This is a genomic window from Bacteroides sp. AF32-8BH, assembly GCF_003435205.1.
Taxonomy (GTDB): domain Bacteria; phylum Bacteroidota; class Bacteroidia; order Bacteroidales; family Bacteroidaceae; genus Bacteroides; species Bacteroides ovatus.
Genome location: NZ_QVLZ01000005.1, coordinates 1 through 48,421, shown reverse-complemented (window position 1 = coordinate 48,421; position 48,421 = coordinate 1). Strand labels below are relative to the sequence as shown.

Here is a 48,421-nt window from a genome sequence, read left to right as displayed (position 1 = left end):
ATCTTCTGACTGTCCTCTGTGGTGAAATAGTTCATTTACGTACGGGTTTGGCTCATTCTCTGTACGGTTTTGAATAAAATAATGGAGTATTCTGGAAACGTTGTGGTAAATCTGAAAAAGATGATTGAGTTTTTAAGATTCCCCGTTATCTTTTTATTATAAGATATGGGTCCAGGTGAGGGGTGGTGAGGGTAGATTTATAACTTTCGTATTTTTTTTTTAGGATAAAAAAGGAGATAGTATAGAAAATAATAAAATAAAAGGTTATAAATCTACCCTCACCACCCCTCACCCTGGACCCATTCATTAGCGCACCGTTTAACTCGTTTCTATGCACTAATGAGGTAAATACAGTTTTTTGAAACGCTATCCAATAGAATGATTATATTTGCATTTTGATATAAGAAACAAATTACAAACTATTAATCAGTAAACCATGAGATTCAGCAACGTAAGATTATTAGTGAAAGACTTCGCCAAATGCTTCAAGTTCTACACCGAACAACTCGGATTAGAGCCATCCTGGGGAGATGAAAATAGCGGATATGCCAATTTTAAAGTAGCTGACGGGATAGAAGGCTTCACCCTTTTTGTATCCGACTGGATGGCACCTGCGGTAGGCAATGCAGATAAGCAACAGCCCGTTGCGATGCGTGAGAAATTAATGGTTTCATTCAGTGTAGATAACCTCGACGAAACTTTTGCCGATCTAAAAGCAAAAGGCGTGACGTTTATCACCGAACCTGCGGATATGCCCGATTGGGGGATGCGTACCCTATACCTGCGCGATCCCGAAGAAAACCTGATAGAACTCTTTACCCCTCTAGCACCGGAGCAATATAGCCAAGAGCTCCTCGAAGAAGATAAGAAATTTCAATAAGAAAGTTTGTTATAAAGAAATGTGCCCATACGAGTGAGCCGGAAAAATGATAGTTAATGAGCCCTATAGTGACATCGCTATGGGGCTCATACATTAACTTGATATTGCAGATATTCACTTGCCTTTCAACTTTATAGCAAGAAACTCACAAAGTAAAATATGAATCTGATTAATAAGCCCTCAACCCATAATCAAACCTCATCTTCTTGCTATCTTTCACTTCAATTTTCAACAAATTACTTCCTTTTCGCAAGTAACGGCTGTAATCGCTGATATTGTATTGATTATATTGCCTGGTCTGCTTTGCCTCCTGCGCAAAGACTTCTACACCATTCAACCACACTTTTGCTTCTCCGGCAACATTCAGCCATAAAGACAGATGACTGAAATCCTTATCCACCTTAAAAGTAGCTTCTGATACTACCGTAGAACGAGGGGGACAGTCGAAAGGCAAAGAAGTCATTTTCAGCTCCTGACCGTTCAGACTGACAAGGCGGGTATTCTTGCTTCCGTTTTGACTGTCTGCAATCAAAGTAACAGCTTTCGCAGGGGTGATTTCATACAAACGGTTGTGCATCAGGTGCAACAAGCCTTCCGGTATTTTAGTTACTTTCCGGTCGTAAGTAATCAGGCCGTTCACTTCTCCTTCCACATCAGTGGTTTGTGTATAAACAGCCGCACTCAACCCTTGGGCAATCAGCGTTTCCAAATCATATACCAGACGGCCGTAACTATCAATCAGAGCCATTGCTCCGTCTATATTCTTATACCCCCAGTTCCTCATATTCGGATTCCAGATATGTTCCTTGATCGCCCAGCCATAGCCGCCGAATTCTCCCAGTACGGAAATGCGGTTGCCGTTGTTCTCCGGCAGAATCATGGAAGTGACAGGATAATTATGTACGTCGTACATATCGCCTACGCCTCTGTCCGTCCAGCCGGTCACTCCGTTTATCAGGCGTGTATCGTCGTATTTTATCACTTTATTTACGATTTCCACCGTGTTATGCTGTCCCCATCCTTCATTGAAAACCACCCAGGTAGTGATACAGGGATAGAAACGGAGACGGTCGATCATCTCGAACATTTCTTTTTGCCATTGGCGGGTGTGTTCTTCGGGGGCGTTCCAATCAGTAGTAGCCAACGGATTGACGTGCTCCTCCTTCTTCCTTGACGTAGCAAAACCGGAAACCATGTCTTGCCACATCATCAATCCCAGAGAATCAGCGTAATAATAATATTGCTCCGGTTCTACTTTGATATGTTTACGGATCATATTGAATCCCATCTTCTTCAACTGCACCATGTCCCACAACATCGCTTCCTCGGAAGGAGGAGTCAACAATCCGTCGGGCCACCAGCCTTGATCCAGCGGACCGTATTGGAAGATGGGTTGGTTATTCAGGCAAATACGGTTGTATCCACATTCATCTTTACGGGCATCTACTTTTCTCAAGGCAAAGTAACTCTTTACCCGGTCTAAAACACGTCCTCCATTGGATAAGACAATATTCAAATGATACAGTTTCGGAGATTCGGGAGACCATAAGACAGCGTTCGGAACGTCTATCTCCATCGCATTAGTCAACTTCTGTTCCACCGTCTTGATTACTTTGCCATCATCCAACACTTCTATTTTCACTTCTTCATTGCCTTTGGCTCCAATTATATCGAAAGCCAGCTTCACGGATTTTCTCTCAATATCAGTGGAAGGAAGTACCTGACGAATATAGGTTTTATTCACCGCTTCCAGCCACACAGTTTGCCAAATGCCCGATACAGGCGTGTACCAGATACCTTCCTGATTAAGTTGTTGTTTCCCTCGGGAAATAGATTCCGTGTCCGTCGGGTCGGTGACGGCTACTTCAATGCTTTGGGGGCCACTCTTCTTCAAGTATTTAGTAATATCGAACGAGAACGGGTTGTTTCCTCCTTTATGCGTACCGACCAACCGGTTATTCACCCATACTTGACATTCATAATCCACTGCTCCGAAATGCAGGACAGTAGACTTATTCTTCCAGGAAGGATCTAAAGTGAACTCACGTTGATACCATAATTTATCCGTAGGAAGAAATGTTTTCTGCACTCCGGACAGTGACGATTCAATCGCAAACGGGACGAGAATCTCTCCCTCAAAGGAAACATTCTTCCGGGACGTGTTCTGATCCGTTACGGCATACTTCCACAATCCATTCAGATTGATCCATTCGGCCCGTTGCAACTGCGGTCTGGGATAACTTTGCCACACATTTTCCGGCGTCACCTGTTCAGCCCATACTGTTTTGATTTTATCACCTTTAGGCTCCCATGCATGGGCAAACACCTGCGACATGGCTCCTAAAGCCAGAGTAAATAAGATTCTTTTATCCATAAGCATTAGCGGGTTTTATATTCTTTAAAATCTTTCCGTCGATTCTTATTGTAGGTATTCCACATTTTTTGGAAATACAAGACATCGCTCTTGTCTGCCCATTCGAAATAGGCCGTTTCCAGTTCTTTTGCCATTTCAGGATATTTGCCGATCAGGTTGTGCTGCTCGGTACGGTCTTCCCTGATGTTGTACAATTCCCATTCATCTCCCTTAAAATTGGCCGAAACCAGCTTCCAGTCACCTTTACGCACCATGCGGTTGCCTTCATGCTCTGCATAAATATACCTTTCGGGCATCTTCTTCCCTTTCACAATCGGGAGGATGGATTTACCTGCCGTAGGCAGAATCGCTCTTCCCTGATATTCTTTCGGATAAGTGGCTCCTGCCAGTTCCACACAGGTAGACATGATATCGGAGAATTGTGCAGGCTGATGATCCAGTCCGCCTTTGTTCTTCACCTGATTCCCCCAGGAAATGATACATGGGGTTGAGATACCTCCTTCGTGAGCATAATGTTTATACAGCGTGAACGGTGTGCAACAAACATTCGCCCAGCCTGTGCCGTAATGATGATAAGTTCCGGGTAAGCCCATCTGGTCGAGTTCGGCTCCCGTATGCGTATGATATTCGACTCCGGTCTGTTTGTCAAAACCAAATTCGTGCCATTCGGCACAAGCTCCGTTATCGGACATAAACATGATAAATGTATTGTCCAACTCACCGTTCTTTTTCAACTCATCCACTACCCGGCCGATATTCGCGTCCATCACATCCACCATCGCTGCAAAAATGGACATACGACGTGCCAAGTCGGTCTGCTGATCTTTCGTCAATGAGTCCCATGCCGGTAACGGATGCGTTTCATCTTCAAACAGACTTTCGGGAACCACGCCGCGCGGGCTAAGTTCCGGTTTGCCTTGCATCAGTTTCAGGTCAACAATCCGTTTCCAACGTGCGTCACGAATCTTGTCCCATCCCTGCATATAGAGAGACATATATTTATCGGTCACTTCTTTCGGTGCGTGCAAAGGAAAATGGGGAGCATTATAGGCCAGATACAGGAACAGCGGTTTCTTTTCCTGATGTGCCTGGTCGATAAAGTCAATCGCATAATCCGTTATCACATTCGTTGCATAGAAAGTTCCTTCTTCATAGTGTCTGGGGGTACGGTCTTTCGGCAAACGGGTATATACTTCCGGATTCCAGAAAGAATTGAATCCGCCCAATAAACCGTAATACTCTTGAAACCCACGAAGAATAGGATTCGACTTATTCCCCAGATGCCACTTTCCTGACATAGCCGTAAAATATCCGGCATCTTTCAGGACTTCTGCAATCGTGACGTTGTCCGAATTGGAACGGAAACCGGAATATCCTTTCGGCCAGGCAGGATGACTGCCGTCCATGTGTCCCAATCCCGTCTGATGCGGATAAAGTCCCGTCAACAGGTTGGCACGCGACGGACAACTGCGTGCACTGTTATACATCTGCGTCATACGGACGCCATTCTTTGCCAATTTATCCAGTACCGGTGTATGAATCTCACCACCGAAGCAGCCGAGATCGGAGAAGCCCAAATCGTCTGCCAGTATGATAATAATATTCGGTTTGTCCTGCGCATACGTCATCGGAACCAGAGCCAGGCTGCCTGCTATCAATAAAGAAGTTTTCATTTGGTATTATAATTAAAGTTGGGTTTGAATTTACCATTCTCATAGATCATCGGAATTAATCCGGGACGGCACGTCACTTTATACTCCGCCGCCTGTGCCCCACGCGGATTGAAGAACATGGTAGCCCACCAGTTTCCATCCTTATCCTGGAAAAGATTGTTGTGTCCTCCTCCCGTGATGGCATTGTAGCGTTCGCTATAGGGACCATACACATTATCGGCTGTCGAGATGATGCAGTCGTAACTATAACGTGTCTTCGGCGAGGTTACTCCCTTTTTCTCAATATAGGTATCTCCCTCCGACGTACGGTGCGACCATATAGCTTGTACGAGGTGATATTTGTTATCGTATTTGAAGATAAACGCTCCTTCAATATACGGTTCCGGATTATATTTTTCCTCTTTCAATGTTTTCAGTTCCTCGGCAAATCCGCTCATATCCGGTTTCATACGGGCGATATAATGGTTGTGCCCGACAAAGTAGACAGTGCCGTCCGTATCTTCGAACAAACTTCCGTCGATGTTCGGGAAGATGGCTTTGTCTTTATTACCTTCGATATTCTCGTACGGTCCTTCCGGCTTTCCGGTCTTGCTCCGCAAAATGAAAGAACCTCTCCCACCTGCCGACTCATTCATGCAGGCAACGATAAACCAGTTCTTCGCGCTTTTGATATAATGCATTTCCGGAGCCCACACTGCATGAAAGCGGTTGTCCATCGGATCACCGTTGATGGATTTCTTCTGATATTTCTCTCCTGCTTTATATACTTTCGGCTTCTTTTGCCAGGTTCCGTCTTTTTCCATCGACCATATTTGTCCTCTGGCTTCCCAGGACTTCATATCTTTGGAACGCCACAGGTACAAACCGTCGTTCCAGTCCCAGCAATGTCTCTGTCCCGGAAAGTAACGGTCGGGGGTAGAGGTCGTTCCTGTGATATAATAATAACCGTCGGGACCCAGCGTAGCCCAAGTGTCCCTCATCCAATAATCAAATGCCGGCTTTACGAATTTCGGAACACGTAGCTCCGGAGCGTTTGTATTTGCCGTTCCATATAACTGCGCTGATGCTGTACAGATGGAAATAAATCCTGTAAGCAAGATCAATCCTAATCGTCCAATCAATTTCATATATTCCTGTTTTATGTTTACGTATTCTTCCTATTTAAGATAGTTAAATGGATTCTGTTTAAAATGATAGCGTCTTTGCGGAAGAGGTAGTGGGTCCTGCAAACGTAATTCCCATGCCAGCAACCGGGTCAGAAGTTCCGTTTGAATTTCGCTATATTTCTTCTCACCAAACAGATTATGAACTTCCGAAGGGTCTTTCTTCAAGTTATAAAGTTCACCGTTTCCATAATGATTCATTACCAGTTTCCAGTCATCCTTTCTTATCATGCGTGAAGTGCCACTTTGTGTCCAGGTGTTCAGTTCGTCAAAGTGGGCTATTTTGCCGGGAGTCAATGCTCCTTCCTGTTCGAAAGTCAGGGAAGCGTCCAGTCCGACGTCAGCTCCACCGAAGCCTTGTTGAACCACCATGCTGGAGAATTCTTCTTTGGGATAAGCCTTCCCGGTCAACATCGGCCACAAGCTACGTCCCTGAACGCCTGCCGGTATTTCGGCACCGATGGCAGAGCAGAATGTAGGGAAAAGGTCGGCTATCGACACGTGGCCATCCATAGGTGCAGGCTGATTCTTGATCTGATAGCCCGCCCATACCATCGGAATACGTGCCAGGCTTTCGGAAAGTCCGGCTCCTTTACGGATTAATCCGTATTCTCCCCAATAATCACCGTGGTCGGAGAGTACAACAAAGATGGTATTTTCATATTGTCCGCTGGCTTTCAATGATTCGATCAATCTTTTGATCTGATCGTCTATCAACCGGATCATTCCGATATAGTTGGCACGGATTCGGGGCAGGTCCTGTTCCAGGTTGGGGCAGGATGCATCTTCCAGTTCTGCCAGAATACGGTATTTCTCTCCTTTCTTTGCCAAGTCCTTGCGTGATGTCTTCAATACGGGAAGTTTGTCGGGCGAGAACATGGAGTAATAGGGTTCGCATACCTGATAAGGGTTGTGGGGTTCCGGAAAGGATACCCATACGAAGAAAGGATTTTCTTTCTGTTTCTCAATCCATGCCAGTGCTTCGTTCACGATTTTGGTGGGATGCTGCTCTTCCAGGAAGATTGGAGAGGGTTCCAGCCATTGGCCTCTGGCTTGCTGATTCAGGAAACGGGCAGTTTCTTTCTCGGCGGGAGTCGCCTTTTTGTTCTTTCCCCAGTGTCCGTATTCAGACCAAAAGTCCAAGTCGGCAGGTTTCAGGTAAGCATGATTCTTGCCCACCAATGCTGTCTGATATCCGTTTTCTTTCAATACTCCTACCAAATCCTGTTGATAGAAGATGTCGGGAATATTGTGGTTCGTACGTACGTGAGTGGCAGAAGGGAAACGTCCGGTGAACATGGAACAACGAGCCGGAGAACTGGCCGGCATCACAGTATATGCCTTGTTGAACCATACATTCTCCTGTGCCAGTTGGTCTACATAAGGAGTCACTTCCAAAGGAAAACCCTCCCTGCCGCACAAGTCGGCACGTTGCTGGTCGGTCATAATGACCACAATATTCGGTTTGCCGGTTTGTGCCGCGGCTGACATAGCCAACCCCTGTATGGCAAGTCCTGTAATACAAAAGAGTGTATTTTTCATTTTTGCTTCTTTTAATTTCCTATTTATGTAAACCTCATATTCTTTTGTTTAAATCTCTTATATCCGCTTATTGAATCTTATGGTTCTCCTATTTAAAACGGTACACAGTCATAGAAGCGGCCTCCAGTTCGAGCGGTTTGTTCAGGTCCAGTCCGACTTCGGTCTCCACCGGTTCGACTTCATTCGGAGTAGCCGGTGTGTTTTCTTTTCCCGGAACCAGTACCAGGCTTGTCTTATGAGCCTTGACCGGACGTTTGAAACCGGAGACTTCCGGCTGCAAGGTGACTTTCTTATCCTGCAGGTTTATCAGTTTCAGGATATATTGCTTACTGCCCGTATCATATCCCATTGTTACAAAGATATTCTGCATACCTTCCATATCTTTAATCGCTGCATCCAGGCACACATCAAACGTGTGATCCCTGAACATCTTCGCCAGATAGAAGAAAGAAGTCTTTACGCTACTGTCCACTCCGTTAATCAACATCGGCAGGAAAATACGGTGTTCCAGGAAATCCCAATGCCTCATCACCGGACGTTCGGCAAACAGAGGATTCAAATCGCCGTTACGCTCTATTGACATACGGATTGCCCCGGTAGCCAGCAAATTATAAGGATATTTTCCGCTGATTCCCAATTCGCCGATAAATAAATCGGCAACACCCCGTTTGTAATTATCAAAGCGATAATGCTGTTCGCAAGCCCATTCAATCGAGTTATAATAATGTTCATCGAACACTTTGACATTCTTCGGGTTGACAAAATTGGGAATATCTTTCCGTTTGTCGTCATTCTCCCTCCCCACTACCCGGATAACGCTATTAGCGATATAAATCAAATCGGGATATTTAGTGGACAATGCCTGATAGATCTTTTCATAACGTTCCCAATATACAGGTCCGAAATCTTCATTTCCAATCTCGATATATTTTAATGGGAAAGGGGCGGGATGACCGTTCTTTGCACGTTCGGCTCCCCACTTCGTAGTCGTATCGCCAATAGCATACTCTATGGCATCCAACGCATCCTGAATATACGCATCCAAATCGACGTCAATATGCCTGAAGTTCCATTGCGGACTTTGCTTTACCCAACCGCTGCAAATCATGCCCGTAGGCATGACATACATCGCATCAGCCCCCACATATTCGCACAATTCATAAAACTCATGATAACCGATTCCGTCCGTACGGTAATAAGGCGCCCATTTACTCCACTGTCCCGGACGGTTTTCGATCGGTCCGAGCGTCTTCTTCCAGTGGTACATCGTTTCTTCATTGACTCCGTGTACGATGCATCCGCCCGGAAAACGAATGAAACTGGGAGCAAACTCTTTCAGATTTTGAACAATATCTTTACGGAATACGGATTTCCCCTCATTCCAGGTATCAGAGGGAAACAGGGAAACGACATCTATCTGAAATTGTCCTTTCGACATAGGCTGAATAGCAAGCATTCCGCGCTGGACGTTCTTTTCCGGTTTCAGTTCGCCCGTATATTTTGTCCAGTCCCGATTCTCTATATTCACTTCGATCACATTGCTCACCCGCTGTCCCAGTTCGTCAACTAGAAATACACGCAACGGGGCGGAATAATTCCTGCTTTTCAGAAACAAGGAAAGGCGATAAGACGTATCTGTTTTCAGATTCATTCCATAATATCCACGGTTGAGAATCAGAGCATCCGGGTGATTCGCAATATCTTCCGTAACATTCACCAGCATCGAATACTTATTTTCCTTGCTCATCGGATTTTCCTCCGTGCGACTGATAAATACAGGAGTATAAGATAGCGGATAAGTCGCCCATCCAATCAGCGGATCGGCCTGAAATACTTTCTTCTCTTTAACACGGGGAGCCGGAACATTTTCATACAGCCCGTTCTTTACTGATAATCCGGCAGGCGGTGTAGCTTCTTCAAACGAGCGGTTACGGATCAGTTCAGCGTGTAGAGCACCCTCGCCCATCATTCCTATTTCCTCATAATGGAAACCGTACTTTACGGGAGCCACTTTACGGGTTTTCGATTTATTGATATACAATGTTCCATCGGATAAAGACGGAAAAGAACTATTCGCATATACCAGAGGTAATGTGAAAAACAGACCGATACCCAACGTAAGGGATTTTAATGTCGGATGATTCATAGCATTGTGTTTTTAGAGTTTCACATTGCAAATGTGGTCTTTTCTATCCAAGAAAAACAGAAAAATAATGCTTAATACCTGCAATCATGTATAAAAATCAGCTGCCGGACAGCAAACTGAACATGAGTGCTGTCCGTTTGAACAATTCTACGACTGTTCCAAACAAAAAAAGACGTATCTTTGGTCATGAAATTAAATCCGTAAAGCCATGAGAACCACTGCCCTTAAAATCGTCCTCTCCTTTAGTCTCGTGCTCTTAAACGCCAGCCTGTCGACAGGACAGATACAATATAATAATATACGCTTCAAACAACTAAGCATAGCCGAAGGACTCCCGCATAATACTATCAATGCGATTACCCAAGACAATCACGGATTCATCTGGTTCGGCACACGCAACGGCTTGTGCCGCTTCGACGGTTATAATATTAACCTGTTTGCACACAATGAGGCCGACAGCACCTCGCTCTGCCACGACTTTATCACCCGTCTGTATAACGATTCACTCCGCAACGTTCTATGGATCTCCACCGATCAGGGTATCTGCAGCTACGACTACCGGACGGAAGATTTTACCCGTTACCGGATTAAAGGAAATACCAAAGATGATGTTTGTTTCCTGAACACCAGTGACGGGATGCTCTTGGCGGCCTGTAGTAACGGACTCTACCACTACAATGAACAGGACAGCCTGTTCGTTCCTTTCCTTCTCAATGAAGAGAAACCGCATGTGAGATATTTTGCAGAAGACGGAGATAAAACCCTATGGATTGACACCAACAAAGGACTGATGCGATACAGTCTGGAGAAGAAACAGTTCGTTTCGCTCCCTACCCTAATCCAGCCTTTTGCACAGCAATGTAACAATGCCGTGTTGATCTCGTCCAACCAGCTTTTATTCAATACCAATAATGATTTCTTCGTTTACCATATACAAAGCAATACTCTGTGCAATCTCTCCAAAGATCTGGAAGTAAAAGATTTCCGGTGTGCGTCAACCGACCATACCGGGAATATATGGGTAGGAACGGAGTATGGCATCTTCGTGTTCAACAAACTCTACCAACTGATTGCACACTACGAACAATCCGAACGGGATTTAAGTGCCCTGAACGATTCGCCCATTTACAGTCTTTATCAGGATAAGGCCCACAACATGTGGGTGGGAACCTATTTCGGAGGGGTCAACTATTATATATTCGGCTCCGACCAGTTCCGGATATATCCATACGGAGGCAGTTTCAATCATTTGAGCGGAAAAGCAGTCCGCCAGATTATCAATGCGCCGGACAACGGATTGTACATCGCTACGGAGGATGGCGGATTGAATTACCTGAACAGTAAAAAAGAGATTACCCGCGCCGAACGGCTTCACAAACAGATGCAAATCTACGCCAAGAACATACACTCTCTATGGCTCGACAAAGATAACAGCCTATGGCTCGGACTGTTCCTGAAAGGAGCTCTTCACTATATACCGCATCTGAACCGTACGGTGGACTATAATCTATTGTCGGAAGAGGTTTCGTCCGGCTTCTGCATCATCGAAGACAAGAACGACCACGTTTGGTACGGAGGCCCTTCTGGCTTATTCCTGATCGACAAGAAAAAAGCCAATGCCCGTCCGGAAAAGATTTCACCGCTCCGTATTTTCAACCTGGTACAATTCAATGACAGCATACTTTGGGCAGGAACCCGGAAAGGCAGTATGTTCCAGATAAATACCCGTACGCTGAAAGTTACCTCACTCCCTATCTTGCCGCACACCGATCTCTATGTAACCTATATCTACCCTGATTCACACCAACGGATATGGATAGGGACAGACAACAACGGGCTTTATGTATCAGACCGCAACGGAAGCATCATCGCTTCTTACAGCAAAGAGCAGCTGGGCTCGAATGCCATTAAAGGCATCATAGAAGATGAAATGAACAACATCTGGGTAGGAACCGGAAGCGGGCTCTGCTGCATCAATCCACAGACGGAAAATATCGACCGTTATACCACAGCCGACGGACTGCCGATTAACCAGTTCAACTACTCCTCCGCCTGTAAGAAGCCCGACGGAGAGCTGTATTTCGGAACCATCAACGGCATGATTTCTTTTTATCCGGAACAGGTACGCTCCGTCAATCCTCATTTCAACATTGCCCTGACTGCTATATGGAGCAACAGCGAATATATGTCGCCCAACAACGAGAAAGCGTCCATTCCTTCCTCCATCTCCGAACTGACAGAGATTACCCTGACACACGACCAGGCCCAATCCCTGCGTCTCGAATATTCCGGACTGAATTATCAATATACCTACAACACTCAATATGCCATGAAAATGGAAGGTATCGACAAGGACTGGCAGTTTGTGGGCAACCAGCATCAGGTACGCTTTTCAAACCTGCCTTCAGGAAGGTATATTTTAAAGATCAAAGCCAGCAAAGACGGTATTCACTGGGACGAAACGGGACAAAAGGACCTTGCCATCAGAATCCTCCCACCCTGGTGGCTATCACCGGGAGCGTATTTTGTATATGCATTGCTCTCCTTATTAATCATCTACGCCGCCTACCGATATACCAAAACGCGTATTATCCTGCTCATGCGACTGAAAACGGAACATGAACAGCGTGTCAACATGGAGAACATGAATCAACAGAAAATAAATTTCTTCACATACATCTCCCATGATCTGAAAACACCATTAACCCTGATTTTATCACCTCTACAACGATTGATCCAGCAGCCGCAGATTAGTAACAACGACAAGGAGAAACTGGAAGTTATCTACCGCAACGCCAACCGGATGAATTATCTGATTAACGAACTATTGACATTCAGTAAAATCGAAATGAAACAGATGCATATCAGCGTCCGTAAAGGAGATATCATGCACTTTCTGGAGGAACTCTCCCATATCTTCGACATCGTAGCCGGAGAACGGGAAATCGACTTTATCGTCAGTCTGGAAGATACCAAAGAGGAAGTCTGGTTCTCGCCTTCCAAACTGGAACGGATTCTTTATAATTTGCTCTCGAACGCATTTAAATACACACAACCCGGCGGATACGTCAGATTGAGCGCCAAACTGATTAAAGAGGAGAAAGAAACCATGGTTCAAATCTCCGTCAAGGACAGCGGCAGAGGAATTCCCAAAGACGTTCAGGAACAAATATTCGAGAGCTACTACCAGGTCGAAAAACGCGACCACCGCGAGGGATTCGGCTTGGGACTTTCGCTCACCCGTTCGCTCATCCACATGCATAAAGGAGAAATACGGGTAGAGAGCGAGGTCAACAAAGGTTCGGACTTTATCGTCACCCTGAACGTATCGGAGGATGCCTACGCACCCGACGAACGCTCTTCCGAAAACATCACGACAGAAGAAATACAAAAATACAACCAGCGAATCAAAGAGACAATCGAACTCATCCCCGAAAAGCTGACCAACAAAGAGAAAGACTCCGGCAGAGAATCTATCATGATTGTGGAGGATAATAAAGAGATGAATGATTACCTCGCCAGTATATTCGGTGAGAAATATGACATCATACGTGCCTACAACGGAGCGGAAGCCTGCAAGAAGATAGCCAGACAACTGCCGAATCTGATTATATCGGACTTAATGATGCCGGTGATGGACGGACTGGAATTCACGGAACGCGTCAAGCAAGATGTAACGACCAGCCATATCCCCGTTATCCTCCTGACTGCCAAAACAGATGAGAACGACCATACAGAAGGCTATCTGCGGGGAGCGGACGCCTATATCACCAAACCTTTCAACGCCAAGAACCTGGAGTTGCTGGTACAGAATATCCAAAAGAGCCGGAAACAGAATATCGAGCACTTCAAACAGGCGGAAGAACTGAACATCAAGCAAATCACCAACAATCCACGGGATGAGGTATTTATGAAAGAACTGGTAGAACTGATTATGGCGAACCTCACCAAGGAAGATTTTGGAGTAACTGAAATCACAGCCCATCTCCGCATCAGCCGTAGTCTGCTGCACATGAAACTGAAATCACTCACGGGATGCTCCATCACACAGTTTATACGGACCATCAAGATGAAGGAAGCCAAAACCCATTTACTGAATGGCATGAATGTTTCCGAAGCCTCATTCGCTGTCGGTATATCAGACCCGAATTACTTTACAAAATGTTTCAAAAAGGAATTTAATATCACTCCGACAGAGTTTCTCAAGCAATTGAAGTAATTCGCCGGAACTGGCACTTGTAAATCTCCTTATACTCTACAAAGTTTGAAAAAGAATACGTAACTTTGTAGTAATTATGAGTGAAAGTCAGAATATTGAATATAAGGAATCGTGGAGAGACGAATATCTAAAGTGGATTTGTGGTTTTGCAAATGCACAAGGTGGACGTATCTATATCGGTATAGACGATAACCAACAAGTGGTTGGTGTAGCAGACACCAAACGACTGATGGAAGACATTCCTAATAAGATTGTTAACTATCTGGGCATTGTAGCTGATGTAAATCTTTTGCATAAAGAGGATAAAGACTACATCGAGATTGCCGTGCAACCGTGTAATTTGCCTATCGCTTATCACGGTATATATCATTATCGTAGCGGTTCTACCAAACAGGAGTTGAAAGGTGCAGCCTTGCAACAGTTTTTGCTTCGCAAAATGGGGCATTCGTGGGATGATATTGAAAACGAAAGAGCTACATTGGATGACATCGACCGCCAAGTTATTGATTTCTTTTTGCGTAAAGCCGTCGATGCCGGACGTATGCCTGTAGATTCATTGAATGAAACTACGGAAAAAGTACTCTCTAATCTGAATCTTATCGGTGGGGAAGGTAAGTTGCGCAATGCTGCTTTACTTCTATTCGGCAAAAATCCTGCAAAGTTTTTCACCAGTGTGCAATTTCGTATTGGGAGGTTTGGTCGTGATGAAGCCGACCTGATGTTTCAAGATGTAGTAGATGGAAATATCATTCAGATGACCGATCGCGTGATAGAAGTATTGAAATCCAAGTATCTCATTTCACCTGTCCATTATGAAGGATTGCAGCGTATTGAACCTTTAGAAATTCCAGAAGATGCATTGCGGGAGAGTTTATTCAATAGTATTGTGCATAAGTTGTACACGGGAGTACATATACAAATGAAAGTGTATAATGACCGCATCCGTCTTTGGAATCCGGGGACACTTCCCGAAGGTATGACTATCGAACAATTATTAGGTGACCACGCTTCACAACCCCGGAATCGCCTTATCGCCGAAACTTTTTACCGTGCTGGATTTATTGAATCATGGGGACGAGGTATTCATAAAATTTATGAGGGTATGACGAAAGCAGGGCTCCGCAAACCGGAGTTTATAAATGAAGCCGGTGGCGTTACACTTATCATATATAGACCCAACATAATTAAGAACGATGACCCTTTAAATGACCCTTTAAATGACCCTTTAAATGACCCTTTAAAACTATCATCATTAGAAAAAGATATATTAAAATTGATAGTAAAAGATAATCAGTCAACATATGATAATCTAGCCATATCTTTATCTGTTTCCAGTGCTACGATCAAGAGAGCATTTCGCAACTTAAAAGTGAATGGCTGCATTATTCGAAAAGGCTCGAAAAAGATAGGTTATTGGATGATAACAGAAAAAGGAAAATCTATTCTAAAGTAGATCGTAAGCTAATTTAAGCGATATAAACCTAACAGAATGTCTAAAAACATCACCGGTAATCAGCCTGCAACATCGTTGATTCAGCTAATTACCGGCGACAGATAGACACCTATAATCGACTAATACCTATTCTACCATTCCTGGAAGCGTAAATCAGCTTCCGGATTCTGACGACGAATCAGTTCCTCGTCAACCTGATAAGTGACGCCACCTTTCGTGTACTTATAAGAAAGCGTAAACTTTGGCTGCTTTCCTACAAATTCCAACGATTCGGCTGCAGGATCTAATGAGGCGGACGCATCTATGATAGCAACACTTCCTCCGGCTTCGATAGTAACGCTTCCGTCCGGATTGACTGTCAGATTTACCGACTCATTATTTTCCAATGTGTTTCCAAAACCCGGTCTGCGTACTTTGTTTCTACCTAACGAAACAAAGTCGCGGGTCATATTCTGACTCAAATCCTTGTTACTGTATTCAGTAACCTGCTGGGTAGACAAATTGGTAACCTTTCCTTTCACAAAGTAGGTGCCGTGATACTGGCTGACAAATTTGACAACTACAATACTGTAATCCTTCAAATTACCATTCACATCAGTACTAATTTCATCCTGATTATGATCGACCAACCGGAAAGGGATTGCATAGTGCTTGTTCAAAGCAGCATTGTCTTCATAGAAAGCATCGGAGAAAGTCACTTTCACATCTGCTATTGCCAGATTCGGATTGCTAATTGTCATTTTGTTCGGATTAGCCAACTGATAATAGTTTTCCGGCATTAGTGTCAAGCCCGTACCATCCAATAAAGACGGATCGATCTCGAATGTAGCCCAATCATCGGTATGCACTTCTCTTTTGCCGCCAATGGCCACTCCTACCTTTATCGACATATCTGTGTCGGCTACCAGTGTCCGCAAAGGTTTTTGCGAAGCAAAGTACACAGAACTCTTATCGTAGTCCTTTTCATAATCGTCATAACAAGCAGTCATCAGAACGCTTATCAGCCCTATCCATAATATATTTAGTCTTTTCATTGTAAATAAGTATTTATATCAACAGCACGTTATTCCCAACCCTGATTATTCATTAGATTCTTATTCTTTTCCAGCTCTGCATACGGTAATGGCATGAAATAGTTTTTCACTTCATATTTCCGTTGTTCCACTTTCTGTACTTTGAAGCTGAATGTGCCATCTTCATTGCGGGTAACGGCAACACCCTCCACCTCTTCGTTCAACGGTAATACCCAACGACGCATATCAAAATAACGATGATTCTCGAAAGTAAATTCCAAGCGACGTTCGTTCTGAATCAGCTTTCTGAACGAGTCTTTACTTTGAGCCATTTCATCCAGATAAAGATCAAAGTTGATACCCCCGGCTTGCGAACGGATTGTTTTCAATATTTCGTATGCAGAATACAGGCATCCTTCGGCTTTCACCGTCGGGTTGCCCCAAGCCTCATTGGCTGCTTCGGCAAAGTTAAGAAGAACTTCCGATTTCCGTAACAAAGGATTGTAATGAACCGAGTTTAAGGTCTGAATCGGATTCAGCATAGCCGATTTCTTAGAAACGAATTTAGCCAGATAATAACCCGTACGTGTAGCATTCTCACTAAACGAAGGAGAATCTTTTCCACCCTCGGACATATCCAACGGCTGACCGGAATCGCCAAATGTAGCACTATGATAGTAGACATTCAGTGCAAAGCGATTATCCAGTACGGCATAAAGCTGCGTCAGATCGAAATCAGGATCAGACAGATCGACACCGGAACGGACATCGGTTGCCGGATAACCATTCTTCGCATAAAAAGCCTTTACCAGATTATGAGAAGGAGTGGCACGGGCACTTCCGTAGTAGAATGGCGGGAAATGGTAACCTTCCAATAGGTTATTATTAAAATATCTGCGGAAAGCATAATCGGAACTTTCCGTCTGAACATCGGCAATGGAAGAAGCCGTAACAGGAACATAAGTTCCGAAACCTTCCATGCCCAGAATCTTATTGATCTCTTTGGCTACCGCTTCCCATTTTGCCTGGTAAACCGTAGGGTTCAGTATTTCGAATTGTCCCATACCAGTGATCTTCGTCACATCATCATCCTGCATGGCAGGGCTTGCGCTATATAAAAGCGCACGACTTTTCAGAACAGCTGCCGCCGCTTTCGTGGCACGACCGATTTGTGTATTACCAAACTCCAGATCATCTCCCTGATACACGTTCGGCAATAACTCGATGGCATTATTCAAATCGTTGACAATAAAATCGACTGTTGCCTGATAAGTAGGACGAAGAAATTCACCGTTCTGCGCGGCCTCATCCTGCGAAATAAAATGATCTGCCAACGGAATACCCAACGCTTTTCCATTCTTCGCCTTTCCGCCGTACATCTTCAATAGCTCAAAATGCCACCATGCACGCAGGAAATACGATTCACCTTCCAGACGCAGCTTGATTTGCTTGTCCACTTCCGGGTCGGTGCGGTTGTACTGCACCTGGTCGGTCAAGCCGTTTTCGAGGAAAGAGTTTACATAGTTCAGCATGTTGTACGCATTGCTCCAGTTTCCGATCGGGTTGTTAAACGCTGTCATCCCACCCATATTTAATTTATAGACAGAAGAGCTGCGCAGATTAGTCACTGCATTATCGGTAGCACAATCCAGAAAGTTATCTTCAAAACAATCCGGGCGGTTGGCTATGCCATTATAAGCTTTATATAGTACGCCTTGAGCAAGTTCCGGCACTCTCCAGGTATCAGAGTCTCCGATCTGCCACGTCACCTTTGTATCCAATGTGTCGTCACAAGCACAAAAGAGAAACAGACCTGCTAAAACGCAACTTCCTAATATATGTTTCATATTGCCATCTATTAATTGTTCAAAATTAAAATACAAAAGAGACTCCGCCTGTAAAAGTACGCGTCACCGGATAGTTTGTAACACCGGCATTCAGCAATTCAGGATCCAAATCTTTCACGGAAGAAAGAACAAACAAGTTTGCACCACGAGCGAAAACCTTCATCTTCTTCACTACCGAACTTGGGGAGAACTGATTGAACGTGTAGCTCAATTCAACATTCTTCATACGGAAGAAGCTTGTATTCTTCAACCAGAAAGAAGAATTGCGGAAATTGTTCTCACCGGCAGTGGTTGTCAGGCGCGGATAACTTCCGGTCGGATTATTTGCTGGATGATAACGATCTAATGCCAGTTTAGAGTATTTACCTTCTCCATTGTTCCAATAATAAGCATTTGTTGCCCAAGTGTGAACGCCCAGTTCGGAATATCCCTGAAGATACAATCCCCAGCCTTTGTAACTTACATTGAAATCGATGCCCAATGTAGTACGTGGGAATGAGTTTCCGAGTTCCTTTACGTCACGACCGTCAATGATCTTATCGCCGTTCAGGTCTTTGTAGGCGATGTCGCCTTCCTGATAATCGGCAAACGTCTGGGGGGCATGTCCGTTGATGGCTACATCTTTGCCAAATAATCCTTCGGCAACCAGTCCCATCATAGCATCGGTAGAACGCCCCACTGTATAACGGTATTCTTCACCATGTTTCACTTGGTTCCATTTCAATACTTTATTCTTAGACCATACGAAATTAGCTCCTACCGAATAAGACCAGTCGTTGATACGGTCGCTCCAGGTGAACATTCCTTCTATACCATGATTCAAGACGGAGCCCATGTTATCCTGGTAGGTAAAGTTGCCAGTATAATCCCCGTAAGAGGCATCAACAGAACCAATGATATCCGTATGTTTCTCACGGAAATAGTTTATTTCGGTATATAAGCGGTTGTTCAGGAACAGGCCTTCCACACCGATGTTCCATTCTGCTGCCTTTTCCCATTTCAGGTTCGGATTGCCTGCACGGACAAAAGTGGAATAGTAAGCCGTAGCACCGTTGTTCGTTGTTCCGAACCGGAAGCTGCCGTCTTGCGACCAGGCACGTTCATACAATAAATGTTCCGTGCTTCTGTCATAGCCCAATATACCGGCGCTGGTTTTCAGTTTCAGGAAGTTCACGTATTCATTGTCTTTCAGGAAATCTTCATTGCTTAGAATCCAGGCAAGGCCGCCTGCTGCCGAGAAGAAGTATTTATTTCCCGATTTGAAACGGTTGCTTCCCATCAATGCCATGTCGGCTTCCACAGCATAGCGGCGGTCATACATATAGTTCAAGCGCAATGCGTAGTTTGCATTGATGATGTCCTGGGTCACTCCCTGATTCGTTGTTTTCGAGTACATATAAGTCAGGCGTGCCGATACATCGTGTTTTTGGTTGAATGTATTCTCATAACCGGCAAAAGCATTCCAACCCAATGTCTGTTGCAAGGTAGTCGACTTCCGGCTTTGTGAAGTGGCTACATCTGTTTTCTTCATCTGGGTGTACATAATTTGTTCCTCACCGGCAAAGTCACAATATGTCTTGATGGCATACGTCGGATAGACTTTGCTCAAAGAGAGTTGCAGGTAATCATAGTTGTCGAAAGAAAGGAAAGCACCGGCTTTCAATCCTTTTGTCAGCATATCAAGATCAAATTTCAAACCGATATTGGTCTGGCTGCGTGTATAACGCTCATCCGTATATCCTCCGTACATCGTTTCCGCATATGCATTCATCGGACGAAGCAGACTTGCGCCAAACAAAGGAATTCCGTCCGAGCTGGCTAGTCCGGTTTCTTCCGGTGACATAGTCAGCGGGTATTCATTCGGACGATGCGTAGACAGGGCCGTAAATACCTGACCACAGTCCAATTGCCCCCATTTACGCATTTCCATACGTCCGGCAACGTCTGCGGATATAGTCAGGAAATCCGTTACATTGAAGTCGAGGTTTCCGCGAAGAGTCAGGCGGTGCAATTGCGGAGTATAGGTGACGTCTTCAAATCCGCTACCTCCTACATATCCGGCAATCAGGGCATAACGCACTCTGTCGGTACCACCCGTCATATCGAACGATACTTTCCGATAATTGGCATTTTTGTTCAACAACTGATCGTACAGATCGACGTTCGGATACAATAGGTCATTGACTCCTTTGGAGTTTTTATATCCTTCCAGTTGTTTCTGATTATAGTAAGGAGTCAGTCCGTCGTTTGCACGCGCTTCATTATACAGATTAGCATACTGATAAGAATTCAGGAAATCAGGAGTACGCGTCATCTGTACCACACCTGCTTCGGCGGTTGCGTTATAAATGCGGCGGTTGGCCTTTCCTCTGCGGGTAGTCACCCAAAGTACGCCATTCGCAGCACGTGCCCCATAAAGAATCTTGGCAGTGGCATCTTTCAGCAACTCGATACGTTCGATTTCTTCAGGAATCAAATCCGCTGCCGGACGTTCCACACCATCGATGATAACAATAGCTGTATTCTCCGACATGCCATGCTGGCCACGGATAAATAAATCAGGAGTATTATTACCCAATCCGCTGACTGTGGAGCGAACTTGCAGACCTAACATTTTACCTTGCAGCATATTAGTCAGCGTCAAATCAGGGAAGGTTCCAAACTGTCCGTTCTCCAGTACGCTCGTTGCGCCTACTTCATTCCCTTTATATGTCTTGCCACCATCGGCTCTATTCACCAGCGATTCTTCGGTCAGGAACAGAGGCTCTTTCTTCAGGACAATCTTTTCAGGAACGATATTGCTGCCTGTCAGCTTATACACTTTATCTTCATATCCCAAAGCCTCCACCATGACGGTTGCGTCATTCTCGACCTTCGTCTGAAAACGTCCCTTTGCATCTGTATATAGAACGACTGCGCCTTCTCCACAAATGATAGAAACATTCTTCAACGGGCTACCTTTCTCGTCGGTAACAATAGAAACTACTTCCACCAAAGGCTTCTTCGCCGACTTTCTCTTTGATTTATTTTGTGCGAAAGTCAGGCTAGAGCCAACGATAAGGACAAATATGAGCCCTATCAGTCTTATATATCTAATCTTGTTTCTCATATACTTTTCTTTATTTTAGGTATCACCATCCGGGGTTCTGTTGAAGATTATCCAAAGCCGCCACTTCATCCATCGGTAGCGGATACCAATAATTACGCTTGTTAAACGTCCGCACGGCTGTCCTCACCGGAACATACTCGTAAGTAAAGTCGGTCAACTTATAAGTGCAGGCTTTTTCCACTTTCAACTGGTCGGCCGTATAAGAATGATTGATCGGGGTTGCTTTGACACCCATGATCGGATATTCACCCTTAAACAGGTCTTCAGCAATCATCCAACGGCGGATATCATACCAGCGGTGTCCTTCGAACATCAATTCCACACCACGTTCCCGCCGATAAGCTTCTCTAAAGTCAACTCCATCCGGTAGTTCGCCAATTCCGGCTCTTACACGGATTTTATTCAAAGCCTGACGGGCCGACATCGTACAACCCGTAACGACTGCATCCGGATCACCTGTCGCTTCGTATGAAGCCTCTGCCATATCCAGATAAACTTGCGAAACACGAATGTACACAGCCACCAGACGATATAATTGGAAACCAGCTTCGCCAAACAAAGGCACACTTGCTTCCGGCCAGATGAACTTCTTACACATATATCCGGTCTGTTGAGAGCCTCTCGTAAACTGATTGGTAGAAATGAAGTTCTCGGAGTAACCGCCCGAATAAGTAGTCAGATAATAGGGAACACCCTGTAAATTCTTCCCCCATTGCTCACCGGGCACGAGGATATTATTCGTGAAGCGAGGGTCTCTATCCGAGTAAGGATTGGTAGTCTTTACCGCATCATAACCGGAACGCGGATCAGTGATCGGATAGTAGTTGCCGTCGGCTCCCTTACGTTCGTACATATCTACCGCATTTTGTGTCGGAGCATTATAAGGAGTACCTTCGGCACCGGTTTTATTATCGTATGGTTGTGTCAGCCACTGCGCTCTGACGAAAGCAGACCAGTTGCCATGATGCCAACGCAGGAACCATAAGTATTCCGGCTGTGCGTACTGATTGGAATTAGGCATTAACTGAATACTACGATATTCATCGTGATTCATCAAGCGGTAATATTCGTGACTTTCGATAGCATTAATCGCCTTTTGCGCACTACGGGCAGCTTCGGCAGCCATGTCTTTTCCATATCCTTTGTTTTCAATAGAATTCAGGTCATTCTGCATCAAAGGGCTGGCAGCATACAGCTGTGTCATCGCTTTTAATGCCATGGCGCTTACTCTGTCAGGCCGTCCATGTTCCTCGTCAGGCCAGCTTATAGGTAAATATTCAATGGCTTTATCCAAGTCAGTCTGCATCCAAGCATTGGATTCCTGATAAGTTTTACGAGGAAAGTCAAAGTCGTCCGATGCTCCCCAAAGCTGGTCAAAGATGGGCATTCCGCCATATCGTTTGATAATCTCAAAATAGAAGTAGGCACGCAGGAAATGAGCCTGTCCCAACAGTTTTCTCCTTTGGTCGTCTGTGATGGATTTCACTTGATCTACTCCACTAATTACACGGTTCACGATACGAAGTCCGGTATAAGCACGAGAAATAGCACTTTTGAAATTCGCTCCATCACTTTTACTTCCGATTTCGAAACGTGTACTAGCATTCTCCAGCCAGTTACCTGCATTGACAAACTTCGACGGATCATTATCGCGGACAGATGCATATTCGTCCGATAAATTACCTACCGTTACGTATGTATTCGAATAAGAGTTGATACCATGTGTAAAGATTAATATATCACCATTTTGAAAGATGCGATCCATGAACCCTAACAAACTGCTATAATCTTTATAAACATCATCTTCGGAAAGTCCGTCATCGGGAGAGCGGTCCAGATAGTCCTCACAACTTCCTACAAACAGACCCAACAGAATGATCCATATCCAATTCAACTTATGTTTTCTCATATCAGTAAATTTAAAGTGTCTCATAATCCTAATCTAAAACCAATGTTATAACGTCTCACCATCGGATAAACATTCTGTCCCGAATGTTCGGGGTCACGGCGGGAATCACCTTTCGAGAACGTCAACAGATTGCTGCCATTAACATATACTTGCAATTTTGTCAGACGTAAAGGCTGCAACCAACGTTTCGGAATCTGATAATTCACTTCCAGATTCTTCAAACGAAGATAAGCATGGTTGGTATATGTGTATGTACTGGCTACCGAATTATAACTTCTCTGAACATGAATACTGGGGCGAACCGGACCGCTTTGAATCGGAGCATCGGCTGTCCATGTATTCAATGTATTCGGTTGAGCCTTGATATTACCTTCCGGGAAATCCCATAAGTAAGATGGTATTGCTTCTTTATAAACATCCATAGCACTGTACCACAACATATTGAATCCGATTCCTTTGTAAGAACCTCCCAATGTAAATCCGAGGGTAGTGGTCGGATAGTTCAGGTTTTTCATCGGAACCATATCCTTAGCATCAATCATACCGTCTCCATTATAATCGATGTAGTACAAGTCTCCCGGAATCAATGTGTTGTGTGCACCATTGGCAATAGTGGACTGTGCCGAGTTATAAATATCGTCCAACGACTGGAAGTTTCCCGTTGCCAGATATTTATTCACGTATCCGATTGATTTTCCGGCTTGTTTCAGATATTCGCTCTGATTTTTCGGGTCATCAATAAAGACAATACGATTCTCACTGGTTGCAAAATTAAACTTCGCGTAATAATTAAATTTTCCAATACGGTCATTCCAAGTAACATCCAACTCAAGACCATGATTTTTAGTCTTACCCAAGTTTACTTGCGGGAAAGCAATACCACTATCGGCCCATGACGGAATCGTGTTACGCGTCATCAGAATGTTATTACGCTTTTCATCGAACAAGTCCACAGTAAAGTTCAGTTTACCCCACAAACCTATTTCAATACCGATATTCTGTTTAACAGACTCTTCCCAAGTAGCATCAGGGTCGGCCAGCTTTCCTTCTTTGTACAGAGGTCCCCAGTTACTGGTTTGATATTTACCAAACTCTGCATTGGCAGATAATTGCTCAAACTTCTGAATATAATTGAAACGTGTGGCACCTTTATCATTACCAACTACCCCATACGAATAACGTACTTTCAAATTAGTCAGTACTCCTTTGGTCAGTTTCTTTACCCAAGGCTCTTCACTGATACGCCAACCGATAGAAGCGGACGGGAAGAAACCAAAACGACGTCCTGGAGCAAACTTCTCCGAACCGGTATAGGCACCGTTAAACTCGGCAAGATAACGCTCTTTGAAGTTGTAAGTGACACGACCTACCCAATCTTCTTCGTAAGCCGGGAAGTTCATCACATTCTGATTTGTCGATTCGTTCATCTTACGGTTAAACACAAACAAGGCACTTACATCGTGATCGCCAAACTGGCGGTTGTAATTCAATGCTAATTCGTAATAAAGTTTACGCCCGTAAGCCTTGAAGCCGTCATAAACCCCACCAACAGGTAAATCTCCGGGAGCGTTTTCATCCGGATAACGTTTCTCGGTATAATTATAAGTAATTGTTCCATCAGCATTGTAAATAGGATTAGCGTAATCATACACACGATTCATACGAATATGCGTACGCTGGGCAACCAGATCGTCTTTACCCAAAATCTTACCCGGCATGATCTGGGTGGTCCATGATGAAGAAGTAGTGTAAGACAACGATGCTTTCAATGATAACCCCTTTGTAATGAAGTCCAGCTTTTGATTCAGGATTACATCGTAAAAACCTTGATGCTGTTTAATATTACGACTACCTCCTTCATTCATCAGACAGGCTATATTCTGATCGGAGCTTAACCCGTCTCCCCATATTCCATTACTATATTTAATCGGAAATTCATTACTTGGAGCCGTGAAAAACGTTTTAAAAAAGCGTTCATCCGGAGAATCGACATTCTCATAATAAGACGGTTGGTTCTGATAACCCATCTTACCGGCCACATTGAACGACAGTTTAGTGGTACTTGTTATATTGAAATCGAAATTACTACGCCAGTTATAGCGACGGTAGGAGAAGGAAGGATCGAAATCCTCTTGTTTGGTAGTATTAAAAATATCTCCGTCATGCAAATAACCCAAGGATACGAAATAACTCATTTTCTTCGTACCACCGCGTACATTAAGATTATAAGCCTGTTCATAACCTACATTCTTTACCAGTTCTTTCCACCAGTCCACTTCGGGAAAGACATCGTTATACGGACCGTAATTTCCGGTAGCATACGCATTTTCCCATGCGGCAATGGTAGACTCGGGAACCATTGCTCCCCAGTTACCATCATTAGCCTGTGCTCTGTTATACTGTTTCATAGAGGTCACATAGTCAGACCATTCAGGAGCGGCAGAAGGTTGTTTAAAACCGAAGTTAGCAGTGAATGAGATTTCCGGTTTCTGTTCGAGTCCGCGTTTGGTTGTCAGCAAGATAACGCCGTTCGCACCTTTCACACCGTAAACCGCAGTTGCCGAAGCGTCTTTCAGTACGGAAATAGATTCAATTTCGTTCACATCGACATCATTGAAGTCACGTTCGATACCGTCCACCAATACTAACGGAGCAGCTTCTCCCCAGGTAGACTTACCACGAATCAATAAAGAAGCCTTATCAGCTCCTGGCTTTGAGGTGGAGTTAATGGCAACCACACCCGGCATCTGACCTTGCAAAGCTTCGGAAACGGAGTTCACGCTACCTATCTTTAATAAATCATCTCCTTTTGCAGTAGCAATGGAACCGACACTGGACACCTTTTTCTGTACACCGTATCCAACCACTACCACTTCTTCCAGGGTCTCCGTATCTTCTCCTAAAGAGATTACGCCTAAAGTCGTTTTATTCTTTAAATCCAGTTCCAGAGTTTTATAACCCACATAAGAAATGACAAGTATGTCTCCTTTTGATGCCTTCACAGTAAAATTACCGTCAAAATCAGTAATCGTACCGCTTCCCGTACCTTTCACGCGAACACTGACGCCAATCATCGGTTCACCAGATACTGCATCCTTCACTTGTCCCTTCCAATAGTCTTGTTGTGCCTGCACGTCCAGCGCACAAAACAAAAAGCAACAAAGACATAAGAAAGAAAAATAAAGTCTGTCTCTTTTCATAAACATTATTTTTAACTGTTAACAAATTCTTTATCTCAAGACACAAATTAAGCGGGAAAATCTTCAAATGAAAGGGAAGAATCTCCTTAAAACCCGTACAAATGTGCAAAATAGATTTCTCTACTACATTTCTGAACAAATCATTTCCACATTGGCTTTATGACGTGCTCTTTGTCTACGGTGATATTGTATATGCCATCGTTTCCTTTCTTCAGGATGAGCGGAACAATACGTGTTTTACGAGGAGACACGGTGGAATCCGAACGATGAACGTGGTAAACATAGTAATATTTTCCATCCAGCCCTTTAAATACATCTCCATGTCCTGATCCGTTTTCTCCTACGAGGCTGCGATGAATGATCGGACTGTTCGGGTGCTTCTTCCACGGACCGAAAGGGGAAGAAGCAGTAGCATAGCCTACCGAATAGTCGATATTCATAAAATGATTGGCAGAATAGAAAAGATAATATACCCCGTCCCACTTCATAACAGTCGGTCCTTCCATCACCGGTGCAGACTTATAGTTCGGAGTCTTTTCCCAAGACTCCGTACAGTCCATACATTGTTTCAATGTTTCCGGTTTGATACTTCCTTTCTTTATGTCAAACTCGGCTACCCAAAGGTAATTACCTTTATTAAAGCGGACATGATATAGGTAGTACTTCCCATCATCATCCTTAAATAGGAAAGAGTCTATATTCTTAGCGGAAGCGTCTATCGGCTTGACTTCCTTCTGCCGGAAAGGACCGAACACCGATTTTGAGGAAGCAATTACTGTTTGCTCATTAGCGGTATAAGTGAAATAATAAGTTCTTTTATCCTTAAAGTATTGAGGTGCCCAGAAGCCTTTTTCACCATACGTTTGATCTCCTTTCCGCAGAATCAGTTGTAGAGAAGTGCCATCAGGCACCGTCCAATGCTCCAGATCGGTCGATTCGAGGATAGCAAAGCCCTGTGGTTCCTGATTGCGTGTGCCGGTGAGGTAATACTTGCCGTTTTCCACAAAGATAGTGGGATCGGCATACATAATTTCTTTCCAATCATCAGCATACAATTGGAAGGCAGACATAAATGTCACTCCCAGAACAAGTGTTACTCGTGATAAGATTTTATTGAATGTATTCATCAGTCTGTATCTTAATTGTTATACCATTTTTATCAATTCAGTTCCCATGCCAGACGAGGTTGTTCACCGTTAAGATTCCAGATAGAGGTATCCCAGTCGAGAGCACGAATAGCTTCCATCAGGTTATTGATGGTAGTCAGACCGTTATAACGATCTACCGTAGTGATTGTACCTACGTTTACACTGGCCTGGTCAGGCAGTGCAGGATTGTTCGGGAACACACATTCCATAGCCGGGTTAGCGTAACAGGAATAAGCCACATTCTGACTGTACCGTCCACATACCCTACCAGATTTGGGTGCAGCTTGAGAGAATAAATATGTGTTCCATGCTACACAGTGATGAACAGTAATACCAGACCCTGTTGTGTTATTGGCGTTACCCATGATACCTCCCACCTGATTTTGTGCAGATACATCGCAGTCGCTCCAGCAATAGGATATGGCAGAAGTAGTAGAAGCACCGGAAATAGGTTGTACCCATCCGGCAATACCACCGCCCGGATTAGCCACAACCATAGGAACTGCTTTCATCACTCCATGAGAATAACAATGAGAAATGGTGCTTCCAAGCAACCGGCTGGCAATACCGCCGACGCACGACTGGGTAGTAATATCACCTACATGATAGCATTGCTCTATAGAAGCTCCTTCACGCACTTCACCGCAGATACCACCTGCCGACCACAATGCAGTAATCTTCGTTTCCGAACCACATTGATAAATCTTGCTGTCTGCCCCGTGAAGTCGCCCACAGATGCCACCCGCTTGACCGTCATCCCATGCAGCATTGCCCGAAGTCAAACTGATAGTACCCGATACCCGAACATTCTCCACGATACCCACACCGGAAACATTACCTGCCTGACCGGCGACAATACCCGTAAGTTTTTTATTGGCAGTGACTTGTGCATTTGTAAAAGTAACATTGGCACATCGTCCCGTCAACATACCGAAAAAACCTTGATAAGTAGACGAAGACGAAGTTATTTTCAGATTACTAATGGCGTGTCCACAACCATCAAAGTCCACCGGTTTGGCGGCAGTGGCTTCCACAGGAGTCCAATCCATGCCTTGCAGATCGATATCTGCACCCAGACGCACATAGGTAGTCTGCCCATCCTTGAGATATTCACCGAGCTTGGCCAAATCTTTGGCCGCAGTAATGATATACGGATTACCGATACCACCCTGCTTTTGTTGCAGATAGAAGGTCATAGTACTCTTCTCTTCGTTAACGGCTAGGTTATCGGACTTCAGTTTCAGACCAAGCACATATTTTTTGGTATTGTCCAGTGTAGTAAGATCGTGGAAACGCAGACCGACAGTGTGCAACACATCGTCACCCTTGAAATTGAGACTATTGACATCAAGGTCGTAGTTAGCCGCGGGTAATAGTGTGTATTCCTCGCCAAATGAGTGAGCATCAACTACTGTAAATTCCGCTTTCGCTTCCTTTTCACAATGGCTCTTTTCTACCATAATGGTATATTCATATTCCGGCTCATCCAGATACAACTCATACTTACCTGTTTGATAAAGTGACAAGGTTATATCCGAATAGGTAACTTCAGCCTTTTCCGGCTGTGTCAGGTCCATGACTTCTCCACATGAAATCAACGAAAACGCCATTAACGACAGGGCAATAGGAATATATCTTTTCATAATTCAATTCTTTTAATGATTAAAAAGCAGGAACAATCACACCCACATTGTCTCCTGACAACCAAACTTTATCTCCATCTATACGAACTACCTCCATCTCCATCCCTTCTTTGAGGAAAGAAACTCCTTGGAATGAGAATTCAGTCTTCATCTTTTGACCGACAGCCGTGGGCTTCCCGTCAAACTTCACATGAATGTATTTGCTTTGATCCGAATTTTGCAGGCGATAAGTCAACCGTTTAGGATTAATTGCAGCCTGAAGTTGTTCCTGCTCTGTAAAAGTACAAATACCATCCAAACTATAAAACCCAACTTCGGTATATCCTGTTATATTTTTCTTATCAACCCCGTTTTCGGCATATTCCGTCTCCGCACAAGAGGTGAAAGCCAACAAACATACCAACACTACATATATTACTTTCATAAGCGAATAAATTTAAGATAATTACTTTCTAATAGTTGTCGACAACATTTCTACCGATCCATCCTTATAAGTCACTTCGGCGGTAAGTATTTGTCCGTTCAGGTTCTTATTCACTATATTGATTTCCTGTCCATCCAGCTTTACTTTATAAGATGAGACATCATCCGGCAAATTTAATAGTTGTACCAACATATATCCATCCACTTGTTGATATTTCAACAAAGGAAACTCTCCTGTTACAGACTTGGTCTTAACATCATCCTTCCACAACACGGCATCATCCGATTTCAGCAATGCTACATGATAAGTCGTTCCGGGAACAAGATTTTCAACCAATGTATAGTCATTCTCCGAATCAAGCGACCGACGTACTACCTCTGTTCCATTTTCATCTGTTACTGACAATATACCTGTTTTATCGGCTCCATTCCCCCAACTTATGAACAATTCCCGTTGTCCTCCGACAAGGTTGGAAACTGCCAATCCATCCCGGGCAGCAATAAAATCAGGATATAACAATGGATTGGGATTGTAGAATCCGTCTGCATCAAGTCCTAAATAACGGGAAAAATAAATTCCTCCAAGTTCCCACATTTCAGTCTTCGCATCGTAAACAGCTCTCGCTCCACCGGGAACCACACTAAAACGTCCGGTAATGGCATACGTATCATATTTCTTGAACACCTCATAAAAAGTTTTATACCAATTCTTCGGATACCAGGAATAACTCTCAAAAAGGCTCTTGAACTCGGTTGCACTCACCGGTGTACCGGCGTTAGCTTTTTCGGCTATCAGATTAAGATATTCGTAAATTTTCATCCCGGCCGTATAACCATGCTTGGTTCCCCATTCTCCCAGCGCATCCGCCACATGAGGATTTAAAGCACGCACCATAGAGAATTCCGTGCAAATCAGTTTCTTTGTTACACCATATTTATCGCGGATAATACGGAAATCATCTTCCGCCTGATTGATTTTCAATGCGTGAACGTGCAAGTCGAGCCCTACAACATTAGGATTGTTATTAACCACAGAAACTACTGCAGGTACCGTTTCGCTCTTCGGCAACTCGGAAACACGGTTCAATGCTCCGGCATAAATATCAAATGTCCAGCCATTAGCCTGTTTCCAGGTAGTCAGCCGATTGGCAAACTCATTCAGAAATGCCCGATAATCTTCACCATCCGCATGACAGAGATCGGTATCCAATGCATTCTCCCATTCCGGCTCGTTACCCATGACAAGTATTTCAATATTCTTCGCCATATCATAGGTTTTCAGTAATATTTCCGTTGCCTGAAATATGTACTCCATCTCCTTAGTTCCTACTTTGGGAACCGTATCGGTATATAATTCAAAAGGTATTTTCAGACTCAAGATGAATTTCACACGGTCGCCCAACGCTTTCTTGGCCTGAATAAATTTCAATGTAGGAATATGTGTCCTGATGGCATTTTCTTTCACACCAACAATCTTCCCGTTTTCATTCTGAAGAAACAGATTGGGGATATTGATAAATCCTCTCACCCAACTCACTTTCGACTGTTTCAACATCTCTATTTCCGTAATCGGGTAATCTATATTTTCATTATAGTTCGCCCCCAAATCCTGCGCCTTTGTTCCCATCGAACATAAGAACAGCAATACAAACATTAAAAAAGCTTTCATTTTCATATACATATTTCAAGGTTAATTGTCCGACATCGAACAGAACAAAGGTAGAGAAATAAACTCCGGTAGAATAGAACGATTGTTTTATCAACGGGATTTATGTTCAGAATAAACATTTGACCTTATTTTAATGGTTCTTCTTCTACTTCGCTGCGATAATAACCATCCACTTCAGCAAAGAAATTCTGCTTCAGGGAGTCCAGAAGTTCGGGCTGTTGTGCCGCCATATTCTGGTATTGAGTTCGGTCGGCTTTTACATTGAATAAACCGTATTCACCCAAGTTGCCTAATTCATTTCCGGTCAGGTTTCGTTCGGAACCTTTATAAGGAGGCATCATAATCCAGTCGCCTGAACGATAAGCCATACGTCCCTGCGCTTCCAACACTACATCCTTGCGGGCAGTCTGCTCTTTTCCGAAGAAAGCATCCAGATAGTTCCGACTATCCAAACCTTCCGGCAAATCGGCATGTATCATCGCCCCCAGAGAAGCAAGAATATCTACCTGGCAAACCAGTGCATCGGACACAACCGGCTGAATCTTTCCTTTCCAATAAACAAACAAAGGAATATGCGTACCACCGTCGAACAAACTATATTTACCTCCGCGCAGACCTCCGGCAGGAAGATGATCGCCTGCCAGTTCGGGAGCACCGTCTTTGTAACCGTCATTCAGAACCGGCCCGTTATCACTGGAGAAGATAATCAGTGTCTTTTCCAACAATCCTTCTTTCTTCAAGTGAGCAAGCAGTTCGCCGACACACCAGTCTGCCTCAACGATGGCATCGCCACGAGGCCCCATCGTTGTTTTGCCCACAAAGCGCTGGTGGGGAGCACGAGGTACGTGAGGTTCGTGCAAGCCATAATACAGGAAGAAAGGAGCATCTTTGTGTTCAGTCACAAAGTTCTTTACCTTATCTACAAAATAGTCGGCCATATCCTCGTCTTTCCAACGGGCTTTCTGTCCGCCTTTCATATATCCGATACGGGGAATTCCGTTTACTATAGAGTTATTGTGTCCGTGTGCCCACTGCATTTTCAGCATCTCCGGATGAGAAATGGCAGTCGGTTCGCCCTCAAAATTATGCTCGTAACTCACTTCGATGGGATCGGCCGGATCGAGTCCTACTACATCGCCGTTTTCCACGTAAACCGTCGGGACACGGTCGTTGGTTGCTGCAATCAGGCAAGAATAGTCGAAACCAATTTCTTTGGCACCCGGTTTGACGGTTTCGTTCCAGTTGACATTGCCCTCTCCCATCCCCAAGTGCCACTTTCCGATAGCTCCGGTCACATAACCGCATTGCTGCATCATCTTCGGCAAGGTAAACTGATTTTCATTAATGATAAGAGGAGCATCTCCCGGCAGGATTTTTGCATCTTTATTTTTCCACGGATACATTCCGGTCATCAAAGCGTAACGGCTGGGAGTGGAAGTTGCCGAAGTGGCATATCCGTTCATGAAACAAACTCCGCCATGAGCCAGACTGTCGATATTCGGAGTATGAATCGTAGTAGAGCCGTAAGCGCTGACATCACCAAATCCCAGATCATCGGCAAGAATCACAATCACATTCGGCTTTTCTTCTACGTGCTGTGAGGTACAACCTACTAAAGACAACGTAGGAACTAGATAGATTATCTTTTTCATAATATTATGTAGTTAATAACGATGCAAATTTAGCCACCACTTATTTATTTATGTAGAACAAATGTTTAATAATGGGGAGAAATGTCCATCCTGCAACTATTCCAGAGAAATAAGGTATGAAAATGCGTGTGATGAATTAACTCGAAATGATAGCATAGGCCTGTCAATGTTCTACTTTTAATATTCTACAGGAAAATAGCCAGTTAGAAAGTAGCAAACTAGAAAATAAACTGTATAAATAAACGCATGAGCATACAAAAAACAGTCTAATATTGCATAAAGCCAAACAAGATATACATCTTTCTCTATTCGGGAACCGTTCATTGCCTTAAAACCAACGAAGTGTTCCTCGGTGTGCATCGACTTGTTCCTCACCGAGGAAGCTATCGTTCTCCGGTGAAGAAGATAAAAATGGACTATTAAGAAATATTTTCTCCCTAGTTTATCATAATATATTGGAAAGGAGAAAATAATAAAATGATTGGTTATTCAGGTATCTACTCTCCAAATAACAAAAAGAATTAAGAATCTATCACAATTCGATTAGTATATTCTCAAAACAGCGAAAATAGAGAATCACGTAATTACAAATGCATGGCATTTTCCGGTTTTTCTTTACCAAACTGCGATTTATGTCCTTCTCCGATGATTAAATATTCCTTTTTTAAGAATCATCGTTTTTTAAGGGAGGCTATATAGTTTGGAATAGAGGTTGTGCTTAACAATAAAAACTGTAATAGTATACAGGAACAGCCCAATAAGATATTACCGGATTCTGACAAGATTAGGTAATGTCTTATTTTTATAATGAGGAAAATTGTTACCTTTGTATATATCTTATATTCACAATTAAGATTAAACCTAATTTTTCGCTTATGAAAATAGTTAAGGCTACCTACATCGTTATATTATTCATTACCGGACTATTAGCCGGAGTGTTCTTCTCATCCTCTGTTTCCGCCCAAGATATTTCGGGAACCTGGCACGGAAAACTTTCCATTCCCACCGGTTCATTGACTATTGTATTCCACATCAGTCAAACGGAACAAGGCGCTTATGTGACCACACTGGACAGTCCCGACCAAGGAGCCAACGGTATCAAGACACAGACTACTTCTTTCAATGATTCTACTTTAATTATCCAGATACCTGTGATTCATGCTTCGTACAAAGGAAAGCTGAACAGTGATAACACAATCAACGGAACATTTACACAAGGGATGCCCCTTCCGTTGAATTTGAAAAAGGGAGAAGCCAGCCGCCCCAAGCGTCCGCAGGAGCCTCAACCGCCTTTCCCTTACAGAAGTGAAGAAGTCACCGTGAGGAATGAACGCGATGGAATTAACCTTGCCGGAACATTGACTCTTCCCGAAAAAGGAACTAAATTTCCGGCAGTGGTAATGGTGACGGGAAGCGGTGCGCAGAACAGGGATGAGGAAATCATGGGACACAAACCTTTCTTTGTCATCGCCGATTATCTGACCCGAAACGGAATTGCTGTGCTTAGATGTGATGACAGGGGTACTGCCGCTTCACAAGGTACTCACGCAACAGCTACCAATGAGGATTTTGCCACAGATACGGAAGCAATGGTGAATTATCTGCGCAGCAGAAAAGAAATAAATGCAAAGAAAATCGGAATTATCGGACATAGTGCAGGCGGAATCATTGCATTCATCGTTGCCAAAAAGGACCCATCCATTGCATTTGTCGTTTCATTGGCAGGAGCCGGCGTGAGAGGCGACAGTCTGATGCTGAAGCAGGTAGAGTTAATCTCTAAATCCCAGGGAATGCCGGATGCCGTCTGGCAAGGGATGAAGCCTTCGATACGGAACAGATATGCCATACTGCAACAAACAGACAAAACTCCCGAAGAGTTGCAGAAAGAACTGTATGCAGACGTTACAAAAACAATGTCTCCCGAACAATTGAAAGACCTGAATACCATCCAGCAACTATCCGCACAAATCAGTTCGATGACTTCTCCGTGGTATCTTCATTTTATGAGATATGACCCGGCCCAGGATTTGAAGAAACTAAAATGTCCGGTTCTGGCTCTGAACGGAGAAAAGGATATTCAAGTGGATGCCGCCATGAATCTTGCTGCCATTCAGGAAAGAATCACCGGAAATGGAAACAAAAATGTAACAGTCAAAGCCTATCCGAACTTAAATCACCTGTTTCAGACTTGCAAAAAAGGAACATTGGCCGAATACGGGCAGTTGGAAGAAACAATCAATCCGGAAGTATTGAAAGATATCATTGAATGGATAAGGAAACAATAAGTCTATTAATGATATTACTTAGCAAGTACACATTTTTCAATATCACATTCTTTTCTTGCTAATTCTTGCAAATTCTTCAAATATTTGCAAGAATTGGAAAGAAAGTAAATGGCTACAATTTACATATACTACATAAATCTCCCATCATCAGCTTACACCAACATTGTCTAATTTGATTTAAATCAAAATCTATCTCATCGAACTCACCCTGAAAGATTTTGTTTTACCTTTGCAGCCGAAATAAATAAGCGGCAAATAATAGTAAGGTAAAAAGGTAACAGGTATTAAGGTTAAGTTTTGTATGAAGAAGAGTCTTATTGCATTGGCGTTCGGCACACTAGGATTAGGTATTGCCGAATTTGTAATGATGGGAATTTTGCCCGATGTGGCAAAAGATTTAGGTATTAGTATTCCTACCGCAGGGCATTTCATTTCTGCTTATGCATTAGGCGTCTGTGTCGGTGCACCTGTATTAACATTGGCTCGCAAATATCCGCTAAAACATATTCTGTTAGTATTAGTTACCTTAATTATGATAGGTAATATCTGTGCGGCTATGGCTCCCAATTACTGGGTGTTGCTCGCTGCCCGTTTTATCTCCGGCTTGCCTCATGGTGCATACTTCGGAGTAGGCTCTATTGTTGCAGAGAAACTGGCCGACAAGGGTAAAGGTTCGGAAGCCGTCTCCATCATGATTGCAGGAATGACCATTGCCAACCTGTTTGGTGTACCTTTGGGCACTTCCCTAAGTACCATGCTTTCCTGGCGTGCCACTTTCCTGCTGGTCGGTATCTGGGGAATTGTTATCCTATATTATATCTGGCGATGGGTTCCGCATGTAGAAGGCTTAAAGGATACCGGCTTTAAAGGACAATTCCGCTTTCTTAGAACTCCGGCTCCGTGGCTGATTCTCGGTGCTACGGCACTAGGTAATGGCGGTGTATTCTGCTGGTATAGCTACATCAATCCGATGCTTACCAATGTGTCCGGCTTCTCCGCAGAAAGCATTACGCCTTTAATGATCCTTGCCGGCTTCGGTATGGTAGTGGGAAACCTGATTAGCGGACGTCTCTCCGACCGCTACACCCCCGGAAAAATAGGGACTGCCGCTCAAGCACTTATCTGTATTATGTTATTGCTCATTTTCTTCCTTTCTCCCTATAAATGGGCAGCAGCCCTGTTGATGTGCCTTTGTACGGCAGGACTGTTCGCTGTATCCAGTCCGGAGCAGATATTAATTATCCGCGTATCAAAAGGAGGAGAAATGCTGGGAGCAGCCTGCGTGCAGGTTGCATTCAATCTCGGAAATGCCATCGGTGCTTATGCAGGCGGACTGGCTGTTAGTGGTGGATACCGTTATCCGTCCCTGGCGGGTGTACCATTTGCTCTAATTGGATTTACTTTATTCCTGATTTTCTATAAGAAATATCAGGCAAAATATTAAATAACTAGTAAAAGCTACCCTACTTTCTGCTGCAAGATAAAATTCACTTTAAAGTCTTGTAGAATTATATTTTTACTCATACTTTTGTAAGGTCTGTTAAGTCTTGATAAATGGGAATGAGGAAAGATACACTTATCACAATTATTATGGGAGTAATTAGTATATTTACTTCTTGCAATCCGCATCCCAATCTATCAAAGGCTGACCAACTAATAAATTTTTATCCTGATAGTTCCCTGACATATTTGAAAGCTATCCAGCATCCTGAAAATATGTCCCCAAAGGATTATGCAAAATGGTGCCTATTAGTAGCTCAAGCAAAATATAACAATGCTCAAAGTTTAGTTCCGGACTCATTTGTTTTTAAAGCTTTTGATTATTTTTCCAAAGACACATCTGACCCGATACTAACAGCAAGAACATATTTTTATACTGCACTTATCAGTAAAGAAATAAGAAACATAGAAGAAGCTGCTCAATACTTATTAAAAGCAAGAGATTTTGCGGAAAAAGCAAATGACTACAATCTAGCATTCAAAATTTCCCATGACTTGTGCGACATCTACTCTAAACAAGGATTATTTGATTATAAGTTAACAGAGGCATGGAGAGGATATAATTATGCACAGATTTCTAAAGATAGTCTGTCTATTTATTATGCATTGGCAGATCTGGGACATGCTTATTCCACCAAAGAGCAAATCGATAGCGCACTTTATTTTTTCGAAAAGGCATTCCCTATTGCTCAAAAAGTACATCCCAAAGCCACCTCTTCTGCTTTAAACGATATATGTTATGCATATATAAATAAAAAAGATTATATTTCCGCACTAAAAATCTGCAATGAGGCCATTGCATGTGAAAAGGATTCAATTGACCGATATAACAATTACATTATCAAAGGAGTAATCTTTCAAGATATACAACAATATGATTCTGCTATCCATTATTTTACCCTAAGTAGTAAAAACCAATATATATATGCAAAAGCACTCAGTTATAGCTATCTGGGAGAAATTTATGAAAAAAAAGGGAACATTCTTAAAGCGTTAGAATTTATCAAAACCTATGAACTATTAAGAGATTCGATAGAAGATCAAAACCAAAGCGTGGCAATTATTAAAATGCAGAATCTATTTCAAAACGAAAAACTGCAGAAAAACAACAAAGAACTATCTAAAAAGATGGAAGAAATTAGTTCTCTTGTATATAAAATAAGTGCAATTGCAGCTTTCGCGTTACTAATTACAGGATTATGCTACTTCATAACCTACAAAAAGAAGAGTGAACGTATACGAAAACAAGAAAGAGAAATATCTCAAGCCAAAGATAAACTACAACAGCAAGCTATAGAAAATCTTCAAAAAGAAGAAAAACTATCTTCACTACAAGCAGACTTTTTACGCAGATTAGTGGCTATCAACATTCCATCTCTAAATAATAAAGCAAACGATCTCGTTATCAAACTTTCTAATGAGGATTTTGCTAATCTGGAAAAAGATATTAATGCTACTTTTGATCAATTTACAGTAAGACTAAAGAAAGAATATCCACTACTCGACAAAAATGAAATTCAGTTCTGCTGTTTAATAAAAATACAATTAGATTTAAATACCCTTGCCAATATCTACTGCAGAAGTAAAGCTGCAATTAGCAAAAGAAAACTTAGAATCAAACAAGAAAAACTAAACATTACAGATAAAAACATCTCTTTAGATGATTTTATTCAAAGATTCTGAAATATCCCTTCTTGCATTAACATCTATTCATAATAAAAGGATTTAATTGCCATTTGTCCAATGGTGATCTATACCTATTTACATTAACACATTAATTATTAGCGATTTATATAATATCTATTGTCCAATGCTTTTTTTGTATTCATAAATCATATTCCATAACTTTGCAATATCAAACGTAAGCAAAATCAGATTCTATAATAACATCTTGATTAAACTATTAATATATAATATAAAATGTGATATAGCAAAAAAATCAATATTAATTATTTAAAACTAGAATTATGAAGAACCTAATTTGGCTTAGCGCATATCTTATCATAAGCGCAATTTTCAGTTCTTGTTCAAAAGACGACGAAAACACCTCTATTATTCCGGAAGGAGAAAAAACAAATGTAAATGTATCATTAAATATTGCTCCTATCAACGCAATGGAAACCAATATAAATGATAACAGAACTTCTATTGAAAACTTTTGGTTATTAGAATTCGATCAACAAGGTAAGAATGTTGCAGTTATAAAAGAACTACGATTCAGTATCAACTCTGCAGAAACAGTAGAATTAGTAGCAGGGGCTAATATGAAACTGGTAGTAATTGCTAATGTAGATAAAAGCATTGTTTTCCAATTAGGAAAACAAACCTATGAAGCACTAAAGAATACTATTTATACATTACCAGTCAATTCATCTAACGCAATTCCGCTAGTAGGAGAGCAAGTAGTTTCTATTACCAAAGAAAATCAAACATTAGATGCTATCACATTAGAACGAATTGCAGCTGAAGTAAAATTCACTATCAATAATACCTCTTCTGACTTCCAGCTAACTTCCATAGCATTAAAGAATATATATAAAATGTATTACTTTAGTAAGGGAACATTATCCCAAGGTAATATTGCAGACTATAGTGAAATCCCATGTACTATCGGTGAAGAAAATTATACCCATTACATAGCGGAGAACCTGATGGGAACAAATTCTAATATCACAACAGACAAAGACAAGGTAACAGATAAACTAGCGACTTTCATTGAAATTGTTGGTGAAAGAATGAGTGAAGGCAATAAAGAAATAGCAACTTTCAAAATGTTCATTGGAGAAAATGAAAAAGATTTCAATGTAACAAGAAATAATGCATATAATTACAATATTAATCTTAATCTGGCAGATGCCAGTGATAAACGCATCACTATTGAAAAGATTCCATTAGAAGGCATTGCAGCTGAAGCTAACTGCTATATACTGAATCCAAATTCAGAACATGAGCTACTGGTTCCTGTGAAACGAGTAAATGCATTTTGGGGAACAGAAGAAGGCGGCTTCAAAACAGATCATATGTTGAATGACGGAAACAACCAAGGAAAAGTAACTAAATGGATTGCCCGTATCATAACAAAAGATAGTTCCAAGGAATTACTGAAATTCACCACCCAACAAGGAAGCTCCGCCAATGATTATATAGGAATCAAACCTACAGGAAACGAAGGTAATGTATTAATAGGTATTTACGACGCAACAGCAGGAGAACCTGCTCAAGACGCTAAACCATTATGGAGCTGGCACATTTGGATTACAGATTATAATCCGGGAGGAGATATTAATGGAATAATTCCTGCAATTTCTCAAAACCCTGGAAAAGCAGATGTTACAGGAGGAGCTATCTACCGTTTTGGGGGAATTGATAACAATCAAACGAAAGATGGGTCCACGCAGGCAATGATGGATCGCAACTTAGGCGCACTAAGTGCAACACCAACTGACGGTGCGAAAACGATCGGTATGTATTATCAATGCGGTCGAAAGGATCCGATAATGACTGATTGGAGCCAAATCACTAAGTTAGGAACCAGCTCTTTAGGGGGAGACGTTTACTCCATTCATATCAAAACAGCAAAAGGTCCCGTATCTAAAGAAACAGCTGTGAAAAACCCGGATACCTATTTCTTGGGAGATGCAGACCATTTTACTTATAAAGACTGGTTAATTGAAGGCAGTGGTAGTACAGAATTATGGTACAAAAAGAGTGATGAAAAAACCAAAACACTATACGATCCATGTCCGGCAGGCTGGAGAGTGCCTTATAAAATGAACACTTATGATGAAATAAACGGAGAAGACATTGACAATGGTATATATCTTTGCCCTAATAATAGTTCCATAAAAATATTTTACCCGTTTGGAGGACATTTAAATGCCATTACCGGTCAATATCCGGGAGGAAGTTTGTTTGAATACAAAACTGCACAAAATGGTTGGCTAGGCAGTTATCCGGACAATCCTAATAATGCCTATAGTTATCATATATTCTCTGCAACATTAGTGGACGAATATGACGGACCATTCTTTCCCATCATGCCTAACAATGCAGACGGCAGATACTTAGGTTATAGCGTACGTTGTGTAAAAGAATAAATCACCAAAGAAAACAGGTACATGAATAAACACATTATTCTATTATTTATCATATTGTGCATTGGCCTTACAAGGGCCAGTGCACAACATAGTATTACCGGCAAGGTGCTAGATGCTACTAACCAGGAGCCTATCCCATTTGCCAGTGTTACTATAAAGAACGTCAAGAGCGGAACAACTACGGACAATAATGGTAATTTTACCTTAAAGGTCAATAATAACGATATCCTTATCGTCAGTTTTATGGGATACGAAACTAAAGAGGTTAACATTGGAACACAAAAGAAAGTAACGATATTATTATCAGAATCTTCTGTTTTATTGGATGCGGTAGTAGTCACCGGGTTTCAGAATCTTAAAAAAACAACCTTTACCGGCTCTTCCGTTAAAATCAAAGCTGATGATATTAATTTGCCCGGTGAAACAGACATAAGCCGTATGCTGGAAGGCAAAGCAGCCGGAGTATCTATTCAGAATGTATCGAGTACCTTTGGTAGTGCCCCCAAAATACGTGTACGTGGTGCCACGTCTATCAATGGAGAAAACAAACCTTTGTGGGTAGTAGATGGAATCGTATTAGAAGATGTGGTAAATGTATCTAACGACCAACTAGCAAGCGGTGACCCTACCACCCTGTTAGGCTCCTCCGTAGCAGGTATCAATACTAACGATATCGAAACAATTGACGTACTAAAAGATGCTGCCGCAACAGCATTATATGGAGCCAGAGCCATGAATGGAGTAGTTGTAATTACGACTAAAAGAGGAAAAGAAGGAAAACCACGTATTCATTATAGCGGAAACTACACAGTACGGACCAAACCACGTTATTCTGAATTCAATATTATGAATTCAGCCGATCAAATGTCTGTGTATGCAGAAATGGAACGAAAAGGCTTATTAACTTCGGACATTGTAAATAACCAGTCTTCCGGTATTTATGGAATCATGTATAATAGAATCAACACATGGGATGAATCAAAGCAACAATACCTTTTAGAGAATACATATGCAGCCCGTCACAACTTTTTAATGGAACACGCAGCAGCTAATACAGACTGGTTTGATCTGCTATTTACTAATTCCATAATGAATGAACATACATTAAGTGTATCAAGTGGTTCACAAAAGTCGAAATCCTACATTTCATTAGGCTTTTTGAACGATCCGGGATGGACTGTTGCCGACAAAGTGAATCGAATCACAATGAACTTCCGAAATGACTACCAGCTAAATGACAAAATCGGATTTAGTTTTCAAACGATAGGTTCTGTCAGAATGCAGAACGCTCCCGGTTCATTAAGTCGTTCCAGTGACGTTGTAAGCGGTATTTCTTCACGTAATTTTGATATAAATCCGTTCAATTATGCATTAAACACAAGCCGTGCATTACGAGCATACGACTCAAATGGAGAACGGGAATATTATACACTCAACTTTGCCCCATTCAATATTTTAGAAGAACTCGATAATAACTATATTAAATTGAATGTGATAGATTTAAAAGCCCAAGCCGAATTTAACTGGCAAATTTTTAAAGGATTGAAATACAATTTTACCGGAGCTATCCGCTATGTACGTTCAAAGCAAGAGCATGAAATACACGAAAATTCTAATATGGCAAATGCTTATCGTGCAGCTGGCAATTCTACCATTCGAGAAAACAATCCCTACCTCTACAAGGACCCTAGTGATCCGTCAGCCGAATCGATTGTTGTTCTCCCCAAAGGGGGATTCTATAATACTGCCGAAAACTTATTATTAAATTATGATATAAGAAACTCTGTTAGTTTCAGCAAAATATGGAATGAGAAACATGAGTTCAACGCATTATTAGGACAACAAATCAAATATTCCGATAGACAAACGAACAGCAACACCGGCTACGGATTCCAATATGACATGGGAGGCACTGTTAGTATGAACTATCTTATAATGAAACAAATGATCGAGCAAAATTTTGATTATTATTCAAGAGCTTTGACATACGATCGTTTTGCCGCTTTTTATGCAAATGTTGATTACACCTATGACAGACGATATTCCATCTCCGGAACAGTACGGTATGACGGCTCCAACACAATGGCAAATTCCAGTTCAGCCCGCTGGCTGCCTACCTGGAATATCAGTGGGAAATGGAATATAGGTAATGAGACGTTTATGAAAGACTTTGTCTGGCTGGATGTATTAGCGCTACGTGCCGGCGTTGGATTAACAGCCAGTATGCCTCCATTATCAAATGCAACACCTATTTTTATAAATTCTAATACTACGCGCCCAAGTACGGACATCGAATCAGGCATTGAAATTTACACATTAGGTAATTCTGATTTGACATGGGAAAAGAGTTATCAATCTAATTTTGGTTTTGATGCCACTTTCCTTAAAGGAAGACTCGACTTCTCTTTTGACTATTTTATCCGAAACAGTTTCGACTTGTTAAGTGTAATAAAAGTCTCCGGAATTGGAGGAGAAAGATATAAATGGGCCAATAGTGCCGACTTAAGCGCCTCCGGTTTCGATATAACATTGTCAGGAAAACCTATTGTAACAAAAGATTTCATGTGGTCAAGTTCTTTCACTATGGGATATTCCAAAAATGAAATCAAGAATTCAATGCAACAACCACAAGTCAACACGTTGGTAGGAATCACAGGAGGAAATAAAAACGGGTATCCGGTGAACGGGCTTTTCTCTATACCATTTGCCGGTCTGAATCCGGAAAATGGTGTACCGATGTTCTATGATGAGAATGGCACTATCACCAGTGATATCAATTTCCAAAGTACTTCAACAGATTACTTAAAATACGAAGGACCGACAGATCCCAAATATACAGGAGGATTTAACAATTCCTTTACTTGGAAAGGTATCTCATTAGATATTTTCTTCACTTTCCAAGCCGGAAATGTAATCCGGTTGAATCCTGTATTTAACAGCAGTTATAATGATTCTCAAGCAACCCCCAAAGAGTTCTTTAACAGATGGGAATTCAGAGGAGATGAGAAACATACTAATATCCCTGCAATAGCTGATAAAGATCTGATATCAGATTTGAGCAGTACTTATCCTTATTCAGCATACAATTATTCAGATATACGGGTAGCAAAAGGAGATTTCATCCGTCTTAAATCATTATCTGTAGGATATACCATTCCGCAGAAGCTTTTTAAATCGTGGAAGTTGTTCTCTGATATTCGTTTACGAGTAACCGGCAAAAACTTATGGTTACTATACTCTGATAAAAAATTGAATGGACAAGACCCTGAATTTGTCAATACCGGTGGCGTAGCCCAACCGATACAAAAACAAGTTATTTTTTCATTAGATGTCAGTTTCTAAATCATCCTTATACAATGAAGAGAATTAAAATATACTTATATATTGGAATCATGTCCTTTTGTACCAGTTGCTCTGACTTTCTGGACAAAGTACCCGACGAACGTACTCAAATAGATTCTCCGGATAAAGTATCCGCATTACTAGTAAATGCGTATCCTAAAGTTTCTTATGCGGCTATTGTCAATACCCGTTGTGATTACATAACCGACTTCGGAAGTGTTTACTCTGGTGCGCAACCAGGAGCATTATTCAGCTTTATGGGTGAAAATTTCTTATGGAAAGACGTGATAGAAGATGGAAATGATTCCTTCGAAAACTTCTGGACAGGATGCTATGCAGCTATTGCAGTATCTAACCAGGCGCTTATTTCTATCGACGAGTTAGGAACACCTTCAAGCACAATCAATCAAAAGGGAGAAGCACTCATGACCAGAGCCTTCTCACATTTTTGTCTTGCTTCACTCTTTGCCCAACAATATGACGAATCGACTGCATCGTTATATCCGGGTATTCCTTATGTAGAGAAACCAGAAACACAGCCAGTAGAACAATATGACCGGGAGACAGTGGCAGACACTTATAGAAAAATCACACAAGATTTTGAGGACAGTTATCCTCTTATGACGGATGGAAGCATTTATACAGCTCCCAAATATCATTTCAATAAGAAATCAGCTGCCGCCTTTGGTACCCGTCTTTATCTATTAATGAAACAATATGATAAGGTACTTGAATATGCCAATCAACTCATTTCCATACCGTCACAATTTGAAACATTGACGGATAGTAAAGGAGAACCTCTTAAAAATCAAGATGGTACACCGCAACAATATATCTCAAAAGATGATCCTGCATTTTCGTTTGTAAGCAACAACTTTCATCCTTTTGCAACAACTTACATGGATGCAAGCGGATATATTGAAATGCGTTCGTATTTCTGCAGTTCTTCCACCAATGCCAATTTATTGATTACAGAAGCATTGTCTTCAATCGCCTGGGGAGAATTACCCTTCTATTCAAGATATGGTTTATCTTCTACTGACATTGGCAAGACAATCAATGCAGATAATGTTACAAATGGCATGTGGGCTATTCCCTATTACGGTACATCCAATTTCTACTTCATACCTAAATTTACCCAATTTACTAAACAAGAATCTTTAGACGCATCCAACTTTTTGCCGTATGCCAATATTCCTGTTTTGAGAATGGAAGAAGTGTTATTAAACCGTGCAGAAGCCTACCTAATGCTTAACCAATATGACAAAGCTATCGCTGATCTAAATTTATATGCCAGCCAACGTTTTGTTATAGCAAGAAGCCCGGCATCAAGCAGATATTATGATTCTAAAGAATTATGTATTACACGCGATAAGATACTCAATTTCTATAAAACCAAACTTAATAATACTGATCACTTCATCAATAAGTACAATCAGACAGACTCTTGGAGTGATTTGAAAAAAGGTATCCTACTTGCAATACTTGATTTCAGAAGTATAGAGTTTTATAATGAAGGACTTAGATGGTATGATATTGTACGCTGGAATATCCCCGTCACCCATACCCAAGCTAACGGCAGCAAGTCCAGCTTAATGCCGGACGACGACCGAAGGGTACTACAAATTCCGGAAATGGCAACTATTTCGGGAATAAAACTTAATCCAAGAAATAACGTAAATAATACATGGGAATAAAATGAAAACAACAAATCACATTGCCAAATGGATACAAGCATATTTCATGCTACTATTCTGCATTAGTACTGTTATTTTCACTGCCTGTAATGAGGACAAACTCAATCTTGACCAAGAGATTTATGGATTGGGTGGAAATGACGAGCAAAAAAATGAACTGGATAAATGGTTATATGAAAACTATACCCAAGCTTACAATATCGAAGTGAAATATAAATGGAACAGTTATGAACTGAACACTACCGCCCAACTAGTCCCCATTATGGAACGCTTCGTAAAACCTTCTATGGATATGATTCAACGAGTGTGGTTTGAGCCTTATAAACAATTGGCAGGAGATAAATTTCTTAGAGAAATGACACCTAAGAAAATCATTTTGGTAGGTAGCCCGGAATATAATGCAGATGGCAGTCAAGTATTAGGACAGGCTGAAGGCGCTCGTAAAATTACACTATTTGATGGTAATAGCTACAATCCGAGTGATGCAGACTGGATACGTTCTATCATGCATACCATTGAACACGAATTCGCTCATATTCTCCATCAAACCAAAATGTATGATTCCAGTTTCAAAGATATATCCGCCGGAGATTATAATCCGACAGGATGGACTTCTGAAACGGAAGTAAGCGCATTACTTGCCGGATTCTATTCCGCATACGCAATGTCGGGAGTTGATGAAGATTTCGTTGAAGTGGCATCATTAATTATGGTGTATGGAAAAGAATGGCGTGACTATCGAATTAATTTGCTCAAAAGTTTAACAACGTCTCCTCCTTCAGAGGGAGAAACAGCAGAAGAAACAGCACAGCGTATAGCCCTTGCCAATCAGGCACAAACGGCTTTAACCAGATTACTGGCTAAAGAAGAAATTGTGATCAATTACTTTAAAAATGTATGGAACGTACAGTTTTATGACGACGCAATGGGAAATAAAGGATTAGTATCTTTAGTACAAGATGCTATTAATCAAATTGTAAATGAAAACACTCCAGAATAAATAATTATGAAAATAGTTTATACATATTATCTTCTAACCTGTGTAGCATTGTGCAGTATATTTTCATCTTGCAATAATGAAACCGACATTTATATGGAAAACCCGGATAAACGGATTCAAACTAAAATGCAGGAATATACTGATATACTCACAGGAGCTCCCGATGGATGGATTGCAGAAATAAATACCCAATTAGGAGGTATTCACACCTTATGGATGCAATTCACTGCAGACAATCGAGTATCTATGATGTTCGATTATGTAGAATATTACCGCGACTTGAAAGCAAGTCCGTTTGAAAGTAGCTATATACTCAAGCCACTACAAGGACCAACTATATCATTTGATACATACTCTTTCTTATCTATCTTTGCAGATCCCAACCAGCTGATGAATGGTGCAGGACAAGCAGGAACCGGATTAGGAGCAGACTACGAATACGAGATTATATCCTACAAAAACGATCAGTTTCTCCTAAAAGGAAGAAAAAACAAAATGGAAGCTACACTGACTAAAGCTACCAATGAGGAAAGAGAGGCCATCAAAAATGGCGCCTTAATGGAAAATCAGGATCAGGCTCCTATCTATCAAAAAAAATACTTCACTTTCAGTTATAAAGGACAAGCGTATGATTTTGTATCTAATGGTAGAAAAACAGGTTTCTTATCCGCTAACAATGGAAATCCGACCCTACAAATAGAAGGTTCTAAAATAGACCTGAACGGAAATATCGTAATGATGAACCCGTTAATCCTTAATGGTTACGAAATTTATCAGTTCAACAAGACATCCACCGGATACACTACACAAGTAGGCAATGATATACTTGAAATTAAAGGAGGTACTACACCAATTGTTCCTCTATTCAATGCACCTCCAGGAGCAATTCATCAGACAATGGTAGTGTACAACGATATACAAAATCAATGGTCATCCGAATATTTTGATAAACATAAAGCTGCTGTTTCGAATTTATTTGCATTCACTCAAACTCAATTCTATATTGTGTATGTTGCCATACACATGTACACAGACGGAAGTATAGTGGAGATTGGTTATAAAATATATCAAAACGGTTCATTAGGAGCCGATACTTACGGATTCTATTATACATTCAACTATCAGAAGAATTCAGATGGTTCTATCACTTTTGGAGATTATACACCGTTCGATACAAGCAATCCTAATCACGAAGAGTTCGACAAATGTCTGTCACCTATTTTAGATGGTTACTTTAAAAAACACAAATTCTTCATTAAAAGCTGGCCGGCTTTGTACAACAATTCCAGCCAATATGTGATGTCCTCGCTAATTCCTGCAGAAGATAAGACACTTGGTGTCATGGTAGGCGTACCTATGACGTTCTAAAGTTTACTTTACATTTATGAGGTTGTGTCAAAACGCTGACACAGCCTTTTTTATGCGCAAAGCCCAGAC

Annotated in this window: 26 protein-coding genes; 11 read left to right on the top strand and 15 right to left on the bottom strand. The window is 42.1% G+C overall.

Annotation, left to right across the window (positions count from 1 at the left end):
• Positions 1-436 precede the first annotated feature (436 nt).
• A complete protein-coding gene (locus tag DWZ47_RS04970) occupies positions 437-880 on the top strand; it encodes a VOC family protein (protein WP_008646812.1) in 444 nt (147 codons plus the stop codon).
• 169 nt (positions 881-1,049) lie between these two features.
• On the opposite strand, the gene DWZ47_RS04965 is transcribed toward DWZ47_RS04970, so the two are convergent.
• The 5 genes from DWZ47_RS04965 to DWZ47_RS04945 form a co-directional block, all read right to left on the bottom strand.
• Positions 1,050-3,254 (bottom strand): glycoside hydrolase family 2 protein, encoded by a 2,205-nt coding sequence (locus DWZ47_RS04965; RefSeq protein ID WP_117512488.1) that lies wholly within the window; start codon positions 3,252-3,254, stop codon positions 1,050-1,052.
• A 5-nt stretch (positions 3,255-3,259) separates the two neighbouring features.
• Positions 3,260-4,927, bottom strand: coding sequence for an arylsulfatase (locus DWZ47_RS04960; RefSeq protein WP_009001277.1), 1,668 nt, complete (start codon positions 4,925-4,927; stop codon positions 3,260-3,262).
• Positions 4,924-6,054, bottom strand: coding sequence for a family 43 glycosylhydrolase (locus DWZ47_RS04955; protein ID WP_117512436.1), 1,131 nt, complete (start codon positions 6,052-6,054; stop codon positions 4,924-4,926). The genes DWZ47_RS04960 and DWZ47_RS04955 overlap by 4 nt, the downstream gene beginning before the upstream one ends.
• Positions 6,055-6,084: 30 nt before the next feature.
• Positions 6,085-7,632, bottom strand: a complete 1,548-nt coding sequence (locus DWZ47_RS04950) for a sulfatase (RefSeq protein ID WP_032854511.1) — start codon at positions 7,630-7,632, stop codon at positions 6,085-6,087.
• Between the two features lie 88 nt (positions 7,633-7,720).
• Complete coding sequence (locus tag DWZ47_RS04945) at positions 7,721-9,778, bottom strand: alpha-L-arabinofuranosidase C-terminal domain-containing protein (protein WP_032846953.1); 2,058 nt, start codon at positions 9,776-9,778, stop codon at positions 7,721-7,723.
• A 208-nt stretch (positions 9,779-9,986) separates the two neighbouring features.
• Between DWZ47_RS04945 and DWZ47_RS04940 the strand changes: the two genes are divergently transcribed.
• Together DWZ47_RS04940 and DWZ47_RS04935 are read left to right on the top strand one after the other, a co-directional pair.
• Positions 9,987-13,997, top strand: coding sequence for a two-component regulator propeller domain-containing protein (locus DWZ47_RS04940; protein ID WP_032846955.1), 4,011 nt, complete (start codon positions 9,987-9,989; stop codon positions 13,995-13,997).
• Positions 13,998-14,073: 76 nt separating this feature from the next.
• The gene (locus tag DWZ47_RS04935) at positions 14,074-15,450 is read left to right on the top strand and encodes an ATP-binding protein (RefSeq protein ID WP_117512435.1); all 1,377 of its coding nucleotides are present in this window, start codon (positions 14,074-14,076) and stop codon (positions 15,448-15,450) included.
• Positions 15,451-15,581: 131 nt separating this feature from the next.
• On the opposite strand, the gene DWZ47_RS04930 is transcribed toward DWZ47_RS04935, so the two are convergent.
• The 10 genes from DWZ47_RS04930 to DWZ47_RS04885 form a co-directional block, all read right to left on the bottom strand.
• Positions 15,582-16,484, bottom strand: a complete 903-nt coding sequence (locus DWZ47_RS04930) for a BT_3987 domain-containing protein (RefSeq protein ID WP_117512434.1) — start codon at positions 16,482-16,484, stop codon at positions 15,582-15,584.
• Between the two features lie 29 nt (positions 16,485-16,513).
• A complete protein-coding gene (locus tag DWZ47_RS04925) occupies positions 16,514-18,310 on the bottom strand; it encodes a RagB/SusD family nutrient uptake outer membrane protein (RefSeq protein WP_117512433.1) in 1,797 nt (598 codons plus the stop codon).
• 25 nt (positions 18,311-18,335) lie between these two features.
• Positions 18,336-21,419, bottom strand: coding sequence for a SusC/RagA family TonB-linked outer membrane protein (locus DWZ47_RS04920; protein ID WP_117512432.1), 3,084 nt, complete (start codon positions 21,417-21,419; stop codon positions 18,336-18,338).
• Between the two features lie 22 nt (positions 21,420-21,441).
• A complete protein-coding gene (locus DWZ47_RS04915) occupies positions 21,442-23,328 on the bottom strand; it encodes a RagB/SusD family nutrient uptake outer membrane protein (RefSeq protein ID WP_117512431.1) in 1,887 nt (628 codons plus the stop codon).
• Positions 23,329-23,348: 20 nt separating this feature from the next.
• Positions 23,349-26,528, bottom strand: coding sequence for a SusC/RagA family TonB-linked outer membrane protein (locus tag DWZ47_RS04910; RefSeq protein WP_117512487.1), 3,180 nt, complete (start codon positions 26,526-26,528; stop codon positions 23,349-23,351).
• Positions 26,529-26,668: 140 nt separating this feature from the next.
• On the bottom strand, positions 26,669-27,655 hold the full coding sequence (locus DWZ47_RS04905; RefSeq protein ID WP_117512430.1) for a glycoside hydrolase family 43 protein: 987 nt from the start codon (positions 27,653-27,655) through the stop codon (positions 26,669-26,671).
• 32 nt (positions 27,656-27,687) lie between these two features.
• Positions 27,688-29,319: a DUF1735 domain-containing protein gene (locus DWZ47_RS04900; protein WP_117512429.1), complete on the bottom strand. Its 1,632-nt coding sequence runs from the start codon at positions 29,317-29,319 to the stop codon at positions 27,688-27,690.
• A 19-nt stretch (positions 29,320-29,338) separates the two neighbouring features.
• Positions 29,339-29,743, bottom strand: a complete 405-nt coding sequence (locus DWZ47_RS04895; protein WP_004302780.1) for a hypothetical protein — start codon at positions 29,741-29,743, stop codon at positions 29,339-29,341.
• Positions 29,744-29,764: 21 nt separating this feature from the next.
• Entirely contained in the window at positions 29,765-31,423 is a 1,659-nt protein-coding gene (locus tag DWZ47_RS04890; RefSeq protein WP_117512428.1) for a hypothetical protein, read from the bottom strand.
• Positions 31,424-31,536: 113 nt separating this feature from the next.
• A complete protein-coding gene (locus tag DWZ47_RS04885; RefSeq protein WP_117512427.1) occupies positions 31,537-33,063 on the bottom strand; it encodes a sulfatase-like hydrolase/transferase in 1,527 nt (508 codons plus the stop codon).
• 875 nt (positions 33,064-33,938) lie between these two features.
• On the opposite strand from DWZ47_RS04885, the gene DWZ47_RS04875 reads away from it, so the two are divergent.
• The 8 genes from DWZ47_RS04875 (at position 33,939) to DWZ47_RS04840 (ending at position 48,352) form a co-directional block, all read left to right on the top strand.
• Positions 33,939-35,348 carry an alpha/beta hydrolase family protein gene (locus DWZ47_RS04875; RefSeq protein ID WP_117512426.1) on the top strand — a complete coding sequence of 470 codons (1,410 nt, stop codon included), beginning with the start codon at positions 33,939-33,941 and terminating at the stop codon, positions 35,346-35,348.
• 301 nt (positions 35,349-35,649) lie between these two features.
• Positions 35,650-36,792: an MFS transporter AraJ gene (araJ, locus tag DWZ47_RS04870; protein ID WP_008646862.1), complete on the top strand. Its 1,143-nt coding sequence runs from the start codon at positions 35,650-35,652 to the stop codon at positions 36,790-36,792.
• Positions 36,793-36,908: 116 nt separating this feature from the next.
• Positions 36,909-38,531: a hypothetical protein gene (locus DWZ47_RS04865; RefSeq protein WP_004324097.1), complete on the top strand. Its 1,623-nt coding sequence runs from the start codon at positions 36,909-36,911 to the stop codon at positions 38,529-38,531.
• A 284-nt stretch (positions 38,532-38,815) separates the two neighbouring features.
• Entirely contained in the window at positions 38,816-40,945 is a 2,130-nt protein-coding gene (locus DWZ47_RS04860; protein ID WP_117512425.1) for a DUF4906 domain-containing protein, read from the top strand.
• Positions 40,946-40,966: 21 nt separating this feature from the next.
• On the top strand, positions 40,967-44,287 hold the full coding sequence (locus tag DWZ47_RS04855) for a SusC/RagA family TonB-linked outer membrane protein (protein WP_117512424.1): 3,321 nt from the start codon (positions 40,967-40,969) through the stop codon (positions 44,285-44,287).
• A gap of 14 nt (positions 44,288-44,301) precedes the next feature.
• Positions 44,302-45,984 carry a RagB/SusD family nutrient uptake outer membrane protein gene (locus tag DWZ47_RS04850; RefSeq protein ID WP_032851443.1) on the top strand — a complete coding sequence of 561 codons (1,683 nt, stop codon included), beginning with the start codon at positions 44,302-44,304 and terminating at the stop codon, positions 45,982-45,984.
• Between the two features lies 1 nt (position 45,985).
• Positions 45,986-46,984, top strand: a complete 999-nt coding sequence (locus DWZ47_RS04845) for a putative zinc-binding metallopeptidase (protein WP_004317346.1) — start codon at positions 45,986-45,988, stop codon at positions 46,982-46,984.
• Between the two features lie 6 nt (positions 46,985-46,990).
• Positions 46,991-48,352, top strand: a complete 1,362-nt coding sequence (locus tag DWZ47_RS04840) for a DUF4302 domain-containing protein (RefSeq protein WP_004317344.1) — start codon at positions 46,991-46,993, stop codon at positions 48,350-48,352.
• Positions 48,353-48,421 lie beyond the last annotated feature (69 nt).

What these genes read in the sequence shown, in the direction of transcription:
- DWZ47_RS04855 (WP_117512424.1), top strand. Translation starts at nt 40,967, where the DNA reads ATGAATAAACACATTATTCTATTATTTATCATATTGTGCATTGGCCTT.
- DWZ47_RS04915 (WP_117512431.1), bottom strand. Translation starts at nt 23,328, where the DNA reads ATGAGAAAACATAAGTTGAATTGGATATGGATCATTCTGTTGGGTCTG.
- DWZ47_RS04950 (WP_032854511.1), bottom strand. Translation starts at nt 7,632, where the DNA reads ATGAAAAATACACTCTTTTGTATTACAGGACTTGCCATACAGGGGTTG.
- DWZ47_RS04890 (WP_117512428.1), bottom strand. Translation starts at nt 31,423, where the DNA reads ATGTATATGAAAATGAAAGCTTTTTTAATGTTTGTATTGCTGTTCTTA.
- DWZ47_RS04955 (WP_117512436.1), bottom strand. Translation starts at nt 6,054, where the DNA reads ATGAAATTGATTGGACGATTAGGATTGATCTTGCTTACAGGATTTATT.
- DWZ47_RS04905 (WP_117512430.1), bottom strand. Translation starts at nt 27,655, where the DNA reads ATGAATACATTCAATAAAATCTTATCACGAGTAACACTTGTTCTGGGA.
- DWZ47_RS04910 (WP_117512487.1), bottom strand. Translation starts at nt 26,528, where the DNA reads ATGAAAAGAGACAGACTTTATTTTTCTTTCTTATGTCTTTGTTGCTTT.
- DWZ47_RS04860 (WP_117512425.1), top strand. Translation starts at nt 38,816, where the DNA reads ATGAAGAACCTAATTTGGCTTAGCGCATATCTTATCATAAGCGCAATT.
- DWZ47_RS04970 (WP_008646812.1), top strand. Translation starts at nt 437, where the DNA reads ATGAGATTCAGCAACGTAAGATTATTAGTGAAAGACTTCGCCAAATGC.
- DWZ47_RS04935 (WP_117512435.1), top strand. Translation starts at nt 14,074, where the DNA reads ATGAGTGAAAGTCAGAATATTGAATATAAGGAATCGTGGAGAGACGAA.
- DWZ47_RS04960 (WP_009001277.1), bottom strand. Translation starts at nt 4,927, where the DNA reads ATGAAAACTTCTTTATTGATAGCAGGCAGCCTGGCTCTGGTTCCGATG.
- DWZ47_RS04885 (WP_117512427.1), bottom strand. Translation starts at nt 33,063, where the DNA reads ATGAAAAAGATAATCTATCTAGTTCCTACGTTGTCTTTAGTAGGTTGT.
- DWZ47_RS04895 (WP_004302780.1), bottom strand. Translation starts at nt 29,743, where the DNA reads ATGAAAGTAATATATGTAGTGTTGGTATGTTTGTTGGCTTTCACCTCT.
- DWZ47_RS04965 (WP_117512488.1), bottom strand. Translation starts at nt 3,254, where the DNA reads ATGGATAAAAGAATCTTATTTACTCTGGCTTTAGGAGCCATGTCGCAG.
- DWZ47_RS04945 (WP_032846953.1), bottom strand. Translation starts at nt 9,778, where the DNA reads ATGAATCATCCGACATTAAAATCCCTTACGTTGGGTATCGGTCTGTTT.
- araJ (WP_008646862.1), top strand. Translation starts at nt 35,650, where the DNA reads ATGAAGAAGAGTCTTATTGCATTGGCGTTCGGCACACTAGGATTAGGT.
- DWZ47_RS04845 (WP_004317346.1), top strand. Translation starts at nt 45,986, where the DNA reads ATGAAAACAACAAATCACATTGCCAAATGGATACAAGCATATTTCATG.
- DWZ47_RS04925 (WP_117512433.1), bottom strand. Translation starts at nt 18,310, where the DNA reads ATGAAACATATATTAGGAAGTTGCGTTTTAGCAGGTCTGTTTCTCTTT.
- DWZ47_RS04920 (WP_117512432.1), bottom strand. Translation starts at nt 21,419, where the DNA reads ATGAGAAACAAGATTAGATATATAAGACTGATAGGGCTCATATTTGTC.
- DWZ47_RS04930 (WP_117512434.1), bottom strand. Translation starts at nt 16,484, where the DNA reads ATGAAAAGACTAAATATATTATGGATAGGGCTGATAAGCGTTCTGATG.
- DWZ47_RS04850 (WP_032851443.1), top strand. Translation starts at nt 44,302, where the DNA reads ATGAAGAGAATTAAAATATACTTATATATTGGAATCATGTCCTTTTGT.
- DWZ47_RS04940 (WP_032846955.1), top strand. Translation starts at nt 9,987, where the DNA reads ATGAGAACCACTGCCCTTAAAATCGTCCTCTCCTTTAGTCTCGTGCTC.
- DWZ47_RS04900 (WP_117512429.1), bottom strand. Translation starts at nt 29,319, where the DNA reads ATGAAAAGATATATTCCTATTGCCCTGTCGTTAATGGCGTTTTCGTTG.
- DWZ47_RS04865 (WP_004324097.1), top strand. Translation starts at nt 36,909, where the DNA reads ATGAGGAAAGATACACTTATCACAATTATTATGGGAGTAATTAGTATA.
- DWZ47_RS04840 (WP_004317344.1), top strand. Translation starts at nt 46,991, where the DNA reads ATGAAAATAGTTTATACATATTATCTTCTAACCTGTGTAGCATTGTGC.
- DWZ47_RS04875 (WP_117512426.1), top strand. Translation starts at nt 33,939, where the DNA reads ATGAAAATAGTTAAGGCTACCTACATCGTTATATTATTCATTACCGGA.